Origin of the sequence: Spirillospora sp. NPDC048819 (genome assembly GCF_040650055.1) — a bacterium.
Taxonomy (GTDB): domain Bacteria; phylum Actinomycetota; class Actinomycetes; order Streptosporangiales; family Streptosporangiaceae; genus Spirillospora.
In genome coordinates this window covers 1-52,746 of the sequence record NZ_JBEZGN010000051.1, presented here as the reverse complement: position 1 = coordinate 52,746, position 52,746 = coordinate 1, and the positions used below count along the sequence as shown (strand labels likewise).

Genomic DNA, 52,746 nt, shown 5'->3' with positions numbered 1-52,746 from the left:
GACGAAGAAACCACCGACCCGATCAGCTCTGACCAGGAGAAACAAGCCGCCTAACGATCACTGGCCCCTGTCCCATTTGACTTGACACCTACCGTAGGGGCGATGAGGACCCGCCCGCCGTCCCGGCGTCGCCTCGGTCTGCTTCAAGTTGCGAACCCTCGTAGGGGCGATGAGGACCGGCGCGGGCGTTGCGGTTGTTCAGCCGGCCCTCGGCGTTGCGAACCCTCGTAGGGGCGATGAGGACCACGCGGTCCCGTACGGCGACATTCCCGCCGTGTACGCGTTGCGAACCCTCGTAGGGGCGATGAGGACATGCTCACGAGTGTGAAGCTGGTTCACGGCTCCCGGTTGCGAACCCTCGTAGGGGCGATAAGGACCGGCGCCGTCCAGAACGCCGCCGTCGGCAAAGCCACGTTGCGAACCCTCGTAGGGGCGATGAGGACCGGCAGTCTCCTGAGTAAGGCCGGTAAGGCGGCCGGGGTGTTGCGAACCCTCGTAGGGGGGATGAGGACTCGGATCGATCAGCGTTCACGCGGTCCCGTGGCGAGGTTGCGAACCCTCGTAGGGGCGATGAGGACCCGGCGGCGGCCGCCAGGCGCGCCCAGTCGTAGGAGTTGCGAACCCTCGTAGGGGCGATGAGGACAACCGATCAAGGCCATCACCGGCCGCCTCACCCGGTTGCGAACCCTCGTAGGGGCGATGAGGACCATTTACACCGTCCCGTTCCACGCCGTCTGATGGCCGGGTTGCGAACCCTCGTAGGGGCGATGAGGACGCCCCAAGACATCCGCATGACGTGGAACGGGGACCTCGCGTTGCGAACCCTCGTAGGGGCGATGAGGACAGGGCGACACCGAAGACGCTGCAAAGCGCGACGGCAAGTTGCGAACCCTCGTAGGGGCGATGAGGACCACGGACCCCTGGAGCGCTGATCGGGCATGGAGCTCCTGTTGCGAACCCTCGTAGGAGCGATGAGGACGCACCGCTCCCCGGCTTGCGGACCGGCGGCCACCCGCGTTGCGAACCCTCGTAGGGGCGATGAGGACCTGGACGCCGCCCTGTACAGCCTGGTCCTCACCGTGTTGCGAACCCTCGTAGGGGCGATGAGGACCTCACTCCCCCCGGAAAGGGGGTCAAGCCAATGACAAGCGGTTGCGAACCCTCGTAGGGGCGATGAGGACTGCGGTGGTCCCCCAGACGGTCACGGGGATGCCCTGTTGCGAACCCTCGTAGGGGCGATGAGGACCCGCCGCCGGGCCCGCTGCCGAGCAGCTGCGGGTGGTGTTGCGAACCCTCGTAGGGGCGATGAGGACTCACCCACAAGCCCGCCCCTCCAAGCTTCGTGGCGTTGTTGCGAACCCTCGTAGGGGCGATGAGGACCGAGCCGAACAACCTCGGGCTCATCGCCGCGTACTAGTTGCGAACCCTCGTAGGGGCGATGAGGACTAGCAGTTGCAGCCGTCGAAGTCGCCCTTCATCAGTTGCGAACCCTCGTAGGGGCGATGAGGACGGTCACATCGACTCCGAACAGCGCGACCGGGACGACGTGTTGCGAACCCTCGTAGGGGCGATGAGGACACGCGCCGCATGTACCGGGCCCACGCCGCGACGTCGTGTTGCGAACCCTCGTAGGGGCGATGAGGACCGCCGGCCGGGCTCTACCTGAAGCTCATCGAAGTGTTGCGAACCCTCGTAGGGGCGATGAGGACGACGACTGCGGTTGCCGGGCCCGGCAGGCATGGCTCAAGTTGCGAACCCTCGTAGGGGCGATGAGGACAGGTCACCCCACGCCGCTATGACATCGGCATCGAATAGTTGCGAACCCTCGTAGGGGCGATGAGGACCGATCACCACCCCCCCAGACCGGCCTTCGCTTGGCGTTGCGAACCCTCGTAGGGGCGATGAGGACCGCCTTGACGAGGACGGCGACGGCCACCTCACCGTGTTGCGAACCCTCGTAGGGGCGATGAGGACCTCCCGATTCTTACGGTTGCGCCCCGTCGGCGTCCTCGTTGCGAACCCTCGTAGGGGCGATGAGGACGACGGTCTGGTCGAGGACGGCCTGGTGGACACCGAGCGGTTGCGAACCCTCGTAGGGGCGATGAGGACCTCGGACAGCAGCCGGTTGCATGCCCGCCTCTTCTCCGTGTTGCGAACCCTCGTAGGGGCGATGAGGACGCACTCCGGTGACCGTCCCCTCTGGGACCGGTTCGAGTTGCGAACCCTCGTAGGGGCGATGAGGACCTCGACCTCGGGCAAGCCCGTGATGCGCAGAAACGTGTTGCGAACCCTCGTAGGGGCGATGAGGACCGGCACGGTGGTACAGGTGGCGCTGGAATCCGATGGGTTGCGAACCCTCGTAGGGGCGATGAGGACTTCCTCACCACTCAGGCTGTCACCGGCCCGGTCGAGGGTTGCGAACCCTCGTAGGGGCGATGAGGACCGCCTACGTCCTCCGCGCCGTCTACCACCCCGCCCTCCCGTTGCGAACCCTCGTAGGGGCGATGAGGACCCTCAGCCGTCAGCAAACTCGACTCGATCAAGGCCGCGTTGCGAACCCTCGTAGGGGCGATGAGGACTCGCCGACGTCCACGTCGCCATGTACGACCGGTGGCTGTTGCGAACCCTCGTAGGGGCGATGAGGACCCCAGAGTAAAGCTGCAGGCCGGGGGCGTGATCGGAGACCATACGGTAGCTCGATCTGCAGCGAACCGGCGGTTGTGCAGCTGAGTCCGGTGTGTCGCTGAAATCTGCTTGATCGACTCCGGTTCATACGGGACGACGGAGCCCGGCTATAGGACGTCGGTCGGGGCCGGCTCGGCGGCGCCCCATGCGTGGCGGACCGGGGTCGTCCCGGGCGGGAAGGTGTACACGATGACATTGTCGTAGCTGAGGTCCAGGAGGGTCTCGACTTCCATTTGGAAGCGACGGAGTTGCGCTGCGCTGACCTGTCCCTCGAAGACGCTGCGCTGCACGTGGTGCAGGTATTTGCGGCAGGTTCTCAGGATGAGAGGGTTCCGTTCGGCTGCGGTGTCGTAGACCACGATGACGTGCACGGCGCGTCCTTCACCACCAGATCCTGAACGGTTTGTATGGAGTTCCTTCGAGGCAGTGCCGGGTCAGCGCGAGTGCGTCGAGGTAGAGCAGTTCGTCGTAGGCGACCGGGCGGCCGAGGGCGCGGTGGGCGACGGTCACGGCGAGTTCGTCGCGGACGGCTTGGACGACGAGTTTGCGGCCGGTTTCGCTCAGCATGGCCTGGTTGGCTTCGCTGTCGAAGTGATGCTGCTTGATCTGATTGCGTGTGGCCATCCGTAGAAGTAGGCGTTCGGCGAACAGTGGTTTGAACATTTCTGATAGGTCCAGGACCAGGGAGTGGCGCTGGCGTTCCATGCTGCTGTGCAGGAACGCGATTCCGGTATGGAGAGGCGTCAGGCGCAAGGCCGTGAGCATACGAGCGTAGGTGATGCCGTTGACGTAGCTGATGAATGCGTTACCGGCGTTCTTCGGCGGCCGTCGGCTGCGGCCGCCGAGTTGAAGCCAGTCGGGGAGTTTTGTGTCGAGGACGTCCCATGCTGACCGGCGGAACGTACCCTCGATGCCCATGAGGTGGAAGGGGCTTTCTGCGGATTCAAGACTATTCTGCAGGACGGTGTACGGGCGCCAGCAACTTCCTGTCGATGACGCGACGGACGTTGAAGGCGGCGGAGTCTACAATGCTGCGGGCAACCCGAAGGGCCGCTTCAGGGGCTTCGGCGAGTCTTGCCTGGGCTAGAACTGTTTCGCCGGACGTGCTCGTATCGGATGTGAGGAGCGATCCGGCGTAGTCTCCGTAGTAACTCAGCAGGTGGACGTTGATCCGGTGGCGGTTTAAGAGCGCGACGACGGAGGTGTTGATGTCGGTTTCGGCGCAGGCGACTATGTCTCGGACGTCGGTGATGGGAATGTGGACCTTGCTGCCGGCCTCGCGCTCGATGACGAGTGATTCGTCTTTACGGCGGATGCGGCAGGGGCTGGTGAGCCAGTAGGTGCGTGCGGCGGCGGGCATATCACTCCGTCCAGCAGTAGTCGGTGAAGCTGCAGCCCCGGCAGGCGGAACGTGCGAGTCGGTCGGGGGAGACTGGGGCCGCGGCGACTGCGAGCACAGCGGCGATGTCGGCCTGCGCCTGCCTGGCAGCGTCTGGCGTGTAGGGGTAACGGTGGGTGCGGCGAGTCTTGGGGTAGTGCAGGATGGCTCCTCTTGCGTCGATGCCGATCTGTTCGAGGCGGAGGCAGTAGTGACGCCCTTGGGCCTCGTCTGCGGGAGTCATCCTGGTCGAGGATTTGACTTCGTGAACCCACCGTTGACCGTCGATGAAATCGAGTTTGGCCGCGCCAAGGTCGATCGGGTTGCTGCGGGTGAATGAGGTTTCGTGCACGACTTCGCCGAGTTGCACGAGGCCGCTCAGGTGCTCGGGGCGTACTCCGCGGAGGTAGAGCCAGAGCTGCCGGCGGCAGTGGTAAAGGTATTTGATGTGGACGCCGCCGACGTCCTCGGCGTCGATCATAGGATCTCACCCGCTTGATATATCTGCTGCGGATCACGGCGGATGGCTCGCAGTCCCATCCTTGAATCATATTCGGCGTCGATGACGCGAACTTTGAGGCGCTTGTCATACGAACCGAGCCCCACCCCCCATGCCGGAAGCGGGATGAGATACTGGTCGGCGTAGAGGCGACCGGTCTTCTTGCTGGATCCCTGCTCCAGAGCGTCCCCGTAGTTGGCGTGGTCTTCCTGAAGGATCGCCTCGATTCCGTCGAACTGTGCGTCGAAGATCTCGGTGAGGCAGGAACGGTCGTTGAAAGGCTGAAGGAACCTCAGGAAAGATTCTTCAAAAGCTTTCCGATGAAAGTCGACTTCCTGGGACCATTTTCGTCCCCAGGAGCTGCCGTAGATCTCGTCGAGCCACTCGGTGATCACTTGTTCGTCGATGGCCTGACCGTTGTGGCGGGCGAGAATGTCCCAGCCGAGGCGGGTGGGCTCAGCCTCGTAGACGCCGTCGGCCCACAGAGCGTCTCCGCCGCGATGCCGGGTGTCATAAAGGGGCTGATGAACGACGACCGGCGCGGGAGCCAGCGTGGCCAGCCGATTCACTCTGCCGAAGCGCTGGACGAGCGCCTCAAGGTCCGCCGCCGAGGTGTGACAGGCGTCGAGATCGAGATCGAGGGACACCTCGAGGGCTTGGGTTCCGACCAGCAGGCCCGGTCGACGGGGGTTTCCGCTGGCGAAGCGCTCCTGAACGGCGGCTTCGATGGCGGTTCGGTCCATCCGGCGGTACCGCGAATGCAGAAGATGCGCGGAGTCCTCGCCGTGGAGCTCGACGCAGCAGGGCCGAAGGTTCTCATAGACTGAGATCGCGTCGCGGATGTTGTTGGCGACCACCAGGACGGACTGGCCGTCGGCAAGCCGTCCACGTATCTCGTTGAGGGATGCGTTTTCGGTGATATGGGCCTGGCGCATGTGAAGCCGATGGCGGACTGGCGGCCGATTGCCGGCAGGCGGCTCGACCAGGGACGTCAGCCCGCCGAGGGTCTCGGTCACCAGCTTTGCCAAGGCGGTGGGCAGAGTCGCAGATAGCACGGCGATGCGTCCGCCGAGGCCGTGCCAGAAGTTCATGATGGCGAGGATCATGCCGAGGCGGCGGGTGTCGTAGGCGTGCAGTTCATCGAGGATGAAAACCGAGTTGGCGCTGTCGGCCAGGATGCTGGAGTGAACGGGCCCGGCCAGCGCGCCCCGGAGAAGTTGGTAGGGGGTGCCGACACGTAGGAGTTCACGGAAGTTCTTCGTCGCTTCCGCGCGGGAATGGGCCTTCGATGCGGCATCGACGGGGTCGGTGTCGTCGTCGGCGCAACCGTCCGCGAGAGACTGGGCGAGATGGTACGAAGCCGCCTTCGAGTGAGCGACACCGATTCCATCGGGTGCGTTCAGCTCTTTGCGGAGGCGGCCGGTCATCGCATTGATGCTGGCCAGGTAGGGCAGGAGGTAGAAGATGCGCGGATTGCCGTTGGCGCGGGCCGTCAGGTCGTTGATCTCCTTCGCCGCCCAGAGGAGGACGGCTTCGGTCTTGCCGCTTCCGGTCCACGAGCGGAGGAGAAGGTTGCCGGTCACATCGGCGGCTTGGCGCTGTTGCGGGCGGAGTGCGTGGCCTTGTGCGGCGAGGCGATCGGCGAGCCGGGCGGGATAGGTTTCGTCCAGCGGATTTCTGGTCTCCAGGGACGAATGCGCCGAGGAGAGATGGTCGGCCATGGTAACCACGCCGAGTAGTAGCACGGCCGTTCTCCCGGTGGCGTCGCCGAGAGGGAGTGCGTCCTCCCACTGGTCCATGACGTCCTGAAAGAGTCGATGGGCGGCGTCGGTCAGTTGGCGGACGTTCACGCGTGGGACGGAGTCGGCAACCGGTAAATGATGTCGGCGGCCGGTGGCGTGCAACCATTCCATGAGGTCGGCGAGGTGACTCTGATCGGCGGGGGTGAATCTGCCGGCGAAGTCCTCGGGCTGATCGTCGCCGTACTGCGTGCACAGGGGCAGCTTGGGCGGTGTGTTTAGACCTGAGGTGAACGGACGATGATGGCCCGCCACCGCAGCACCGACCCATTGGCGCTGTTCGCCAAGCGGGCCCGCGAGCAGAAGGTGCACGAATCCCAGGGAAAGCACCTCGTGTCGTTCGCCCCAGGTGGTCGGCTTCTCTGGGGTGTTGCCGATCATCCGCTGAAAGCCGTCCGGCAGCTTTCCCGCGTCATGAAGGAGCGCGGCAAGCTCTGCCGAGATCCAGAAGTCGTCGGGCACGTCGGGGATGTCGCCGATCCGCGCGCGGATCGCCTGTACAGCCTCCAGAGTGTTGAGCAGATGGCTGGTCAGCAGCTCACCCGGCACACCGGGCCTGTTGGAGCTCTTCGCACGCAGGTTCGTCACGGCCCGCTCCAGGTTGTTCAGGCGACGGAGGCCAACTGGTTCGGATGGACGGGCGGGAGCATCGCGACGGCTTGTCCATGCTCGGTGGCCAGCCCGGTGTCGATCTCGGTGCGGGCGCCCGATGAGGCGTATCGGTAGCTGTCCCATCTGAAGCGGGCGCGGTCATCGGAGATGACGGTCGTCAGCCGCAGCGCTGTGCCCGCCGCTTTCGGTACATCGAAGGGGACAACCGCATGTCCTTGCTGGCCAGCGCCCTCGGTCAGCTCGGCCAGGCGGGTGGCGGCGGTGGCCAGGTCCTGGCTGCGGCCGAGTCTCAGGGGCCAGACCGGGCGCCGGATCGCCTGGGTCCACAGCTCGAGGTCCTCGGTGAGCCATACGGTCAGCGTCACGTGGGCGAGGAACTCGCGGTCTTTGATGGTGGCGTTGGTCGGGGTACCAGGGCTCCCGAGCGGATGGTAGGTCTCCAGGTCGGTGCCCGAGCTCGCGGCGTGGAAGGCCATGGCGAAACGGGTGTCGTCGGGGACACGGTCCCATCCTCCGGCGGCGGCGGCGAGCATCCCGCCGACTGTGGACGGAGGTGGACAGGGCAGCCCGACCTGTAGCCCGTCGTAGAGGGGATTGCGGAAACTGACGACCGGCGCGGTGACGGTCAGCTCCAGAGCCTCGGGCATGGTGCGCTCCTCGCAGAGGCGTGGACGGTACGGCGTAGACGGCACCGTTGGACGGCGAAGGCTCCCCTCGAAGGGCCAATGATCGACGCGCTGCGCCTACTGCGGGTCGTCGAACCAGGAGTCGTGCTCCCCGGCCTCGATCTCGCCGGCCAGGGTGTTCAGCACCGTGCGCGGGTGGTCCAGGATCAGTTCCTCGGCCTTGACCAGGTCGGCGAGATCGCTACCAGCCCGGTCGCGCTGGCCGCCGAGGAAACCGGGCGCCCATCCGATCCTGACCGGCCCGTCCAACTCGTCCGACCACGCCCGGATCTCCTCGCGCAGCACGTCGGCGTCGAAGTACGTCGCCTTCTCGCGCTCGCGGACGACCCTGGTGAAGGGGTTGGTGCCGCCCTTGAGTGGCGCCAGGATCACCAGGCCGGGCGTGCGGTCACCGTAGTGAGCCGATTGCTTGGCGCCTCCCTTGACCATGGCCATCGTCCGCAACAGCACAGCCACCCTGCGGCGCCGCTCGTCGATCGGCAACCGCACGCACTGCACGCCGCGCAGCACGACCTCGCAGCCCCCCTTCTCCACCACCTCATCCGCCAGACGCGGGGGCAACGCCGCCTTGGTCGTCCTGCCGCCAGTCTCGAACGTGCCGACGCGCGGCAGGTCCAACAACAGGTCGCCGGCCAGATCCGCGGTGTACATCTCGTGCTCATGGATGACGGGGTGGGTTCCGGGCTCGAAGTCCCGGCTCATCGTGCCGAAGTCCATGACCGGCTTACCGGGCACGACCGACACCAGCGTCCCGGTCGCCAGGACCGTGTCACGCATGAACGTCTTCGACTCGCCCTTCTTCGCGCCCGCCTCGTCCGCCTTGACCGCGATCATGTAGCCGAACAGGTCATCGTCCAGGTACAGGTCCGGACGGCCCCGGGTATAGGCCTGCTGCTTCTTTCCCTCACCGCTGCGGATCACCGGCGAGGTCGACTCCCCAGCCGGCAGGCTGTCGCGCAGCCACCGGCGCCCCGCCTGCGCCGAAACGTACGGGTACTTGTCGCCCCGGCCCACCGTGAACTGCTTGACCATGCCGCGGTTGTCCTCGCCGCGGCCGTTGTTCGGCGCACCGGCCTTGATCTCCAGAATCTGCTGTCCCACCAGGAACGTCACTGTTCCGCCCCTTCCTCCTGGCCTTCGCCGGCGGCGTCGGCCAGTTCCTTGATCTCTTGGAATTCCTCCTGCGAGCCCTTCGGCTCCCAACCCGCCTCGGCCAGCGCCTCCAAAACCGCGAAGACCAGCAGTCGCCGCCAGGACCAGGACCGCTCGTCCTCGAACAGCAGGCGGTAGTCCTGTATCGGCAGCAGGACTGGCGGGGTGCCGTTGGGGCGTGGGAACAGCAGCCAGTCGACGCCCTTGGAGCGGAACCAGCCGTGCAGGTTCCCGCCCTTGCTGTTCGCGCGGATGAAATCGCGGAACGGCCCCGGACGGCTGTCCTGCCCTAGCAGCGCAGCCAGCCGCCCCGCCAGTTCCTTGATTCGTTCGACGTCCTTGTCGTCCATGGTCAGCACCTCACGGCAGTAGGAGTACAAGAGCGGGGCCAGCGCCGTCGTCTCGGCGGGAATGAGAACCTTCGGCGAGATCTGGCCGAGGACGTGACCGATCGCGAAGTCCACCACCTGCGCGGGCCGGGTGAACGCCCGCTTGGCCAAGAACGCCTCGCCCGGAACCTGCTTGCTCTGCTGGGCCGCGACAAGAGCTGGATATCCGGCGCGGCGGTCAGGCCACCTGTTGATGGACCGCAGCCATTCCGCGACCGGCTGGCCCAACTCCTGGGTCGCGAGCAACTGCTCCTTGTTGGAGTTGGACAACACGATCAACTCCACACCGGACGTGATCCGCCGGCTATAGGCGCGCACCGCACGCAGCACCCACAACTCACGCGCGTACGGCCCGGGCTTTGCTCCCTTGGACGGCCCGGCGGCGGCATCTTGCAAGGTCTGGTCGACCGTGGACCTGGTCATCCTCGCCAGGAAGTCGTCGTCCCAGGAATGCATCAGCGCCGCCCTGCCGCCCGACAGTGACGCCCCATATGGGAATGCCCAGAGACTGGCCACACACGGGTAACACAGCGGTGTGCCCTCATGGCCGGGCGCGGTGGTGTTGCGGTGTGCGACGCTCGCCCCGAGCGGAATGTCGACTTTCCCATACCAATCGCAGGCCGCACGTCCGCAGTACGCACACGGCACGCCTGGCCAGCCTGCGAGGTCAGGCCGAGCGCGCCACTCACGGATCAACTTCTCCCGCTCCGGCGGAGACTGCTTTCCGCGCGCGGTCGGATTCAGCTTCGAGTTGGGCCAGAGCAGGTAGCTGGCCCCGAGCCAGAAGCCGCCAAGATCTGCGGCCTTCGCGACCTTGACCGTCCCCACGAGATGGCTGGTCATCTTCTCGACGACTCCGGCGAGGACCTCGCCCGTCACGTCATCAGGACGTCCCACACCGGCGAGCGCGGCCAACGCGAACGCCCCGACACGTTGCAAGGGACTCGCGGTCAACACCAGAGACCACGGATCCGCCGAATCATCGGCTATTCCGGGGTGTCGCTGGGGTCCCCCCACCAGCCTTGTTCGTGCGACGTCCGATGTGGAGTCAGGCACCGATCCAGCCCATCCCTGTGCTGTTCGCCTGACCCAGCCCCCACGAGTGCAGGGCAGAAAGCGTCTCCGGCGCCCCGGACAACATGACCTCGACGCAGGCCCCCGGCTTCTTCCCGACGGCTCCACTCCCCACCGAGAACGAACGCTTCGGGCCGATCCACCCGATGTGCTCCAGCGTGACCTCAGGGTCCAGCCCCATGGTCATCGCCTTACGCCGCAGGTTCTGCTGCACGTAGGCGTCCCACTCAGGCTCGCCGGGAAGGCACCAAGCCTGCCGGCGTGTGCGAGCCCCGGACTCGTCCCGGCCAGACCCCTTCATCACCACCGGCGTGACCGTCCGGAACACCGCCTTCCCCGACGAGAACGCCGGGGCCTCCACCGGCTCGACTTTGTCGACGATGAACGCGGTCGCACCCCACGCCAGCACGGGAATAGACGCCAACGCGGCAGCCCATCCCTCCACCACGGCGAGCAGCGGACTGCCGAACTCCAAGATCCCCGGGCCTTCGGCGGCGTAGACACCGCGACGCCGCGTCGCCGCCGGAAAGACCGGTGCCCCATAGCCGAATGGGACCAACCCGTGCTCCCCCCAGCCCGACTTGTGCAGGACCTGCCCCAACTCGGGCGCGCCTCGCTCCAGCAGCGAATAGGCCAGGGCGCGGCCCGGAGCCAGCACCTCATCCCACGCCAATTCCCGAGCTCCCGTATGAAAGGTCACCTGTAGCCGCACGTCACCCTGTCCTTTCTCGTCCAGCGCCGATCGGGCGAAGACCTGGCCCCCGTACGTTTCTGATGGACGGTTCTGTCCGACCCGCCTGCAATCGTGAGCCTCTCCGGCTCTCGTCAGACCCCGGACGCTACACGTCAGCCACTTCCAAACATGGGTATAGCAACGAAACTAACCACGACGACCCTTGTCCGCATGTGGCCTAGACCCATTCGCGGCTATGCTGAGCGAAATCGCCCTCCAAGGGCATCGCCGAGGTGGTCGCAACTGGTTGGGTTCCTTGCTGGACGCATCCCGCAACCCCACCCTCATCGCCCCTATGAGGGGTACTTGCAGTGCTTCTACGGCTCATCCGGGGTCGCGAACATCTGGCAACCGTCAGGCCCCAATTTCAGCAGGACCCCGGGCCCAACTGCAGAACCGGAGGATCGCTGAAGAATCGACCAACACGGCCACTCACAAGCCCCACGTGACCTGCGGCTTTACCATGGGGTCCTCATCGCCCCTACGAGGGTTCGCAACTCCTCGACGACCTCGCCCTCGACCAGCTCCGCGACGGTCCTCATCGCCCCTACGAGGGTTCGCAACGGGTGGTCGGCGGGCGGCTCGGCCAGCAGCAGCCAGTCCTCATCGCCCCTACGAGGGTTCGCAACTTGACATTGAGTTCCGGCGGCGTGAGGTCGACCTTGGTCCTCATCGCCCCTACGAGGGTTCGCAACGTGCTGACCCCGGTTGGCAAGGACGCGGCCCCCGCGGTCCTCATCGCCCCTACGAGGGTTCGCAACCCCCACCTAGGCATGCACTTCGGGCTCTTGGCGGACAGTCCTCATCGCCCCTACGAGGGTTCGCAACCCGTCCACCAGATCGACGGCGCGCAGCAGACCGGCACGTCCTCATCGCCCCTACGAGGGTTCGTAACGACATGCTGGGACCTGCCTCTCTTGAGGTGGCCTCGCGTCCTCATCGCCCCTAGGAGGGTTCGCAACCGGGTGATGCGCTCTTGAACGAAGCGGCCAGCAATGTGGACGCATGCCCTTGTTGTGACATTTGAGTGTTGATTAGGGCAACGGATCTTCGGAGGCGACGAGCGATGTCGACAGTGCCTTCGCCGCGGTCGTGGTGGCCTTGGAGAAGGCCGTTCGTAACGCTGGCGGTAGCGGCCCCGAGCCCAGGCCGCTGGCGGTGACCAGGTCGGCTAGGACACGAAGTTGGGGTGCGGGCAGGTCTACGTGGGGAAGGCGGTGGTTCAGGACGGCGCGTGCGACGTATCCATCGCCTGTGTCGATCGCTTCAGTTGCGACTTGTCCAAGCAGCTCTGAGAGGAAGTTTTGTGATGGGTTGCCCGTGTATGGGCGTGTCGACGGAGTGAGGGCTTCGTTACACGGGGTTGACGCTCGGCCTCGTTGAGTTGGACTTGCGGCATGGGCGAGCGCAAGCCGTACCTCAGCGACCTTTCCGACAAGCAGTGGGCGCTGATCGAGCCGGTGATCACGGCGTGGAAACGACGGCACCCCTCGGTGAGCGGGCATCAGGGCCGGTATGCGATGCGGGAGATCGTCAACGCGATCCTGTATCAGGCGCGGACCGGCTGCCAGTGGCGGTACCTGCCGCACGACCTGCCGCCGCACACCGCGGTGTACTACTACTTCGCCGCCTGGCGCGACGACGGCACCGACCAGACCGTCCATGACCTGCTGCGCTGCCGGGTCCGCGAGCAGGCCGGACGGGACGAGGACCCCAGCGGTGTGGTGCTGGACACCCAGACCGTGCGGGCCTCGGTCAGCGCCCCTGCCTCGACGACAGGACTGGACGCGGGCAAGAAGGACCGGGGCCGCAAGCGCGGCCTGGCGGTCGATGTGCTGGGGCTGGTGATCGCGGTGGTGGTGACCGCCGCGAGCGTGCACGACAACGCGATCGGCATCGGCCTGCTGGACAAGGTCTCGATCGACAACCCGTCGGTCACCACGGCGTGGGTGGACGCGGGCTTCAAGAAGGCCGTCGCCGCACACGGCGCCGGCCTGGGCATTCAGGTGGCGGTCGTGCCCCGTACTGCGGGCACCCGCGGGTTCGCGCCGTTACCGAAGCGGTGGGTCGTCGAGCGGGCCTATGGGACGTTGATGCTGCACCGCCGTCTGGTGCGCGACTATGAGCGGCGGCCGGCCAGCGCAGAGTCGATGGTCTACTGGTCGATGACCGGCCTGATGGCCCGCCGGCTGACCGGGACCGCCACCCCGTCCTGGCGGACGACCCCGCAGCCGGGTCTGGCGGCGTGACCGGCGTTGAGATCGGCCGACCCGGTGCCGGGCCGGTGGTGCCAGGTGAGCTGCTGCGGCACCTGGCCGACCGCGAAAATGACGCCGGCGCCCAAGCCGACCGGCTACGCGCACAGATCACCGAACTGACGGTGCAGTTGCAGGCAGCCGAGGAGGAGGTGTCCCGGCTCCAGCTCACCCGGCAGACCCTGCTGGAGATCACCGGCCAACAACAGCAAGACCAGCAGGAGGCTGGCGCGCCACCGCTCCCGGCCTCCTACCAGGACATTCTCGCCGTCTTCACGCACACAGACGGCGCCCTGCGCGCCAAGGACCTATGTGCCGCGCTGAACATCGGCGACCAGCCACGCCACACCGAGAACATGCGCGCCAAACTCAAACGCCTGGTCGGCCGAGACATCCTCACCGAACCCCAACCCGGCCTATTCGCCCTGAACCAGCACAGAACCTAACAAAACTCCCTCTGAGGCTTGGGCGTCGACGCAGGCGAGGGCGGTGACGGCGAGGCCGAGGCGGGCCCGGAAGAGGCCGTAGCCGGCGACCGGTTGATTGTCGCGGAACGTGCGGATCATCGTGGTGACGAGCGTGGGGGAGGCTGCGTGGTCGGTGCGGTTGCAGATCACCGCGAGGCAGGATGCGACCTGGTGTTCCCAGGGTTCGGTCGGAGTACTGGTGCAGAGGAGTTCGCGGGCTGTTTCGGGTGTGTTATTGAGGCTGGCCGCCAGGATTGCGGCCTGTCGTCCTTCCATCAGGTGAGCGCCGATTCCGCGGTGGGCCTCGGCCAGAGCGGCTGCGTCCTTCCATCGTCCCGAGGCGGTCAGGGCGCGGGTGCCGTCGGTGAGGAGTTGCAGCCACACCCATTCGCGGAGTTTGTTTCGTTCCTGGATGGTTCCGGTCAGATGAGCAAGCGGGAGGACGCGGTCGTCGATCGTTAGGTCGGTGCCGGTGGAGACAGCATGGTGTACCGCTTCCAGGATCCGTAGGGCGGATTGCGGGGCTCGGTTGCGGATGTGGAGACGGGCCAGGTTGACGACGGGTTCGAGCATGTAGCGGGCTTGCAATGTGGTGAGTCGGCACCCGGCTGTGCGGTAGAGGTCGATGTGCTGCCAGCACAGCCGTCGGGCTTCTCCATTGAGGCCGTTGTCGCTGGCCAGGAGCGCGGCCTTGTTCAGCGCGTGGGCGGCATCATGGAGCGCCTTGGCGTCTTGTCGTTCTGTGGTGCGGGCGAGGTCGGTGATCTCTTGGACGCGCTCGGGCAGTGGCGGGCACGCCGGATGCCGGCGGCCGACGAGAGGGAAGTATCGCAGGGCCGTCTTCAGCGCCGTCGGGTCCATGGTGGGGAGTCCCTCTCAGAGGAAGACCGATGTCAGGCGGGACTTACGAATGCGGCGGCGGCAGCGCGCGCGAGGATGCCTTGAGTTGTTGCTGAGAGGCCGAGCCGGTTCCAGTGGAAGATCACCACGTGGGTGAGCACGGCGCGCAGTCCGCGATCGAGCCGGCCGTCGGCGGCTGCGGCACCGAGTCGTCGGCCCGTCGTGTGGAAGGCATCCCGCCAGGCGGTGGCGGATTCGGCTGGGCCGTTCAGAGCGCATATCGGGTCGGTGGTTTGGGCGGCGACGAGGATGAGGGTGCGGACGCTGTCAGCGAGGGCGCCTGGAGCGTCGGAGGACGTGGGATTCGGCGGAGGTGGGCGCAGGCGCGCGACCCGGTGGAAGACGTCGCCGCTTTCGAACCAGTCGAGTCCTGCGCCGCGCAACAGAGCGTGGAGGAGGATGATCGACAGTTCGCGTCGGCCGATGTCTGGGAGCTCGTCGCGCGCGTATTCCAGGACGCCTCGACTGTCGGCGTAGAACAGGTCATGGATGATTCCCAGCGCTGTGGAACCGCCGAACGCCGCGTACTCCGGCTCGTAAACCGACGTCCGCCAGCATTTGATCACCCGGGCGTCGGTGAGTTCGGTGAGCGTACTGGTGAGCTGCTTGTGGCCGTCGGTCGATATGTGGTCCGGAGTGACAGGGCTACGTAGTCGTAGCCGCCAGCAGGGGTGTTTGCGTAGGAACCACCAGCCGACGATGGCGCCGTGGGTCTGGAGTTCGTTCAGGCGTGGCCCGAGCCGAGTAGCCGCGATTGTCTCGGCCTGCTCCCAGTCGGGAAACTCGATGAGGACCTGGTGCCAGCGTTGTTCGGTGCGGCGCTCCAGGGCTGCGTATCCGGCGGCCATGTACATCTGGATGGCCTCGGAGAGTTCGGCTGGGTCTAGGTCGTGGGCGGTGGCGGCGGCGTGGAGGTCTGCGCCCGCGAGGACGGAGAGCACGCCGGATGCGAGTTGGGAGGGCTCGGCTTCGGTCAGGTGATCAGCAGGCATCTGTCCCATCCGGTGAGGGGTGGCCTGGCGCTGCGTATGGTTTCCAGCACCAGATTCACTCCGGCGCGTCCGGTCAGTAATCCGGAGCCGAGGTCATCTTTCGGAGTGGTGTCGCCGATGAGCCTGCTGGCCAGTTCGGGTAGTCGCTGGTGCAGAGCTGGGGCGGTGCTGTCGTGGGCGGCGCGGTAGACGGTCTGGTAAATCCCGGCCAGGCCGTGGCAGACACCGGGTTTGGTGATTCGGGCTAGGTTGCGGTTGGTCAAGGAGGCCAGCAACGCCTGTTCGGCGGCTCTCTGACCTGCGGGGTCCCCGGTGGCGAGGGCGGCCAGTTGGAGCGCTCGCGTGATACCGGTGCTGCCGTAACACCACGAAGGCCGCCCAGGACCCTGATGGGTGGGGCGGCCGGTGCGTAGTTCGGAACGGGTGATCCATTGCGGCCACCACGGGCCGTCGGGTGAGTCCTGCCGCCAAGTGCCGAACCAGTCCGTCAGCCGGTGGATCGCGTCGTACTGCTGGTCGACAACGCAACCGTGACGAGCGGCCAGGGCCAGAAGAGCGAGGATGCCCGCTGCTCCGTGCGCCATGCCGAGGTTGGCGTGGCCACCGGGTGTCGGCAAGGTCGGGTCGGGGGCATGCGGCACCCACCACCCCGGCAGTTCGTCGCCGTCGCGTCGCCGGGGTTGGGTGAGCCGGGTCAGATAGCCGAGCACCTCGGCGAGGTCGTCGCTGCCAGGCCAACGGGACAGCAGCAGGGCTCCGATGCCGACCAGCCCGTGGAAGAGGTCGTACTCGGCGAATCGAGCATGCTCACCGGCGTCGATCCTTTTCGTGGCCGTGGTTACGCGCCGGTGGGCCAGGCGCGTCACGTAGCGGTCCAAGGCGGTGAGAGGTTCGGCATACCGTTGCTGGCCATCGGTGCTGGTGATGCCGAGCAGGAACGCTAGGGCTGGAGCCCCGTAGTACAAGCCCGCGTGATCGCCTCCATCGATCGGGTCGCTGGCTACCCGTTGGATCCGGCTGTGTGCGTCGACCCAGCCACCACGGCCGGTCTGCGCGCGTTCGACGTGAACGATCGCGACGCCGACTGTTCCGGTGGCCAGGGATTGATGCTGGGCCTGGTCGATGGTGAGCGCGATCGGTTGTGACCTCACCGAGGACCGCCCGAGGCTTGGGCGGTGGCCAAGTTACGGAGTGCGGCCGCCCGGGCCAGTCGGCCGGTGGTCGCCTCATGGGCGGGGTCAACGCCGAGTGCCCGGACATGATGCTCGTGCAGCAACGTCTTCAGCACCTCTGCGGGATCACGCTGAGCTGTGAGGGCGCGGTGGTAGGTCGCTGCGGCGCGAGACCGGGCCTGCCATGCCGTGGCGACTGCGTCACCGCCGGGTAGCGCACGTAGAGCGGCGAAGCCGCTTGCCGGGTCGCCCAGGCGCAGCGTTTGGCCTCGCGTTTCGGGATCCAGGGGGCCGGCGCCTTGATCCAGGCACCGGGTCAGCGTTCGATAACCGGACAGAGAGTCGGGAGCAAACGCCGCGGCAAGGTGGGCCATGGACGCCGCCGCGATGGCCTGTCCCGAGGTCCCGGTGGAGTCGGCCAGCGTGATTTGGGCGATGGAGGCGGCGGTGTCGGCGGCGAATGTGTCCTCGGCGGCTTGCATGGCCGGGCCGTGCCCGTAGCGGCCAGGGTGCTCGGCGGCCGGGTTGAGCGACAACTGCCGTATCAGGCTGCGCCCGCGGAGGTCGGCGGCGAAGGTGGCCAGCCGTGCGGCCACCGTCCCGAACAGGGAGGAGTCGGTGAGCCGGAACAGCAGCACCAGGTACTGGTCGGCTTCAAGTCGGATCAGGTCGCGGTGTCGACGAATCCACCATCGTCGGATGGTCCCGCCGAGTTGTTCGGCGAAGGCGGGCAGGTGGTGGGTGAGGACGGCGTCGAAGCGCGCCGGGTTGCCCACCAGGTGCGCCCGCAAGAGTTCGGCGTCGCCTGGCTGATGGACGAGCCCGGGGGACGCTGTGACTGGCAGGGGCCGGGGCGGGGAGACGGCGACCATGGGGATCACCAGCTCGGTCGGGCGACCTATCCAGCCCACGGCGTCCGGCGGTGTGTCTTCACGAAGTTCGATGTGTTCGGCGTGCTCCAGCCTGGTGCGTAGCAAGTGACGATCTAATGGTCTGTTCAGGCTGAGAGGCAGGCGCAGTTCCCCTTGACACGCGACGACGCGAGCGGGCACCCGCCAACTGTTCCGCCATCGCCACAGCCCCGCCTCCCATTCGTCGCCGGTGCCGGTCACGTGGTCGCTGGTGAGGAGCCAACGTGCCCCGGACAACACCGTGCGCCGGTATCGAATGCGGGGCACGTACGGCAACGAACGGGCGGCCCCCAGTTCGAACGGGCCGAACACGGCGCTGCGAGCGTCAGCGACCTCGGCGAGAAACCGTGCCAGCGGCGGGGTCTGCGCCATGGTGTCCAGCGCATGCGGGACGTGCGCGATCACCCGCCGACCCGTGGAGCGCTGCACCAGGTACATGCGGTTGGAGTCGGCAGTGACCGCGAGGTCCGCCAGCCTGATCACGCGTTGGCCGGAAGCTGCGGTGTCGACGTGCTCGGAGAGCGGCAGCAGGGCCGTCCCGTGGTGTGGGGCGACCCGTATGACGTTGTCGTTGTGCGGACGCCGCGGCGGAAAGGACAACAGCGCGACGATCGCATCGTCGTCGGCGTAGCTTTCGGCGAGACGCGCACGGTCGGGCTCGTCCAGCAGATGAGCGAACCTGCCGACCATGCTGGTGTGGGCGCGCGGTGCGGCCACCACTCGCAGTTCGAAATCGCCGCGATCGATCGCCTCCGCCGAGGCGGCATGCAAGGCGATCCCGAGCTCGACACGTCGCGGCACGACCGCGTCGGCGTGCTCGCCCACCGTCAGTGAACGGACGTCGGCCTCCGTCAGCGTGATCTCCTCTGCCCCGTCCATGGCAGCCCCCTGGATCAGCGACAGCAGGACGGTGTCGCGTTCGGTAAGCATCCGCCATGCCGGCCTGGCGCGGGGTGCTCCCAGATATCCGTGCGGATAGCCCAGCCCTGAGTCGGCGAGCAGCTCCCGCACCGGGACCAGCGCGCCGAGGCCGTAGCGGGCACGGAATCGAGAGTGGTAGTCCATCCACGCAGCCGTGCCGAACGGCTGAGCGGAGACTCTGAGAAGGACGTCAGCCGCGCGCTCAGCCTCCTCCAAGACGAGCTGGGGGAGGGCGATGTGGGCGTCGAGCCGCAGGTCCGCCGCCAGCACATGGTCGGTGCCGGGCCCCAGGGCACGCATCCTGCTGGTGATCATGGTGCGGAGCGGGGTCGTCTGGGACTCGCCGGTTGTGGTGTTGTGCTGCGCGATCTCTGTGCTGATCGCTGCGAGCTGATCCTGGAACGCGCTGACCTCGTCGAGTTTCCGGTCCTCGGGCTCGTCCCAGCCTACGGTTCGGAGCGTTTGTACGAGGTGTTCCAGTGGGTCCAGGGCCGTCGATGGAGGACGCAGGCCGGTGATGAGGAAGCCGCCGTCGATCAGGCCATGAAGCATCCGCTGAATCCGGTCGGCGGCGACCGCCGGGTACCGGAGGGACAGACGCTCGGCCAAGGCGTTCAACTTGATCGGCGTCGAGGCCTGTTCGAGGGCGTACTCGATGGGCGTGGTGAGACGCACCGACGCCTCTCGAAGCGGGCCCGGTGAGCGTGCGCCCAACTCGGCGCGCCTGGAGACGATGAAGCGGCCGTCACGGACGAATCCGGCGTTGTCGGTCACCACCGCCAGCTGTCCTCGCAGGGCCCGGTTTCTCTCGAGTCGCTCGATCAGGCCGGTGACCCATTCGGCGTCGGCGCGGATCACCGGCTGGTGAGCGGCGCCGATCTTCGCGGCCGCCGGGCCGATGGCTGCGGTGGTGACTCCGGCGAACAGCCCGAACGGGGTGGCGCGCCCCTCCCACCGCAGCATGTAGGACGCCATGGACGTCACCGTCCGCCGAAGCCGGCGCTCGGAAACATGGTCGGCCAGGACGCGGACGCGGTCGATCTGCGCTGCCAGGGCCGGGCTGGCCAGTTCCACGGCCTCGCGTACGTCGGCGCGGGTCCAGACTCCCTCTAACCATGCCCGCCCATCTCTGCGCAACGCCACGGGGTCGGCCGGTTCAAGGTCGCTCGGCGGGGTTACGCCCCCGGGGCATGTTGTCGCGCGCACCAGCACCAGCCCGGTGTGCCGGAAACGTCGGGGAGCGGCCATGGCACATCCCTTCTGCGCCCCTCGTCCTGCTGCCGGGCGGCGCCTGCGTGATGGACGCCGCCCGGCGGGACGGTCAGCGGTTTCAGGCCGGGTCGTTGGAGCTGGTGCTGCAGGCGCTGGTGCTGCACGTGCTACCGCAGCCGTCGCTGGTGGAGCACATCATGGTCACCAGTGGCGTGGTGGTCTCCACCACCCGCATGTCCAGCACGAACTCGTCCTCGCTGACGCTGGCGGGGGTCTCGAGCAGTTCGGTGGCGTCCAGGGTCAGATGTGGGGCCATCGGCTCCTCCTCATGTACGGGACGGACAAGGGGGTGGTGCTTCCCGGCTCACCACGCGGTGTTCAGTCCGCCTGAGGCCAGGAGATCGAGACGGCGCCATGGCGCTTGCTGAGGACAGCGGAACGACCGGGAGGAGGGGCAGGGCGGCTGCCGGCCGGCCAGAACCCAAACGCAGGCTCACTGGAGCGGCCGTGGTGGTCCCATGCCCGGACCTGCTCGGTGAGCGCGGTGGCCGCAGCCTGACCGTGAGGACCGTAGGCAGTCGCGCCGAACTCGACCCCGCCGCCATCCATCGCGGGCCGCACCGCCACGTAGGCGAAGGAGTCGTCGCGCACAACTCCGAACGGGAACCACGTCTTGCCGAGCCGCGACGCCAGGTCGGTATCCGGGTCGGCACCGACACGGCAGAAGCCGGGCAGGAAGGCCGCCAGCCACAGGTGCAGGCCGGCGAACGAGACACCGTTGGCGATGGTGACACCAGACCACACCGAGACCGGCTCGGTCGCCAGCACCCCATCGAGCGCGGTGATCGGCTCGGGAGGCTCGGAATCGAATTGCAGCTTGATGTGCTTGCCATGCCGGTCCGGCAACAGGAACGTCCGCTCGGCATGGGCTCCCGCGCCCCTCATCGGGACGAACCCGGCCACCTCGACGTCGACGCTCGCCAGGTGGCCGCCGCAGCGGCGGAAGGCGATCGTCCGGGTGACGCCGTTCATCCGCAACGGCACCACCAGGACGCCGTCGGCGGCGAGCTGATCCAGCCAGGCCGGAGGAACATCCCAGGCGCCGACCGTGACGAGGATCCGGTCGAACTGGCTGAAGCCCGAGAGGGGGTGTTGAGCGTCGGCCTGCACGACTGTGACCCGCTCGCCGTATCCGGTTCTAGCCAGCGAGTTACGGGCCTGCTCGGTGATCTCGGCGTCGATGTCGACGCTGACGACATGCCCGCCCGGTCCGACGACTTCGGCCAACAGCGCGGCGTTATAGCCGCCTGATCCGATCTCCAGCACCGTCATACCAGGTGCGAGTTCAGCCATTTCGATCATGCGGACCTGGATGTAGACCGCGCTGACTGAGGAGATGTGCGCGCCGTGCTCGTCGGTCTTGGTGATCAGCGGGTTGTCGACGCTGTAGACCGCGTCCAGAGGCGTGCCGTCGGGAACGAACATCTCCCGCGGGACCGTCCGGAACGCTTTGTCGACGGCTGGTGAGACGATCTGACCCCGGGCGAGCAGCGCGTCGGCCAACTCGTGGCGCAGCCGTGCTGCCGGACTGGAGTCGTCGGTCATGTCCGCCGCCTGGATCACGTGCTTCCCCCGTTGGTCGATAGCCATTGGCAAAGCAGCCCCGCCCCTGCATCCGAGCCCGCCCGAATGGACGGACCTGATGCCCGCTGGGAAGCCTGACATGAACTGGAGATGCTCACCGGGAAGCACATCCGGAACCGGCGAACCGGCTTGCGGACATGATCGGCCGCAGAAGACGCCGAGGCACCTCACGACGCCGGTTCCGGCGGGACCAAGTCATGGGCGGCCCCCTCAGGTAGGGAGTGGTTGCACCAATGACCTTGACGCTCCGGAGTCGTCGCGGGAAAGAGATTTGGCGTTCTTTGGCCCCTCACCACACGGTGATGGGTCAAGAACCCCATTCAGTCAGTTGCGGCTCGGGAGTTGGTACTGCTCGTGCGGGGTCGCGCGCTCCCACACCCGCTCGAATGCGGCCAGGCAACGCGCCACCACGTCCGGATCGTTGCTGCTCTTCTCCTCGGGGATCTCGGTCCCGTCCCCGGAGCAGAAGTTGAACATCACCAGCTTGTGGTCGAAGAGCCAGAAGTCCGCGCCGGGCAGCATCAGGTCCCACGCCCGATCACGCGGCAGCCATCGCACGTTCTCTCCTGCCGCGACGTTCTGAGAGGTGAGCATGTGCTCCCACCGGATGTAGTCCGACGGGGGCTCGGACACCACGCGGGCGCGGCGGATCGTCACACCCCGCCCGACCGCGTCCTGGACGATCTTCCGCCAGTTCTTCATCTCGTACGAGCCCGAGCCGCCCGACACGAAGTCCTGGTAGGCGGGGTGGGAGGGGTCGTAGGTATCACGCATCTCCAGATGCAGTGCGGTGTGTTTGGCAGCCTGGAGCACCTCGGTGCTGTCCGCCGGGCCATGCCCGAGACGTCCGGGCTCGTAAGTGCCGGCGGCGGCCTCGGCGATGATCGACGCCATGCGGGCGGGCAACCGGACCACCGCCTCGTCTGAGTGCAGGTTGCTGTGCCTGGCGATCTCGGCGATCAGCAGCGGATCGGTGATGAGCAGACCCTGAAAGTAGAAGTCACCGGTATCGGGATCGACGTACACCGCGGGGCACCGGCCCTCTGGCGAGTCAGGGTCTTCACCGACCAGATCAAACGCCATCACGGTCCTCCGTACAGCTTCGAACAGGCAAGTCGAGAAATGCTCGGGGTCCTTGCCGAACCTGACCCCGAACTGGCTCATGCGTCAAGTCGCCCGCGGGCGCTGGTGATGATTTGTCTGGCTTTCTCACCATGAACGGCCAGACCGAAAAGACGCTCCCAGGCCGCCACATAATCGGCGATCTCGGCCGGCTGGGACACCGACAAGAATCCCGATACCAACTCCACCGTGACCAGCTCGGTGTTGCTGATGACGAAGGTGTGCTCCGGCCACACACGATGTCCGGCATGGGAACGGTCGGCGTCCAAGGGAATGATCCCGAGCGACACCGACGGCAGCCGAGCCATCATCAGCAGATGCGACAGTTGGTCTGCGTGCACATGGGCAGGGGCGACACGGTGATGAAGGACCTGCTCCTCCAGCAGGAACACGAACCGTGCGTCGGGACGCCGCAGCACACGTTGCCGATCCATGCGCTCGTCCACTGCCTCGGCGACATCGTCCACCTCGACGTGCTGCTCGATGCGCACCGACTCCAGCGCCGCAGCGGTATAGGCCCTGGTTTGCAGCAGCCCCGGGATCACATGGGTGCAGTAGGTGCGCATGAGCCTGACGCGCTCATACCTGTCTCGAACAGATTCCTGGGCGCCCTTGAGGCCCCCGCGGTTGAGCTGCCGGTAGGTAAGCCACATCCGCTCGACGCTGGCCTGCTCGGCCAGCAGCTCGCGTGTGCGCTGCTCAGAAGCTCCACAAATCCGGCACCACAGCCGCACATGCTCGGCCGACGCCGGGCGGACGGCCCGCTCGATCTTGGAGATGTTCGTCGAGTTCCGCCATCCGGCCCTGCGCGCGAACTCCACACCGGTGATCCCCGCGGTCGTGCGGAGTTCGCGGAGCTGATCGGCCAGCCGCTGCCGGGCGGCTTGCGCGCTGGACGAAGACGACGAGGGCATCGTCCCCATCCAAGCGCAGCGACACCAGCTACCTGCAACTCAACGGGGATGGGGCCGGGCCGCGGCTTTGGCCCCCTGGATGTCGCGTCGCGCCGCGGCTGCCAGGGCCGACCTGTACGCCACGCTGCTGTGGTGGCGGCTGCCGCAGGCCCCAGACCTGTTCTCGATCGCGGAAGCCCTCGCCGACGCCTTCGACAGCCGGGATCGTCTGACCGCCGAAGGCCGCGCCCTCCACGGTGCTCGCGACGCGCTCCAGGCGCCGACCGGACACAGCCACGTCATTCGCTGGCCGCAGGTCGGCGGGTGAAACGTGAACGCCTCACCGATCCAAGAGGACCGCGAGGCATCGCGTTGGTGCACGGAGGTACGCTCCCCTGTCATGGCGGACACTCAGCATTCGACGGTCGTTTCTGAAGATCCTGTCGATTTGACGCCGCACGTTCTCGACGGGGTGGTTAACGCCATCACCATTGCAGGAGAAAAGGTGATAGTGGGCGGAGAGTTCACGCAAGTTCAGAATTCCGCCGCCGGAAGTCCAGCAATTGAACGTGTCAACATCTTCGCCTACGACCGGGCCACGGGACTTATTGAGGAAGGTTTCGCGCCTCAGATTGATGGTGCCGTAGCTTCACTGGAAACTGGTGAGGACGGGACTGTCTACGTGGGCGGCCTCTTCAACACTGTGAGCGGGCAGGTCGCGAAGAGACTTGCCCGGGTCAACGTTGCGGACGGGAGTCTGCACCCGGACTTCACCCGAGCCCAGGTCAACTGGGGAACTATTAACGCGATAGTTCGGCGGGGGCAGCACCTGTACATCGGTGGACGGTTCGACACGGTAAGCGACCCGGTGACCGGGGTTGAACGCCACGTGCTGGCCAGGCTCGACTCCGCAACAGGGGCTGTCGACCCTGCCTTCGATATTACCCTCTCGGAAGCGCGGCGCGGTGAATTGTTGGTAAAAGGCATGGCGGTGAATCCGGCAGGGACCAAGCTCGTAATCAACGGCACATTCACAAAGGTCAACTGCGAGAACCGATATCAGATCGCCATGATCGACCTAGGGCAGACGGTAACGCTGTCCACCTGGGAGACCCACAAGTACGGTAACTCCTGCCTCGAAGAGTACGACACGTATATGCGAGGCATGGACTTCTCCCCCGACGGGTCGTACTTCGTCGTCGTGACGGCAGGCGGTGCCGGCTTCGCAACCGTAGCGATGTGTGATAGTGCAGCGCGCTGGGAGACGGACCGTACCGGACGGCATCAGGAGCCGACCTGGATCAACTACACCGGCGGAGACACCCTCCTGTCGGTCTCGGTTACCGGCGCTGCAATCTATGTCGGCGGCCACCAACGCTGGATGGACAACCCCTACGGTTACAACAGCGCTGGCCCGGGAGCCGTTGAGCGGCAAGGCATCGCAGCCATCGACCCCACCACCGGCAAGTCCGCCGACATCCCCTGGAATCCCACTCGCACTCTCGGGCAAGGTGCCGGGGCGCTTGTCGCCACCCCCGACGGGCTCTTGGTGGGCAGCGATACCGATCAACTAGGTGGGGAGTTCCATGGCCGCATCGGCGAGTTCCCCCTTCCATAGGGCAACGGACGCTCAAGGATTCCTCTGCCTTGCCTGGCCGAGGCAGCCATCGTTACGCCCCGGTCCTGCCCTCCCGGCGGCGTACTTCGGCGGGCGGTCGGCTGACAGGTGCGCCTGGCCCTCGCGGTCCTCGCCTCCGGTGGACGACCTGTGGTGCGGTCTCTTCGGCGGTGTCGGTGAGCGTCGCCTTGCCGATACCGCCGAAACCCTCCTTCCGTTGGGTCAAGAAGGCGTGCGTCAGCAGGCTTGCCCACTCACGGACGCATCCGCTCTATCCGACCGAAATGTCTGAACCGGTTTGGCCTCGTGGGCGGTCACGATCGACGACCTGCCCTGCGTCATGGTGGTGCGTGCTCTCAGCGGCGCCGCTTCGCGCAGAGCAGGTAGAGCATCCCGGTCGCGGTGGTGGAGGAGACGATTTCCCCCTTGTCGATCAGGCCCGACGCGTCTTCCAAGGGGATCCACGCGATCCGCGCGGACTCGAACCCGTCGGCGGGGTCACCGACCCGAGTCGCGCCGTCCGCAACGAAGACGTGGTGCGCAGCGTCCAAGATCCCGCTGGTCGGCTGTAGGTACGCCAAGGGCCGCAACTGGTGCGGCCGCCACCCGGTCTCCTCCTCGACTTCGCGGGCCGCCGCCTCGACTGGGGCCTCCCCGTCGGCAATGCCGCCCATCGGGATCTCCCAGCCCCACCGGTCGGTGATGAACCGGTGCCGCCAGATCAGCAGCACCCGGTCACGGTCGTCTACCACCAGAGCGCCCGCAGAAGGCGCCATGCGAATCAGCCGGTGATCGAGGTGACGTCCGTCCGGCAGCTCAACATCGGCCAAGCGCAGATCAAGCCACTGGTCGCTGTACAGCGACCGATCGGATCGGACCGTCCACTGCATACTTACTCCAACTCGTGAGACAGATCGGTGCGCACACGATCACGCAACTCCTGAACTGCTGGCAGACCGCCATAGCGGGCCCGCCCGAGGCGGATCGTGCGGTGAAGGTTATGCTGCGCTCGCGCCGAGGTGACCGGCACGGCAAGATCCAGCGCCCGATCCAGCGCCGCGGCCGCCTCTCCAGGTTCCCCCATGAGGAAGTTCGCGACAGCGAGTCCGTCAAAATCGAGGACCTGGCTGCGCCGATAGTCGCGGGACCGCCCCTCCGCCGCGTCGGTGATGTCGGGGCGAGCTTCGGCCGCATACATGCGGGCTCGATCTTCATCGCCCATCCGCAAGTGGCGCAGCGAAAGGTCCCGGAGCGCCGCACCGCTGACGCCCTGCAGTTCCGTCCGCGGTTATGTCCCTGCAGCCCGTCGTGGATCAGCGTCAGCGCAGTGATCAGTTCAGCGGTGCCCGCGATCTGATCCCCGCCGACGCGATGCAGTTGGCCGAGCAGGTGGCCCAGCGCGTCCGGGACGGTTGGTTGACATCGCGTCCTCCAGAGGGGGTGGGGAATCGTTAGCGTGTTGGCTTGAGTGGCAGCGGCAGCATTAGGACGTCGAACATGGGGGCGTCCGGCCAGCCGGGGCGCAACTGGGCGACGCGGTGCCAGCCCCATGCGGTATAGGCGCGGTACGCGGTCTCGTTATCGGTCTCGACCAGCAGCGTCGCGCGGACCTCGGTCCTATCTCCGAGCAGGGCGTCATGGAGAGCGTGGGCGAAACCACGACCGGTCCGATGGCGTCGCACCATGATCTCCGACAGGGCGAATGTCCTGGTGCCGTCTTCCTCGGTGAATCCCGGTTCTGGCTCGGAGACCAGTCCCCTCCACCACGCCGTGCTCGACCCTAGGGGCCATCCCCACGTCTGTCCGACCGGCTCACCGTCCAGGTAGGCGACCACCATGTCGAAGCCCCTACCCGAGCCGGTGTAGGCGTCGAATCGTGTCATGAACTGTTCGGGCGAGTCGAAGGGGTCTCCGCTGGCGATAGCGGTGCTGTAGGCGTCGCGGTACACCATTTCGACGGTGGTGCGGATGGCCCGGGCCTGCTCGGCGTCGTATCGGCGGAACTCAAGATCATCAGTCATGGAAGAGACGTCACTTTCGTGGAAAGGCCGTCGGCAACGACGCGGTAGCGGTCATGGAACGCGGGGTCGTGCTGCGTGAGCGGTTGCAGCGTTTTGAGGGTGCGTACCGACCCGACCAAATCCAGGTCGCCGAGGGCCTGCTGGCCGGCGTCCAAAGCCGAGGTCACGTGGCCGTCGGCGAGCCATGTCTCGGCGAGAGTCGCCTGGTAGTAGACGCGGTTGCGGGGGGCGAGTGACTTGTCTTCGAGGACGCGTTGCAGAATGCCTGCCGCAGTGGCCTTGTCCCCAAGGAGAGCCGCGACGCGGGCCTCATGGCCGCGCACTTCGGATCGGTCGACGAATCCGAGAGCCTGCCGGTCCTCGGGATGGTCGCCACGGTCCAGTTCGCGGTGCGCTTCGACGATCGACGTTCGCGCCGCCGCCGGGTCGCCGAGCAGAGCACTGACCGGCGCGGATCTCATGGCGATCAGCGCGTGAAGCTTGGGGGATGGCTGGTGTTTGGCGGCCTGGGCCGCGACACGCAGGGCTCGCATGGCCTCACGTGCGGGGCCACGCTGCCCGCTGATGCGGGCCAGGGCCGTCGACTGCATCGCCATGGTCGCGTAAATGTGGGCGCGAAGTACCGGGTCCTCGCCGCTGTCTGCGAGCATCGCGGCCTCTTGTGAGAACCGGCGGGCGAGGGCGAGTTCGCCGGCGTCAAAGGCAAGGAAACTCGTGCAGTTGGCCAGGTCCGCAGCCGCTCGGAGTAGATCCCGGCCAATGCGGTCGCTGTAGTCGCTTTCATCCAGCATCGACTTGGTGCGGCCGAACAGCTGAATCGAGTCCCTGATGAGGTTGGCGCCGCCAACGGCCCAATCGCGCTCCCACAGTTCATCGACACAAGTTTGCAGGTAGCGCACATGAGAGAGACTGATGCGCTCGGGGGGAGGGAAGCCCTCCGGTAGCAGCGCTGACGAGGTCAACGCTATGAGCCCCGCATTGAAGACGCGACGATCCATTTCCCCCCCTTTCGGATGATCACAGAGACCCGGGGTTGTTTCGGTTCTACCAATGATGAGCGGGAGCAAGGCCTCGCGCGGCATGCACACCGCGTCGGCCAAGGCCAGTAATTCCCGGATGTCGTAGAGCGTGGCCCGCTCACCAGACTCGGCCCGCGTCACCTTGGTCTTGGTCCACCCCGGCACCAGGTCAGCAAGCTGCTGCTGTGTGAGGCCGGTGGCCGAGCGCAAGAGCGCGAGAACGCCGCTGAAGTTCAGCTCGGCCAACGCGTGGCGCATCGGCAGGGAGTCCCATAGCCATAGCGGCGTAGCAGCGGCAGAACGACGTGAATCTCTTTGGCACAGGCCGCAGACGGCTTCCTTGTTGTACCGGGACAGCAGCGTGGAACGGCACGCGGGGCAGAGCTTCTGCTCTGGCAGCTGCTCGGGCATGCGGAGCCCTTCCCGGCCGGTGATCATTATGTCCTTTCTCAAAGGTAGAAGGTGCTGCGCCCGACCGCCAGCGAGCCTTGTTGCCAATGTGGCACCACCTGGCCGCGGCGCTTGGTGTCCATCTGGTGATTGTCGGCCACCCCCGGCGGCTGGCTAGCTGATGTTCCCAGCCGCAAACCCAGGAGGCCCCACAGTGTCCGCCGCATCGAACGAAGCGATCTGGCACCTGCGTGCTCTGGCCGAAAAGGTGACCGGGGTGGAGAACCTGCGAGTCGACAGGCTCTTCGAGGACATCCCTCCACGATTGTCGCTGCGGAACACCAGCATGCGTGACGGCCGCGGCTGGGAACTGCTGTCCGGATCGATCCTCGTCGTGACCGATCGAGACAGGGACTGGTTCATCTGGGATCACGGAGACCGACTTGCCCTCGCTGACGCCGTCGACGACGCCGCCAAGCGGGTGCTGCAGGTCTTGACGTTCGAAGAACCGCTCACTCGTGAAGCCAGCAGGGTGAGGGGTCGGCTGGGCGCGCTGTCATGACGGATCTCAGCCCCGTGACGGCGAGACTGCAGGATCCCCGCCTCGTACTCGCCGCCCTTCCCGAAAACCGGATCGTAAGTGCGGGTGCAGGCCGCGCATCCCAGCGGCGCAACCCCGAACGCTGGCCGCTTATGGGCCGCGCAGCCTCGCCCTCACCGCAGTGGTGGGAAGAGCGACCCACGCCGGGATCTCCACCGCCACATTCAGTCCCGATTTCCCCCAGGAAGACCATGATGACCACTACGACTCACGCCCACGCCGAGGCCAAAGTTGAGCTGAAGAGAGAGTTCCCCGGCTGGAACATCATCTGTTCCGCCGATGGCCGTTGGTGGGGCCAGCGCTTCCCGGTGCCTAGGGAAGCGTTCGACCAGCCGAACATGGTCGACGCCGACAGCGCCGCGGGGCTGCGCGCCAAGCTGGCGGAGGCGACGTCGTGACCGCAGACAACGGCCTCAACCGGGACCGGGGCCGGGCTTCCACCGCCCGCATCTACAACTACCTGCTCGGCGGCAAGGACAATTACGAGGCAGACCGGGAGGCGGCCGAGGAGATCATCCGGTCGGCGCCGGACGCGCCTGCGGTTGCGCGGGAGAACTTGCGGTTCGCTGGCCGTGCGGCCTCATGGGCCGTCGCTGCCCACGGGATCAAGCGGGTGGTCGACATCGGAGTCGGGATCTCCCACGGTGTCCCCATCCCCTCGGTGGAGACCTGCGTCCACAACGTCGCCCCTGGTGCAAGGGTTGTCGCGTTCGACCACGACGAGGTTGTGCTGGCCCACGCGCGGGCATGCCGCCCCGGATACGGCGGTGTCCTGCACGGCGACGTCACCGACCTCGACGGCATCTTCGACCATCCCGCCGCCGGTCTCATCGACACGAACCGGCCGATGGTCGTGGTCTTGGCGGCCGTCCTCCATTTCATCGGTGACGCCACCGCCGTCATGGACGGGCTGCGGGAACGCCTGGCGCCGGGGAGCGTCGTCGTGCTCTCCCACGCCACCTCGACCGACACCAGCGAGGACCGCGTCGGCGGGATGACCAAGGCGTACGAGGGGGCGTCCAGCCCGATCAACTTCCGCAGCGAGGGTGAGATCCGGGCGCTCGCGCTCGGGTGGGACATCGTCACTCCACCCGGCTTGGTCGACGTGCAGCTCTGGTCCGTCGACGGCAGTTATCGAGGTGAGCTGTATGAGACGGTTCGCGTCGTCGGGATGGCCGCCGTGCTCCCCGGCCGCCAGCAGGGGCAGGGCCACATGCCGGGTGGTGCCCGGTGAGCGGCGGAGACATGGCGTTCGATTGGCGCGCCGCCGAGCGTGACCTGAGCGTCTACGACCCCTCCCGGCCTGCGATAGCGCGGCTGTGGGCGTTGTGGGGCGGCGGGAAGGACTACAACCTCGCCGATCGTGTTCTCGGTGACGAGGTCAAGGAGCAGTTCCCGCAGATCACCTCGATCGCACGGCACCGGCTGGCGTTCCGCAGCCGGGTGGTGCGGGCCCTGGCCGGCGAGTATGGCATCGACCAGTTCCTGGTGGCCGGCGTCGACATGCCGATGCACGACGAGGTCCACACCCTCGCCCAGTTGATCAATCCGAGCGCCCGTGTGGTGTACGCCGACGCCGACGAGCTGGTGATGGCTTACGCCGCAGCCTTGTTCGGTAGTGAGCCCACTGGCGGCTGCGGGTTCGTGCAGGCGGGGCTGGACGATCCCCGCGCGGTGCTGGAGGGCGCCGCCGCGACCTTGGATTTCGGTCGGCCGGTGGCCGTGCTGCTGATCAACAGCCTGGACGTCCACGGCGATCCCCAGGCCGTTGCGGCCATGGCCGCCTTCCGGGCCGGTCTGCCGACCGGTAGCTATATCGCGTTCTGTCACCTGATGGCCGAGCATGACCGCCGCCTGGTCGCGCTGGGCCGCATGTGCGCCGACACCGCACCCGGCCCGCCGGGCATCCGTAGCCCCGCCGAGCTTGAGGCGTTCTGCATCGGAATGGCGCCGGTCGCGCCGGGGCTGGTGCCCGCACCGGCGTGGCGCCCGGACCCTGGCCCGTGGCCGGTCCCCACTGAGGTGGATCTGTGGTGCGGCGTCGGCCGGATCTGCGGCGCGCGACCGGGGCGGGGGCGGCGGTGAGCTCGACGGCGGGTCCTCGACACCGTAGTTCACGGCGCGTACATGGCCCAGGTGCCTCATCCGGCGACGCCGGAGCGTCTTCTTCCCATTCTTCTCGTTGTGGTGAAGGACGAGATATGACCTCCTCGAACTCTGCTGCGTCTGGGCCGGCGCACGCGTCGCCCCCCGCTCCGAGCGGGTGGCCGTGGCTGATCGGGTCGCTGCTGCTCGCCTGCATGGTCGTCTACCCCGTCGTCATCTACGCCCTCAACGATCGCTCCGATGCGCGGGGCCTGCGGCTGACCGTCGTGGCGGTGTTGCTGGCCGGGGCGGTGATGCTGGTGACGGCGACCCTGATGCGTCACCACGAGGCTGACCGGTACCACCGGCACCGCCAGGACGTCGAGCGCCAGTTGCTGCAGCATCAAGTCACCGGTCACACCACTGCGCTCCAGCAGATGGCCTCATGGCATCGGCGCATCGATACCGAGTTCGCCCGGGTGAACGGCTATCTGGAGGGCTCTGCCGCTGCCCCGGGTACCGGTGAGGTGGCCCGATACGTGGGCCGCAACGGCGAGCACTTGGCCGCCATCGCCGGGCACCTGGAGCGGCTGACACTCCTGCAGCCCGCGCTGTCGCCGGGCGGCGCAGACACTCGTGAGCGGGCGGCCGGTGACGAGCCCGATCGGGAGGTGCTGGTCTACGTCGGGCATCGCATGCATTCGCTGGTGAGCCGGATGCTGGAGCGGCTCAAGACCACCGAGCGGGAGCAGGAGGACCCCGATCTCCTCGATGACCTGTACCGGGCCGACCACCTGGCCACCCAGTTGCGCCGCGCGGCCGAACGGCTGGCGGTGCTCGCCGGCCACACCGCCCGCCGGGCCCACTCGCCGGTACCGGTCTCCACTGTGCTCCGCCAGGCGGTGGCCGAAGTCGAGGACTACTCCCGTATCCAGCTGACGCTCCCCGACGACGATCCCCATGTCCCGGGGTACGCGGGCCCAGAAGTCATACACCTGGTGGCCGAACTGCTGGAGAACGCGACCAAGTTCTCCCGCCCGGACACCACAGTGCTGGTGTCCACGCGGGCGATGCCCGAAGGGTTGGGCGTGGAGATCCACGACGAGGGCCTCCCGCTGACGGCGCAGAAGTTGGAGGACCTGCGGCGGATCCTGGCCGACCCGCACCGGGTCAGCCCGCGTGAGCAGGTCCGGCAGGGCCAGATCGGCATGCTGGTCGCCGCGCGGCTGGCCACCCGGCACCGTCTGCGGATCGAGCTTCATCCCCAGGTATCCGGGACGCGGGCTCTGGTCGTCGTGCCGAACACGCTGCTGATAGCCACGGCCCAGGGCGCATCCGCGGCCCCGGCGCCCGATCTGCCGCAGCGCAGCGCAGCGTCCCCGGCCGCCGCGCCAGCCGGTGCCCAGGCTGCAGCCATGCCGAACGGGACGGTCTTCGACACCTCTGGCCTTAACGGTTCCGGTGCAGCCGACACTCCCTCAACTCCGCCGCCGAACGCATCATCGGTGTCCACCGGGCCAGCCACGCCGCCACCAGGCGGAAGGCCGGAGCTTCCGCTCCGCAGCCAGGCCGCGTCATCACAGCCCCCGGCCACCAGACCGGCGAGCCCGCCGCCGGAGCCGGGCCAGCCGCCGACACCCGGTCTGATGTCGGCGTTCACCGCTGGTATTCGCAGCGCACAGCACGACCCACAGCAGGACCACACCGGCCCGGATCCCATCGGCCAGGACCGCGCCCATGACCCCGCGACGGGCTGACCTCAGCCCGGCCCGGACGATCTCGCACGTACGGAGAGAGACAGACATGACCAACCCCACGCCCTCTTTCCCGGTCACGCCGGGACCGGCCGACGAGACGCTGAGCTGGCTCCTGGACAAATTCGTGGAGAAGACGACCGGTGTCACGGGCGCCCTGTTGGTGTCGCGGGACGGCCTGAAGACGGCGGTCTCGGGTCTGGACACCGACCAGGCGGACAAGGCGGCCGCGTGGGTGTCCAGCCTGCACTCGCTGGCCCGGTCCGCCGGTTCGATCATCGGTTCGACGCCTGGCGGGTTCCGGCAGGGCATCGTTGAGAACGATGGCTTCCTGATGTTTGTGACCAGCGCCGACCACGCTGCGGCGGGACAAGCAGGAGCCGGGTCCCGTCTGGTCGGCAGCGTGCTGGGCGTCCTGGCCCAGCCGGGCGCAAACCCAGACACCATCGGGTTCGAGATGGGCCTGCTGGTCAAAAGCGTCGCCGACCACCTGCGCACCGCGACGCGCGGCGGCCGGTGACATGGCGGGCACGCAAGGCCGGGACCCGTGGTGGCTGCCGGTTGGCGCGGCAGAAGATCCGGCAGATCACCCCAGCCGGGCGTGGTCGACCTACGACGCCGAGGAGATCCGCCCCTACGCGATCACCGGGGGCCGGACCCGCCCGCAGCATCCGATGCGGCTCGTCACCCTGCTAGAGGCCGCCGACACCGCCCGCGTCCAAGGCGCGGCACCCGAGGCCGCCCAGGCCGTCGAGGCGTGCCGCGTCCAGCCGTGCTCGGTCGCCGAGATCGCCGCGCTGATCGGCCTCCCCGTCCAAGTCACCAAGATCATCCTGAGTGATCTGATCGACTGCGGCGCGCTGGTGGTGGCGCTGCCCGGTCCCAGCGACCGCCCCGACCACCTGCAACTGCTGGAAGCGCTGCGGTCCGGGATAGAAACGAGGCTGTCTGATGTCGCCTGACCCCCCCCAGCTCTCCGCCCTGACCGCCCAAGAGGCGTGTGGCAGACGCAAATCCGCTCCTATCCCGGTGAAGATCATCGTCAGTGGCGGCTTCGGCGTCGGCAAGACCACGCTGATCGGCGCGGCCAGCGAGATCGAGCCGCTGACCACCGAGGAATACCTGACCGAGGTCAGCGACGGGATCGACTTCCTGACGGGTGTGGAACGCAAGACCACCACCACCGTCGCGCTGGACTTCGGCCGCTTGACCTTCCCCCGGCAGCAGATGGTGCTGTACCTGTTCGGCACGCCCGGCCAGGACCGGTTCTGGTTCACCTGGGACGACCTGACCTGCGGCGCGGTCGGTGCCGTGGTGCTGGTCGACACCCGCCGCCTGGCCGACGCCTTCGCCGCGGTCGGCTACTTCGAGCAGGCCCAGATCCCGTTCGTCGTGGCGATCAACGAGTTCGACCACGCCCCCTACCGCTACACACCCACCGAGGTCCGCGCCGCCCTCGAAGTCCCCGACCACATGCCGGTCGTGCGCTGCGACGCCCGCGACGAGCGCTCGGTCATCACCGTGTTGCTCGAAGTGGTCGACCACGCGCTGGTTCGCGAACGTGAACAGCCCCGCCCGCCCAACTCCCCGCAAGCACGCGCCTACGGTGCATCCGCATGAGGTACGACACCGACTCCGGCCTGCACGTCGACAACTGGCACGACACCGCCGAGCAGCGCCTGAAACTGCTGGCCGAATTCGGGATCGACGGCACCCCCGACGCCGAGTTCGACCGGTTCGCCGCCCAGGTGTCCGCCACGTTCGCCGCCGAACTCGGCGACGCCGGGCAAGGGCTGTACGCGATGGTGAACCCATTCCTGCGCGATGAGCAGACGTTCGTCGGCCTGTACATCCCGCCGGGGGCCCGGCCGGTTGACCGGACCATGCCACCCGACCACGGGTTCTGCCCGGAGATGCTCGACCGAACCAAGGCGCTGGTCCTGGCCGACGTGTGCGCCAAACCGCAGTTCGCCTCCAACCCGGTGGTCGACAAGCTCGGGGTCCGCACCTACGCCGGTGCCCCGCTCATCCTCGGGCCCACCGGCACCGTGGTTGGCAGCGTGTGCGTGGTCGGGACCAGACCCATGCCTAAACAGACCCGCCAAACCTCGCTCGCACTCATCAAACAGCACCGTGACGCGCTCTTGGAACTGCTCGGCCAGCGTGGCGGCGCGGGCGGCCGTCACAGCGCCGGCTACCACGGCGGCTGACCAGGCGGCCGACACAAGGCCGCGGCGAAGACGTCTGCCGGACCGACCACCGGCAGTAGCTCCACGAGGGAAAGGGGATGGTGTCCGTGTTCGAGACCGACGACCACCAGCGCCTAGGCCAGGAAGCCATCGACTTCGCCCGCGCTGAGATCGAGCCACACGTGGCCCGCATGGAAGCCCACCCCGGCCAGGTCGAGGAGGAGATCGTCCGGAGAATGGCCCGGCTGGGCTGGATGACGGTGGCCGTCCCCCGCGCGTGGGGTGGGATGGGGCTCGGGCACATCGCAAAAACGCTCCTGCTGGAGAAGATCTCCCAGGTGAGTCCCGCGATGGGCGCTGCGCTGCAGGCATCCCAGCTCGGCGCGGCGACGTTCTACCGCTACGGGAGCGCCGACCTGCTGCGGGCCTGGATGCCGCAGGTCGCCGAAGGCGCATGCCTGCCGACGATCGCGGTCACCGAGCACGAGTCCGGCGGGCACGTGCTGGGAATGCAAGCCACCGGGCACCGTGACGGCGACGGCTGGGTGCTGAACGGCCGCAAAGCGTTCGTCGGCAACAGCCACATCGCCGATGCGCACTGTGTGGTGGTCCGCACAGGCCCCCGATCGGCCGGAAGCCGGAAGTTGTCGGCGTTCCTGGTCGAGAAGAGCAGGCCCGGTGTCCGGCTGGTCCCGTACCAGACCGCGATCGGCCTGCACGGCTTCAGCTTCGGTGACATCGTGTTCGAGGATGTCCGGGTCCCGGCCGCGAACATGATCGGCGCCGAGGGCGACGGCAAGGACGTCGCCTACGCCGCGTCCATCCTGGCGGGCCGCCTGAACCTGACCGGTGTCGTGCTCGGCATCCAGCAGGCGCTCTTCGACGACACCGTCGCCTACGCGCAGACGTGCCACCGCTACGGCGCCCCGCTGGCCGACCATCCCGTCATCCGGCAGCGGCTCGGGCAGATGAACGCCCGGCTGATGACCACCAGGACCAACGCCTACACCGCCGCGCGTCTACTCGACCAGGGCCGGGCCTGCGACGAGCAGCTGATTCTCGCCAAGTTCCAAGCCGTCACGTCAGCGCTGGACTCGGCCAAGGACGCGATGGACACCCACGGCGCGGCCGGGCTCCGCACGGACCGCCGCGTCGGGCAGCTCGTCCAGGACGCGCGGTGCATCGACCCGCCCGCCGGCACCAACGACATCCAGCTCCTGCGGCTGGGTGAGAACGCCGCCGGAGTCGACCGCCAGCCGTACTCGGTGCGGCTGGCGCACCTGACCGCCCTGGACCCGCCATCAGCCACCCCCTCAGCCACCCCCTCAGCCACCTCCGCACCCACCAAGGAGCACGCCGCATAAACCCACCCTGCGGTCCGCCTTCGCTCACTGCACCCTGCCCCCGGACCAGCCAACCGCATTCCGCCGCTGAACCGCCGTGCGGCCCGCAGGACCTTCCAAGCCCCACCGGTCCCGGCCGCACGACACCTCACCCACCCGACATGAAACCTACGGACATGACTGCACCTGACGAACTGCTCACCCCGGCCGAGGTCGCCGCACTTTTCAGGGTCGACCCCAAAACCGTCACACGCTGGGCAAAGGATGCCAGGTTGACCTCGGTTCGCACATTGGGCGGTCACCGCCGCTACCGCGCCGCCGAGGTCTACGCGCTCCTGAACAGCGAACGGTGGTCCGGTCGGCGCACCCCGGTGGAGACCCTGGTCAACGACCACTACGACGGTGACCCCGCCCCCGCGCTCAGGGATCTGGCCCGCCGGTACGGCATCGCGATCGCCATCCTGGACCGCGACTGGTTCACCCAGGTCACCGGGCGCGACCTCACTGACGACGAGTGGGAACCCATCGCCGCCGAACTCGCCACGTCCAGCAACGCCCCGCACGACGCATGCGCCCACCAATTGTTCGACTACGCCGGCACGGTGCTGAGCACAGCAGGCATCGCCGCCCAGGACACCGGATCCCAGCCGGAGCCACCACCAGGTGCGATACGGCGGCCAGTCGCCCGCGGGTAGCGCCGGCCCGCGCCTCCAGCCCTCGGGACGCGGCATGCCCGCTCAGCCCACGCCGATGCAGCGACGGAGACCGAACCCGCTGGCCAGGCGCTGGGCAGAGAGCCGTGACGCGTGAGCGGCCGATGGCCCTAGGCGAACACGGTGTTCGGTGTCGCTCTCAACCCGTCGCCCTGCCACGAACCGGCCGGGTGAGAACAGCCCCACCTCGACATGAAGGGCCCACAACGATGACCCGTCTTCGTCTCAGCTACGTCAACATCGAACACGGCGGCCGGACCGACGCCGGCTACTCGGCCTACTCCGGAGACGGCGGCCCCTACGATTTCGCCCGGGTCACCGGGATGCTGCACGACGGGGACTGGCCAGACATCCTGGTCATCGGCGAGGGCGACCGGTACGAGCTGAATGGGATGGAGGGGGCGTTTGAGGCCGCCGCCGCGATGCGGGAGGCGGGCGGCCCGGCCTACGTCCCGCACCCGTGCTCGCTGCCCCGCGAGGCCGGCTTGTTCGCCCCCGTCATCTACATCGACCCGCACAAGGTTGTGGTCCGGCGGTTCTACAGCCACCGGCTCCCGGACTTCGCTTCCCGCAACCGCAACTTGATGCTTTTCACCCTCCCCGGCCGTGACGACCCGTTCCGGGTCGTGGCCTGGCACGGCGACATACATAGCGGCGACACCCGGCTGGCCGACGCGCGCAGGTTCGACCGGCTGGCAGACCCGGCGATCCCCTGCGCGCTCCTGGGAGACTGGAACACCGTCCCCAGCGGCCCCTTCTTTGAGCCGACCGACATGAACAAGCCCGGCGTCCACAACCCGCGCGGGATCAACTACCGCGTCAAGTGGGAAGGCGGCGCCCGGCAGGCGGGCCCGCACGTCTACGACACCCGCGCCCTGGACGCCCTTATCGGATGGTGGAACCCCGACACGGGAACGCGGGAGGGCGGCGTCGGCTTCCATCATGTCGCCGATATGGAGAAGGACTACACCCCGACGCAGATCGAACGGCCCAACGGCCGCCAATGCCTCGCGGTCGACGGCATCCTGCTCAACGACCCGCTTCGTGACGCCTACCTGCCCGGAAGTTACCGCGTCCACGACTTCCGCGACCCCCAGGACCCCGACTCCGACCACAAGCGCATCAGCGTGACGGTCGACGTCTAGTCGAGAACATCTTGGTCTTCGGGCACGAGCTGGCTCACACGAACGAATCCGGGCGTCCGCAGCAGCAGCCCCTGGGACCCACTGATCGGGTTCGTACTTGTGGACACTGGGGACCCGACCGCCTTTCATGCGCTTAGCTGTCACCTTATCTCTGGCCCTTCACTCGGCGGTACGCCCCACGACACCCAAGATTTTCGGTCGGGCGGGCGAGGGTAGCCCGTTACAACACGTGACAGACATGATGGCCTGGTCGCGCTACGCAACAGCGCACGCCAGCGCACTGTGGGATGAGACGATGAGCGACGCCCAGGCGGCGGAAGATCACCAGGATGGGGAGGGGCAGTGGTCGGGGACGGGAACCATGGGCTGGCGGATGCCATTTGGTCTGTGGCAGATCTGCTGAGGAGCCAGATCAGGACGAGCGAGTACGGCAGCGTAATCCTGCCTTTCACGGTATTGCGCCGGGTGGACTGTCTTCGCCAGCAGGGGACAACGCCCAGGCCGATCGATGAAGGTGCCACAAGTTGCCAGGACGGTCCCGGTGACTCAAGTGCCGTTGGGTTGCGTCCACGGAGGTGGTGTACGAGTTTGACCTGGTCAGAGGGCGTGGCGTCGTGACGTGAGACGGCCATCGCGTGATCCTTCGAATCGACCAAGACCGAAGGAGAGGAAACGCGATGGCCGTGGACAACAGTGTGGACCCTGCGGGGTGGCTGGCCGAGCAGATCGGGGCGTGTGAGCCCGATGTGTTGCGGTCGATGGTCAAGACGATGGCCGAGGCGCTCATGTCAGCGGAGGCCGACTCGGTCTGCGGCGCCGGCTACGGGCAGCGATCCGATGAGCGGGTCAACCGCCGCAACGGCTACCGGCTGCGGGACTGGGACACCCGGGCCGGCACCGTGGAGCTGGCGATCCCGAAGCTGCGGTCGGGCTCGTACTTCCCCGAGTGGCTGCTGGAGCGCCGTCGCCGGGCCGAGCAGGCACTGGTGTCGGTGGTGGCCACCTCGTATCTGCTGGGCGTCTCGACGCGGCGGGTGGACAAGCTGGTGGAGCAGATGGGTATCAAGGGCATCTCCAAAAGCCAGGTCTCGGAGATGTCCAAGGTGCTGGACGCGCAGGTGGCCGCGTTCCGCAACCGTCCTTTGGAGGGCGGCCCGTATGCGTTCGTGTGGGTGGACGCCCTGACCCAGAAGGTCCGTGAGGGCGGCCGCATCGTCAACGTGCACGTGTTGGTGGCCACCGGAGTCAACGCCGACGGGCACCGCGAGATCCTCGGCGTCGAGGTCACCTCGGCCGAAGACGGCGCCGGCTGGGTGGCGTTCCTGCGCGGCCTGGTCGCCCGCGGCCTGTCCGGGGTGCAGCTGGTCATCTCCGACGCCCACCGCGGCCTGGTGGAGGCGATCGCCGCCACGCTGCCGGGCGCGGGCTGGCAGCGGTGCCGCACCCACTACCTGCGCAACCTGCTCACCAAAGTGCCCAAGAGCGCGCAGCCGTGGGTGGCGACACTGGTGCGCACCATCTTCGACCAGCCCGCCGCCGAAGAAGTGGCCGCCCAGCACGCCCGGGTCGTGGACTCCCTGGCGGCCAAGCATCCCGACGCCGCCGAACACCTGGACCGGGCCAGACCCGATCTGCTGGCCTTCACCGCCTTCCCACGCCAGCTGTGGCGGCAGATCTGGTCCAACAATCCCCAGGAGCGTCTGAACAAGGAGATCCGGCGCCGCACCGACGTGGTCGGGATCTTCCCCGACCGGACCGCGATCGTCCGCCTCGTCGGCGCGGTGCTGATGGAACAGACCGACGAATGGACCGAAGCCCGCCGCTACATGGGCCTGGAATTCCTGGCCAAAGCCCGCCTGCGCGTCATCGACGGAGCGACACCCGACCCCACGATCGACAACCGAGAACTCACCGCTTAACCTGCAGAAACAGGATCACGCGAAGATCAACTCTTACACCACTCCGCTGGACGTGACCTGCCGTTGAAGGTCTCGGTGGGCTGCTGCGGGGTTCTGAGGCTGGTACAGCACAAGATGCCGAGACGTTTCTCGCCGACGAGATAGACCGTCTCGCACGGGGTTTCCCCGAAGACGTTGTGGACGTGCTGGATTCTTTCCACTTCGCGGCGACGATCCGTCGCCTGGCGAACGTGCGATTGTTGCGGCAGGTAGTGTCGCGGTTCGCCGCACTCGATCTGAGTCATGCAGCCGTCCCCGAGCGGCAGATGGACCGGGCATTCGAGGAGGTGCTGCGGCGTTTCACCAAGATGTTGGACGTCTCGGGCGAGCACACAAGCCCGCAGGATGTGACCACGTTGGCCGCTCAGCTCGTGATTGGCCCGGATGTCGCGGCGCTGACCCGTACTTCTGCCCCGATTCGCGTGTACGACCCGTGCTGCGGCACCGGCGGCATGTTCTCGGCCGTCGAGGTCCTCGTTCGGGATCTGGATACGCCCTCCGAATTGGTCGTCGCCGGCCAGGAAGTGAATCAACTGGCATATGCTACGGCGCGCTCTGTGCAGCTGATGAAGGGCTTGGATCCAGGTGGTCTTGTATACGGTGATGTCCTTGTAGACGACCGGTACAGCGGCGAGACGTTCGACTACCTACTGGCGGCTCCGCCGTTCGGCGCCTCCTGGAAGCGCCAGCAGGAGGCGGTGATGCAGGAGGCTCGGGAATTGGGGTTCGCCGGACGCTTCGGAGCGGGGTTGCCGAGCGTGAGCGACAGTTCCCTGTTGTTCGTCCAGAACCTGGTTGCTCATATGCGGCCTGCCGAGCAGGGCGGTGCTCGCGCCGCCGTCCTACTCAACGCCTCACCCCTCTACCGGGGCGGTGCGGGTTCCGGTGAGTCGGAGATCCGGCGATGGCTGCTGGAGCGGGACCTCTTGGAGGCTGTAATCGCTCTGCCCGGGCACCTCTTGCCGAACACGGGGATTTCCACGTACATCTGGCTGCTATCGAACCGTAAGCCGTCTTGGCTGCGCGGCAAGGTCATCGTCCTGGACGCACGCAGACGGTACGCGACGAAGCGTGGATTAGTGGGAAACAAGCGCAACTACCTTACCGACCAGGACATCACCGAGATAGTGCGGCGGTACGAGAAGGCGCGCGGTGGCGCATCGAGCGGAGACCCAACCGCCGACAGCGAGGACACCGCGCTGCTGCTCGATGCCAGTGACGCCGGCTATCGCGAGGTCACCATTGACCAACCGCTGCGGCAACACTTTACAGTCAACGCTACCGCCCTCGCAGCCGTGGAGTCGGCGAAGCCGCTGACCCGTTTCGACGGGGCGGATTTCCTGGTGCGCGCACTGCGCTCACTAAACGGCCAGACCTGGACGACCTGGGCCGCCTTCGAGAGCGCCCTTTCGACGGCCCTCAAAGATGCAGGCCTACCGGGCGAGCTCACCAATCTGCTGTGGCGCCTCGTCCGCAAAGCAGTCGCAGTCTCGAATCCCGCCGGGGAAGTCCAAAGGGACGAGCGGGGGCGGATCCTTCCGGACCTTACATTGCGTGTCCGCCAGCGGGTGCCCCTGCACCAGGATGTGCAAGAGTTCCTGCAACGCGAGGTAGCTGCCCAGTACCCGGACGCGCATGCCAACCTCGATACGGTCAAGACCGGATACTCGCTGCCTCAGGCTCCCTTCCTCACCAGCCGGCCTGGTACTGGCTTCGGACCGCTGTCCAAGGTAGCGCGGCAGATACGGAGCCGTTCGCTCACCCAGCGGGACAGGCAGGGCAAGCCCCTGCTTCGCGGTCACGACCTCCACACGGCCAACACTGCGGCAGATCTTTCGGACGCCACCGAGACGGAACAACCGCTGACTGCATGCACCGGGGGCGACGTAGTGGGACAGTTCGGCAACTGGCGCCTGCTCCCGCCCGAGTTCGGGGACGCGCTGACACCGCTGACCGTGTTGCGCCCGACCGGCGACTGCGGGCGCGCCCTCTGCGAGTGGCTACGCACCCGGATGGGCGAGGAAGGCGCCGTAATTCCCCGTCTGTCCATCCACGCGCTCGCGCCAGTCGCGCTCATCAAGGACAGCACATTCAACGGGCTCCTAGAGGATCTCGAGGCGGGTAGGGCGGCCCTCGCTGCCACCACGTCTCGGGTCCTACCGAATGTTTTCCGTGACCCGCGCGCAAGCGTCGGTGAAATGCGCCGCACCGCCCGCGCCGCCGCATCCGACGCGCGCATCATCGGAGAACTCGTCTCCCCGCTGGAAGACCCCGTATGGCGAGCCGAGTGGAGCTATCCATACCACGTGGCAGCACTGGCACGGCAATATCGCACCACCGCTCCTCTCGCCCAGCGCAAGGACGCCCTGCTTAAACTCGGAGAGAGCGTGGCACGCTGTGTCGGCATCCTCGCCCTCGCGGTCCTGATTCGCCGTCAGCATGCCTTCACTAGAAGGCTGCGCGATCCCTTCACACGGGGTGATGGAGCCACCTTCGGAATGTGGCACAAGCGGATCACGACGCTAGTCGAGGCTGGCCCCGTTCCCGAACTTCCTGAGTTGGAGGGTGCGCTAGACATCGTTGGAGAACTCGGACCGCTGAGCCAACTGCTCGCGGTGAGGAATCACTCCGGGCACAAGACCAGGGTGCAACCGGAGCACGAGCTGGAGCGCGAGGTCAACGCTCTCGAGCCTGTGGTCGTGGCCGCTCTGGAGGCAGTGGGGTGGCTCTCCGGTCTCCACTGGGACCTAGTCGACACGTGCGCATACACCGGCAACGGAGGATTCACGCTATTTGGGCGACGTTTGCGAGGAAGCCACCCAGACTGGGAGCCCTTCGAGCGTCCAAGCGCTGGCACCGTGGAACCAAACCGTATCTATGTGCAGGGTCCCTCATCTGCGGAGTCGCTGGAACTATGGCCCATCGCAAGGGTCGAGGTGTGTACGGGTTGCGACGCGCGGGAGCTGTTCCTGCTGCACAAGATCGAGGAGAAGGAGCGACTGATGACCCTGCGCTGTGGCAGGGACCATGAGGTCAAGCGGGCAATCGGCTAGGTGATTGTATTCGATCGGGTGAGCATCCCCAGGGCCCTGTGGCGGCGTCGGCGGTTGTGGAAGATCTCAGGTACTCGAAGATCGCGTGCGCCCCGACCAGCTCCTGCGCCGCCTGGCCGGCGACCGTGACGCGGCCCGCATCACCCGGCACCGCCGCCCGCGCGATCTGCGCATCCGACAGGTAGCCCCGCTCAAACAGCCCGGCCGCCTCCAGCCGCAGCGCCTCCCGCCGCGCCCGCTCCACAGCGGTCAACCTGCCGCCCTCGCCAATACCGCATCCATCAGAGGTAACCCGGCCACAACCGGCAGGCCACTAACCAAGGAGGCCGCACTCGGTAACTCTAACTATTGAAGTTCTCTAGCCCCGCATCGTCGGCACGAAACCGACAACGCGGACCAGACTTGGCCACTGGCGTTAAAGTCACCGCCCGGCGCGACGAGACCCGCCCGGACCGGAACCAAGATGCGGCTGTACGTCGGGGCTGAGTCCAAAAGGGTCCCTAAGCCGCGTCTGCGCTATCGGGAACGGGAGTGGCCAAGCCAACGCCCCCCGGCAGAGCTGAGACAATCACCGGGGGCGTTGCCGTCGCTCTACCGGGCGAGCCCAGCACCGCAAGGGCGCGATGGGCCCGGAAGTATGCCTGCGTGCGGGCCGGTTTGTACCTCTTGGGCTCCAGCGACTTCAGGGACCCGCCCTTCGGCCGCCAATGCCATGCGATCGGGTGCTGCCCTGCGCGTACGCTGAGCACGGCCGGATCCGGGAGGTCGAGATCGACCTGACTGATCCAGTGTGGGTGGCAGTCGAAGCGGCTGCCTCCGCGATCACGTCTGGGGCTTGGCCGTCGGTGTGGCAGGCATGCTCCGTCCGATGGCACTCACCGTCGCGCACATCAGCGCATAAAGGGTTTTCTGGTGAGGGAAATAGAGGTCGGTGCGGGAGAGTGCCGCAGGGTGGACGAGTGTGGATCTTCAACGCGGTTGGTGGCGGAGGTCGGGAACTCGTCGGCGGCCAGGGAAGCCTGGGTTTGTTCGTTGGTGACGGCTCGGCAGATTATGAGGCGTACATCGTCGGGGTGGGCTTGGGGATCTGGGGTTAGGGCTTGGGTTGCTTGGCCGAGTGTGGTTATCGCTTGGCGTCCTACGGCTTCTGCTGCGTCGTAGGACTTGGATAGTTGGCGTGCTGATGCTGGGACGCGTGGCATGTGGGTTGGGTGTTCGCGCTGTTTATGGAGGATTCCTAGTACTGCTGCGTCGTTGATGGCGGCGCGGTGGTTGGCTGCGAGGGTGTTGCAGACCTCGATGGTTTTCAGGGCGACGGTGGCGATGCGGGCGGCTTGGGTGAGGGTTGGGGCTATTTCTTCGGGTGGCTTCATTCGGTAGGAGGCGCGGGGGGTTGGTGTCCAGGCGGGGTCGGCGTGGATGAGGCGGCCGAGGCGGATGATGAGGTCGCCTGCGTCGGTTGCTGGGCCGTTGGCGGGATAACCGTGGTGGTTTGTTTGTTCGTCCCAGCGCCGAACGATCTCCTTCCATTTCTTTTTCATCCGTTTTGTGGCTGTGGCTGCTTCTTGAAGAGCTGATCGGTGATCGGGCTCGTCTATCTCTTTCATGCGGTAGATGAGTTGTTGGATGGTTTTGACGTTGAGGTCGCAGGTGATGGCTGCTGCCCTGGCGAGGTAGCGCCAGGTCGTGACCGAGGTCAGGGAACTGGGGTTGCTGAGGCGGCGAATGCTCGCGTCGATTCCGGCCAGTGCTTGAGTGTCGTTTTCGCTGATCACGGGTGGGATGCGAGGGGGTGTGTGGCGGATTGGGATGGCGGTGATGGGCAGTGGTGCTTGGTTCTCGCTGTAGATGCGGGCAAGGACTGCAGCCTTCAGCAGGAGTGTGCCGGCCTGGTCGGAGGGCGGCGTGGTGTGCCTGGAGAGGTGACCGATGGTGGCGGTGTGGGTGCTGAGCTGGAGCAGCAGGGAACGGGCGGTGTCGGGGGCCGCGATCACGACGGCGTCGGCTGACGTTGCCTCGTCGGGGGCGGCGGGGAAGTGGGTGGACAGGAGGTCGAGTCCGCAGCCGAGGGCGATGGAGGTGGCGCGGAGTTTCTGGGCCAAGGCGGATTTTGGTGTTTCCGTGTCGGCGGGCGGGCCGAGAAGGTGTTCGGCTTGCCTGATGAGGGCGCCGGCGCGGCGCGCGCCGTCCCGCACGTCGGCGGAGGCGGGGTGCGGGACGCCGAAGCCGTCGGCGATCTGGTCGTGGTAGCGGGCCAGGACGCGGGTGAGGCGGGCGAGTTCGGGTGGGGTGGTGCGGCTGCGCAGGTCGCGGGCGAGGCGTTTGGTGTGGAGTTGGTGTTGGAGGTCGGTGAGGTGTTCGTTGGCGAGTGCGGTCAACTCCCCGAAGGTGGCCACGGGCGGCTACCGAAGGGTGTCGCGGAGGCGTCCGGCGTGCAGGGCCGCTTGCAGGCAGGCCATCTTGTCGTCGGGATCGGCGGCCAGTTCGGCGGCTCGGACGAGGTTTTGGGAGATCTTGCGAGCAAGGTCGAAGAGGGCGTCGGCGGTGGAGTTGAGGTCGGTGTGGCCGGTGGGCGGTGCGGAGCGCAGGGATGGGGCTTGGCGTAGGGCTTGGTGGGCTTGGACGGCTTCGCCTTCGGCCATGCCCCAGGCGATGAAGCCGTCGGGCTGCTGGGCGGCGTAGGAGGTAAGGACGCGTTCGGCGTGGGCAAGGTCGTTGAGGGCGTTGTCGAGGATTTCGGTGAACCATGTGTGCCGGACGTCGGCGTGCTGGTGTTCGTGGGTCATCGCGGTGTCCTCCAGGGGACGGGTGGATGGTGGTTGTCGCTGACCAGCACAGGTTGGCGCGGGTCGGGGTGCGGTGGCCGCAGGTCGCGCGGGTTGTGGATAGTGCGGGCAGTCGGTCAGGTGGCGGATGTCGGGCCTGGCGCGGGAGATGGCATCGGCTAATCGCGGTTGCGGTGCGGCGGTGGCGCGGGGAGGTGGTTGATGGCGGTGGGAAACTTTGCGGCTGCGGCGCTGGTGCTGGTGCTGGTGCTGGACGGTTGATGCCTGTTGGCGCGAGGGCGCGGGGCGAGTTCGTTGTGCAGGCGGGTTTCGGTGATACCGCTCCACGAACTCAGCGCGGCCAGGAGCCGCCTGCGGTCGCTTTCGAGGGTGTGCCGGGTGGAGTCTGGTGTGTCGGCGAGCCGGGCGGTGATGGTGATGTAGAGCTGTTCGGCCTGGTCGGCATGGTGAATGGTGCCCAGGATCGTCTGCGTGGCCGGGAAGTCGGGTGCGGGCGCGAGGTGGGCGGCGGGTTCGGCGTAGACGTAGGGGATGCCGGGGACGGCGACGAGGAAGGACGTTTCGCTGTCGGGACTGGTGGTCTGCCAGCCGATGACGGTGCCGCACCGGTCGTGCTGGCGGGTGAGGCGCGCCTGGTCGCCGATCTTGTACGGGGCGTCCTCGGCGACTTCTGAGGCGTTGATGGCGCGGCCGGTGCTGAGCACGCCGGAGAAGTCGATGCCGTGGTGGCTGGCGTAGTGCTCCAGGTCGCAGAGCAGCGCGGCGAGCAGGGCTTCGGCGTAGAACGCGTCGTGTTGCAGGAGCGAGGGTTTGCCGGGGAAGGCATCGTGTTCGTAGGCGGTCAGGGCGTGGGTGGCGCGGTCGATGCGCTTGGTGGTGTGGGTCATTCGCGCCTACCTCATGGCCGCGTGGACGTGGCCGGCGTGGTGGGCGGCTCTCAGGCAGGCCACCCGGTCGGCTGGCTCGGTGGTCTTGGAGGCGACGTTGAGGATCGCTTCGGCGACGACCATCACCAGGGCGGCGATGGCCTCGGCGAACTTGTCCGCGTCGGCGTCGGTCATGGAGCGTTCGGGCCAGGCGAGGGTGGGCGCCTCGGCCAGCGCCCACCAGGCGTCGGTCGCCTCGGCGAGCGCGGTCTGGTAGGCGTCCTCGGGATCGCTCTGGGCGAGAACGGTGGTGGCGCGTTCGATGAGTTGCAGGCCCATGAAGGCGGCGGTGAGGAGCGCGGGCAGGGAGTCGGCGGTCTTGATCTGCTGGGCGGCGTAGTCGAAGAAGTGCTTCAGCGGAACCTCCAGGTGTCGCGGCGTCCGAGCTCCGATGAGTGATGCGGACGCAGGATAATGCTTAAAGTTGATGAGTGTGAGTTTGGTTGCTCATGGGATGCGGATCAACTGTGGTGATGTGGGTGTCGTGGTGAGTTCGGGCAGGTGGAGCTGGATTATCGGTGGCGGTGGTTGCGCGTGTCGGCAGGGGCTGCAGGGCGCGGTGGCGGTGCAGGAGTGGGGTGGTGTCCGGCGAGTCCCTGGGCCAATGGGATGGGGAAGTCCTGTGCGGCGAGCTGGGCGGGGCTCAGCGGTGTGTCCGTGACCGGGGTCTTGGGAGGCGTGGCGGCGAGGCGTGGTTCGATCTTGGCCAGGAGCAGGTCGGTGACGCTGCGCTTGTCCATGCCGTTCCAGGCCACCAGGGCGTCGAGCAGGATGTGGTGATCGTCGAGGTCGTCCTGCCGGGGCCGGAGGCCGCTGAGGTCGGCGTCCCCGATCCGGCCCATGGCCGCGACGAGGGTCTCCTCGGCCCGCAGCGGGTCGTTGATGACCCCTTGGGTAGTGGACGTGGCGGGAAACGGCGAGGCTGGTTCCAGGTCGGCGCCGATGATGGTGCGGCTGGTGGTCTCGCCGAGGAATTGGACGTCGTACTCGGTCGGGCCGTCGTGAGGGACCAGGAGCCCGGTGACGGTGCCGCGGGTCGGCTGGCCCAGCAGGATCGCTTCGTCGGCGGCCGGACCGTCGAGTTGGACGGTCGAGCCGATGGCGAAGACGTCCGGGCTGTTGCGCTCGCTGAGGTAGTAGCCGTTGGCCTGGGCGAGGATGTCGTTGAATTCCAGGCCGCGGTGCTCGGCGTAGTGCATGAGGTCGATCAGCAGATCGCCGAGGAGTTCGCGGGCGTGGGCACCGTTGCTGCGGTGGTCGAGGTGTTCGGTCTCCTCGAAGAGCGCCTGGAAGGAGTCCAAGGCGGCGGCTCCGAACTCGGCGAACTCTGCGGCGCCGGCTTCGGCCATACAACCTCCAAAAGGGTTCGACGGACGGTCAAAGGCGGTGCTTGCGCTGCTTAGGCGGGTGGTCCGGCTTGGGCCTGGTCGTTGGCGGCGGTTCGTCGGACGGGAGGGGATCCGGCCGCTGGGGGAACTCGGTTGCCGCCAGCCGGGCTGCGGCGTCCGGTCCGGGACGTCCCCTCGCCGTTCTCTGGGCGGCGTTCATGACGCGGTCGTAGAGGTGATGCATGATCGCCTCAGGCTGGCCACCGGACCAGCGCCCCAGCCTCATGGTCAGTTGCGCGAGGTCGGTGAGCGCCTGCTCGTCGGCGACCAGGCCGTTGTTAGCTGCGCGCTTGAGCCGGACGGCGATGGCGATGATCAGCGATTCGGCGTCGCGGGCGTGGGAGACGGCTCCGGCCGTCCGAGTGGGAAGGGGCAGTATTGAATCGGCCGGTTCCAGTTCGGACGCGGCGACGTGCAGGCCCTGGTTGATGCCGGGGACGCGCACCGTGCATTGCGGTTCGCCGTTGGGTGCGGTGGCGAGGGCGGTGATGAAGCCGCGCCATAGCGGGTAGCGCGGCTTGGCGCCCGTGGCGGTGCGTTGCTGCCGGAACTGGACCTCGGCGCCGAGCCGGAAGCTGTGGCTCGGGTCGTGGTCGTGCCCGCCGCGGTCGAGGTGCTGCTGGTGAAGCTCGGCGAACGTGTCGTGCACGTCCAGGCCGCGGCGGCTGGCGTAGCGGGCGAGTTGCTCGATGAGGGACTCGATGAGCGGCTCGGCCAATAGCGGGTCGGTGCGGTGGCCATCGCTTTCATCGGGCAGAAGCTGCTGCTGGTAGGCGTCGAGCGCGGCGGCGACGGCCTCATCAGGGTCGGCCATTCAAGATCTCCAAGGTCGAAGATGTGCGGGTTCGGGTGTCACGGCAGCCGGGGACGCGGGCGGGTCTCCGGGTGCTCGGGATGCCTGGGCGGTGCCGCGGCGGGTTGCTCACCGGCCAACAGGGCGGCGATGTCGTTGGGGAAGGAGGCGGCGGCGCGCCGGGCGGGAGACAGTCCGTCCGGCAGCGGGTGGATCTCACCGGCCCGGTAGCGGAGATGGCGCAACACCCACTCGGGTTTGGTGCCCGCCCAGGCGGCCAGCGCGGCCGACAGTTCGGCCAGGTCCGCCAGCACCAGCGGGTCGGTATCGGGTTGCTGTTGCGGCAGGCGCTTGATGATCTCGGTGGTGGTGTCCTCGGCCTCTAGGGCGGAGTAGGCGATCCCGCAGGTACGGGTGAGGAGAGGAACCATTTGGGTGGCCGGTTCCAGCTGCGATGTGGTGGTGTGCTGAGGATCGATGACCCCAGGGATGCGCAGCACGCATTCGGCGTCCTGGCCGGGGCCGGAGGACTTCAGTTCGGTGATGAACCCCCGGTAGGGCTCGGCCCTGTGGTCGCGGAACTGGACCTCGGTATTGAGGCGGAAGCTGTAGCGGGGGTTGGTCAGGGCGCCGCCGCGGTCGATGCGGGCCTGGACGAGCGCGTCCAGCAGGTCGGCCACGTCCAGGTGGTTGCCTTCGCCGTAGTTGATGAGGTCGACGACCAGGGAGTGCAGGAGTCCTTCGGCTTCGGCTCGGTCGGTGCGGTGACCGTTGGCCAGGTCGCCGAACAGGTGCTGTTGGTAGGCGTCCAGGGCAAGCGCGGCGGCGTTCATGCGTTCGGTCATGCGTGCACCGCAACCGGGTCGCCGGAGCCGGCCCCGAGCCACCCGGCGGGGACGGCCACCGTGCGGGCCTCGTGCGGGGTCAGGTGCTCGTTCTCGGTGCATTGGTAGAAGGGGCCGCGCGGTCCGAGCAGGACAGGGAGTTGGTGGTCGAGGTGGTCGCGGTACCACAGCGCCATGCCGGTGGCGCCCTGCAGGCGCATTGCTTCCCAGGCGAACCACAGGGCGGTGAGCCGGGAGATGGCCTCGCCGTGGCGCCACCATTGGGCGCACCAGCGGAATTCGCCGCCGAGGGTGCGCCGGTACATCGGGACGAAGTGCTGGGTTACCCAGGCGGTGACGTCCGGGTACAGCGACTCGGGACGATTGCTGTGCGCAGCTGGCGTGTTGGGGTTGGGCATCGAGCCTCCATAGCTGTGGATTGGTGCATGTGAAGGCCCCTTTCTCGTGGACGTGGGTTACGGCGTGGATGGGCTGTCTGGGTGGTTGTAGTGGCGGCGGGCGGCGTCGGCGATGGCGTTGTCGGCGGTCGTGATGGCCTGGGTGATGGGGGCGGCGTGGGGCCCGGTGTACCAGGGGCGTAGCCGGATGAGTGCGGGTTTGGTGCCGGTGGCCAGGAGGAGGGCGGTGCCGGTGGGCAGGGCGCGGATGTCGGCGGCTTCGAGGATTTCCTGGCGGCGCAGGGAGATCTGTTCGCTGGCGCGTCCGTCGTTGTAGGTGATGGAGCGGACGGGGACGTCGTGCTGGCCGATGAGGGTGGCCAGGTCGCGGACCAGGCGGGGTGAGTCGATGCCGGCGCCGATGAGTTTGCGGGTGGCGGCGCCCCAGAGCGCGGCCATGCCGGGTTCGCCCCAGACGGTGACGCCTTGTTCGTAGCTTTGCAGGATGGTGACGGGGATGATGCCGCGGGAGCCGAGGTGGGAGTACAGCTGGGGCAGGTCGGCGATGCGGCAGATGTTGGCGGCCTCGTCCAGCGCGACGATCAGCGGCGGGTCGAGGCGTCCGCCGGCTTGTTCGGCGCGGCGTTCGGCGGCGCGCATGGTGGTGTCGGTGAGCGCGGCGATCAGCGGCGCGGCGGCCGACAGCGATTTGGACAGCAGGTAGAGGGTGTCGCGGGAGGCGGCGAACGCGTCGGGGTCGAGGGCGGGCAGGTCGCGGTCCGGGGTGACCCAGGCGAGGATTTCCTGGTCGCGGAGTGCTTTGGCGGCGGTGCGGGCGGTCTGGTAGATCCCGTCGCGGGTTTCGACGGCGCCGTTCTGGGTGCCTTTGAGCGAGGAGGCCATCAACTGGAACCCGGCCTGCTGGAGCAGTTCGATCGGGGTGGGGACGGCGGGCTCGTCCAGCCATCGGGCGACGTGATGCAGTGAGCGGCCGGAGGTCGCGGCGGCGAGGAACAGTGCGGACAGTAGGTCTTGTGCGGCCGGTCCCCACAGGTCCTTCTTTTGGCCGTCGTCGACGGTGAGGACGAAGTGCCCGGCGAGGCGGTGCGCGTCCTCGACGGTGGACAGTCCGGCGAGCGGGTTCCACCACCAGTTTTGCGGTTGGTAGGTGATGTGCTGCGGGTCGAACAGCCAGGTCTGTCCGCCGGTGCGGTCGGCGCGGACGGTGGCGATCGCCGACCACAGGTCGGCCTTGTTGCTGGTGGCGATGACCGGCCCGGGCGCGGACAGTACGTGCGGGATCGACTGGGTGGTCGTCTTGCCCGAGCGCGGTGCCATGAACGCCACGACCGTGTCCTCGAACGAGGCGAACAACGTCGGGCCGCTACGGTCACCCGGGAGCAGGACGTCTCCCAGGACGAGGCCGATGTCGCCGCGCTCCAGATCCTGGGTGGCGGACTTGGCGAGTGAGCGGCGCAGCGCGATCGCCTTCTCGGCAGTCGCCTCGGGCTGAAGCGCCGTGAGGCCGGGGTTGTCGGCGAGTGCGGCGACGGGATCCCCAGGCTGTGGAAAACGTTTCGCGATGCGCAACCACACCGCCCAGATCCCGTACACCAGCGCGGCGATGAACAGCACGAGGATGAGCAGGACCAGCGGTGTAGGTGTTCCCGGCCAGGCCACATCGGTGTCTCCCCGGATGAGGGCGGCGGCGAAGTCGGACCCGAAGGGCATGACCGTCCCGCCGGTGGCGGTGGCGCAGAGCTTCGCGGCGGCCCACACCACCCACAGCCCGACGATGGGCGTCCAGCAGACGGCGAGCACAAGCCACCCGGCCCCCGCATTGGAATGCCACAGCGACGCCTTGGGGCCCAGCGCCCGCGTCATGCGCCGCCCCTGATCGCCTGGGCGGTGTCCTCAGCCCGTAGCCGCGTGTGTGGCAGGATCCCGCCATGAGCCAGGGGCCCCAGCGCGACGAGGGCAATGAAGAACCGATTCGCCGCTACGTCCACGCACTCTCGGACCCGGAGGAGCCTCGTTGGCGGGAACTTCTTCACGGCAACTTCGAGAGTCAGCCTGAGACCGAACGCAGGCCCTTCCTTCACACTCTGGCGAGAGACGCCCGACAGATCACCGACACCGACCTTGAGTTCCTGCTGTATCCAGGGCAGCTCGCCGGCTGGCGTGAGCGGCTCACGGCTGCCTGGCTCATTGGGCTGAGCCGACGCACCCGATTCCGCGAATCCCTT

At 67.3% G+C, this 52,746-nt stretch carries 50 protein-coding genes, 1 pseudogene and 2 CRISPR repeat arrays; of the genes and pseudogenes, 20 read left to right on the top strand and 31 right to left on the bottom strand.

The features are described 5' to 3' along the window. Positions 1-80: 80 nt before the first annotated feature. A CRISPR array of direct repeats spans positions 81-2,646; the repeat unit is 30 nt; unit sequence GTTGCGAACCCTCGTAGGGGCGATGAGGAC. A gap of 146 nt (positions 2,647-2,792) precedes the next feature. From cas2 to AB0C35_RS41525, 9 genes are all read right to left on the bottom strand, one after another. Beyond that, on the bottom strand, positions 2,793-3,056 hold the full coding sequence (cas2, locus tag AB0C35_RS41565) for a CRISPR-associated endonuclease Cas2 (protein ID WP_358468597.1): 264 nt from the start codon (positions 3,054-3,056) through the stop codon (positions 2,793-2,795). Positions 3,057-3,066: 10 nt separating this feature from the next. Continuing rightward, entirely contained in the window at positions 3,067-3,603 is a 537-nt protein-coding gene (gene cas1 / locus AB0C35_RS41560) for a CRISPR-associated endonuclease Cas1 (protein ID WP_358468594.1), read from the bottom strand. 31 nt (positions 3,604-3,634) lie between these two features. Further along, positions 3,635-4,045, bottom strand: coding sequence for a CRISPR-associated endonuclease Cas1 (gene cas1 / locus AB0C35_RS41555; protein ID WP_358468591.1), 411 nt, complete (start codon positions 4,043-4,045; stop codon positions 3,635-3,637). 1 nt (position 4,046) lies between these two features. Next, positions 4,047-4,544, bottom strand: coding sequence for a CRISPR-associated protein Cas4 (locus AB0C35_RS41550; protein WP_358468588.1), 498 nt, complete (start codon positions 4,542-4,544; stop codon positions 4,047-4,049). Beyond that, a complete protein-coding gene (gene cas3, locus AB0C35_RS41545) occupies positions 4,541-6,949 on the bottom strand; it encodes a CRISPR-associated helicase Cas3' (RefSeq protein WP_358468585.1) in 2,409 nt (802 codons plus the stop codon). Before cas3 ends, AB0C35_RS41550 begins: the two co-directional genes overlap by 4 nt. 17 nt (positions 6,950-6,966) lie before the next feature. Next, positions 6,967-7,620: a CRISPR-associated protein Cas5 gene (locus tag AB0C35_RS41540; RefSeq protein WP_358468582.1), complete on the bottom strand. Its 654-nt coding sequence runs from the start codon at positions 7,618-7,620 to the stop codon at positions 6,967-6,969. 96 nt (positions 7,621-7,716) lie between these two features. Next, entirely contained in the window at positions 7,717-8,772 is a 1,056-nt protein-coding gene (gene cas7i / locus AB0C35_RS41535) for a type I-B CRISPR-associated protein Cas7/Cst2/DevR (protein WP_358468579.1), read from the bottom strand. Beyond that, positions 8,769-10,154: a hypothetical protein gene (locus tag AB0C35_RS41530; RefSeq protein WP_358468576.1), complete on the bottom strand. Its 1,386-nt coding sequence runs from the start codon at positions 10,152-10,154 to the stop codon at positions 8,769-8,771. Before AB0C35_RS41530 ends, cas7i begins: the two co-directional genes overlap by 4 nt. Positions 10,155-10,248: 94 nt before the next feature. Continuing rightward, complete coding sequence (locus tag AB0C35_RS41525) at positions 10,249-10,986, bottom strand: CRISPR-associated endoribonuclease Cas6 (protein ID WP_358468573.1); 738 nt, start codon at positions 10,984-10,986, stop codon at positions 10,249-10,251. Between the two features lie 489 nt (positions 10,987-11,475). Then, positions 11,476-11,969: direct repeats of the CRISPR family, unit length 30 nt; unit sequence GTCCTCATCGCCCCTACGAGGGTTCGCAAC. Positions 11,970-12,404: 435 nt separating this feature from the next. On the opposite strand from AB0C35_RS41525, the gene AB0C35_RS41520 reads away from it, so the two are divergent. Next, complete coding sequence (locus AB0C35_RS41520) at positions 12,405-13,256, top strand: IS5 family transposase (RefSeq protein ID WP_358468570.1); 852 nt, start codon at positions 12,405-12,407, stop codon at positions 13,254-13,256. Continuing rightward, positions 13,253-13,708 carry a hypothetical protein gene (locus tag AB0C35_RS41515; RefSeq protein WP_358468568.1) on the top strand — a complete coding sequence of 152 codons (456 nt, stop codon included), beginning with the start codon at positions 13,253-13,255 and terminating at the stop codon, positions 13,706-13,708. The genes AB0C35_RS41520 and AB0C35_RS41515 overlap by 4 nt, the downstream gene beginning before the upstream one ends. Here AB0C35_RS41515 and AB0C35_RS41510 read toward each other — a convergent pair. The 8 genes from AB0C35_RS41510 to AB0C35_RS41475 all read right to left on the bottom strand — a co-directional run bounded on the left by AB0C35_RS41510 (position 13,679) and on the right by AB0C35_RS41475 (position 23,517). Then, on the bottom strand, positions 13,679-14,590 hold the full coding sequence (locus AB0C35_RS41510; RefSeq protein WP_358468566.1) for a hypothetical protein: 912 nt from the start codon (positions 14,588-14,590) through the stop codon (positions 13,679-13,681). The two genes, AB0C35_RS41515 and AB0C35_RS41510, sit on opposite strands and share 30 nt — an antisense overlap. Positions 14,591-14,622: 32 nt before the next feature. Continuing rightward, positions 14,623-15,621, bottom strand: coding sequence for a thiopeptide-type bacteriocin biosynthesis protein (locus tag AB0C35_RS41505; RefSeq protein ID WP_358468564.1), 999 nt, complete (start codon positions 15,619-15,621; stop codon positions 14,623-14,625). Then, positions 15,603-16,772 carry a lanthionine synthetase C family protein gene (locus AB0C35_RS41500; protein ID WP_358468561.1) on the bottom strand — a complete coding sequence of 390 codons (1,170 nt, stop codon included), beginning with the start codon at positions 16,770-16,772 and terminating at the stop codon, positions 15,603-15,605. Before AB0C35_RS41500 ends, AB0C35_RS41505 begins: the two co-directional genes overlap by 19 nt. Continuing rightward, on the bottom strand, positions 16,769-19,837 hold the full coding sequence (locus AB0C35_RS41495; RefSeq protein ID WP_358468560.1) for a lantibiotic dehydratase: 3,069 nt from the start codon (positions 19,835-19,837) through the stop codon (positions 16,769-16,771). The genes AB0C35_RS41500 and AB0C35_RS41495 overlap by 4 nt, the downstream gene beginning before the upstream one ends. Before the next feature lie 118 nt (positions 19,838-19,955). After that, positions 19,956-20,153 (bottom strand): FxLD family lanthipeptide, encoded by a 198-nt coding sequence (locus tag AB0C35_RS41490; protein ID WP_358468558.1) that lies wholly within the window; start codon positions 20,151-20,153, stop codon positions 19,956-19,958. 62 nt (positions 20,154-20,215) lie between these two features. Then, positions 20,216-21,442 (bottom strand): methyltransferase, FxLD system, encoded by a 1,227-nt coding sequence (gene fxlM / locus AB0C35_RS41485; protein WP_358468556.1) that lies wholly within the window; start codon positions 21,440-21,442, stop codon positions 20,216-20,218. A gap of 363 nt (positions 21,443-21,805) precedes the next feature. After that, positions 21,806-22,564, bottom strand: coding sequence for a DUF6879 family protein (locus tag AB0C35_RS41480; protein WP_358468555.1), 759 nt, complete (start codon positions 22,562-22,564; stop codon positions 21,806-21,808). A 77-nt stretch (positions 22,565-22,641) separates the two neighbouring features. Then, the gene (locus AB0C35_RS41475) at positions 22,642-23,517 is read right to left on the bottom strand and encodes a helix-turn-helix transcriptional regulator (RefSeq protein ID WP_358468553.1); all 876 of its coding nucleotides are present in this window, start codon (positions 23,515-23,517) and stop codon (positions 22,642-22,644) included. A gap of 79 nt (positions 23,518-23,596) precedes the next feature. On the opposite strand from AB0C35_RS41475, the gene AB0C35_RS41470 reads away from it, so the two are divergent. Together AB0C35_RS41470 and AB0C35_RS41465 are read left to right on the top strand one after the other, a co-directional pair. Further along, positions 23,597-23,824: a hypothetical protein gene (locus AB0C35_RS41470; protein WP_358468551.1), complete on the top strand. Its 228-nt coding sequence runs from the start codon at positions 23,597-23,599 to the stop codon at positions 23,822-23,824. 72 nt (positions 23,825-23,896) lie between these two features. Then, a complete protein-coding gene (locus tag AB0C35_RS41465; RefSeq protein WP_358468549.1) occupies positions 23,897-25,114 on the top strand; it encodes a delta-60 repeat domain-containing protein in 1,218 nt (405 codons plus the stop codon). A gap of 356 nt (positions 25,115-25,470) precedes the next feature. Here AB0C35_RS41465 and AB0C35_RS41460 read toward each other — a convergent pair whose 3' ends face one another. The 4 genes from AB0C35_RS41460 to AB0C35_RS41445 form a co-directional block, all read right to left on the bottom strand. Continuing rightward, positions 25,471-26,004, bottom strand: coding sequence for an NUDIX hydrolase (locus AB0C35_RS41460; RefSeq protein ID WP_358468547.1), 534 nt, complete (start codon positions 26,002-26,004; stop codon positions 25,471-25,473). 2 nt (positions 26,005-26,006) lie between these two features. Then, on the bottom strand, positions 26,007-26,312 hold the full coding sequence (locus AB0C35_RS41455) for a hypothetical protein (protein WP_358468545.1): 306 nt from the start codon (positions 26,310-26,312) through the stop codon (positions 26,007-26,009). A gap of 253 nt (positions 26,313-26,565) precedes the next feature. Beyond that, the gene (locus AB0C35_RS41450) at positions 26,566-27,135 is read right to left on the bottom strand and encodes a GNAT family N-acetyltransferase (protein ID WP_358468542.1); all 570 of its coding nucleotides are present in this window, start codon (positions 27,133-27,135) and stop codon (positions 26,566-26,568) included. Continuing rightward, on the bottom strand, positions 27,132-28,565 hold the full coding sequence (locus tag AB0C35_RS41445) for a helix-turn-helix transcriptional regulator (RefSeq protein ID WP_358468539.1): 1,434 nt from the start codon (positions 28,563-28,565) through the stop codon (positions 27,132-27,134). The genes AB0C35_RS41450 and AB0C35_RS41445 overlap by 4 nt, the downstream gene beginning before the upstream one ends. 193 nt (positions 28,566-28,758) lie before the next feature. Here AB0C35_RS41445 and AB0C35_RS41440 point away from each other — a divergent pair, with 193 nt between their 5' ends. The 15 genes and pseudogenes from AB0C35_RS41440 to AB0C35_RS41370 all read left to right on the top strand — a co-directional run bounded on the left by AB0C35_RS41440 (position 28,759) and on the right by AB0C35_RS41370 (position 43,385). Next, on the top strand, positions 28,759-29,106 hold the full coding sequence (locus AB0C35_RS41440) for a hypothetical protein (RefSeq protein WP_358468536.1): 348 nt from the start codon (positions 28,759-28,761) through the stop codon (positions 29,104-29,106). A 233-nt stretch (positions 29,107-29,339) separates the two neighbouring features. Beyond that, entirely contained in the window at positions 29,340-29,543 is a 204-nt protein-coding gene (locus AB0C35_RS41435) for a hypothetical protein (protein WP_358468533.1), read from the top strand. Next, positions 29,540-30,379 (top strand): SAM-dependent methyltransferase, encoded by an 840-nt coding sequence (locus AB0C35_RS41430; RefSeq protein ID WP_358468530.1) that lies wholly within the window; start codon positions 29,540-29,542, stop codon positions 30,377-30,379. Before AB0C35_RS41435 ends, AB0C35_RS41430 begins: the two co-directional genes overlap by 4 nt. Beyond that, positions 30,376-31,230 (top strand): SAM-dependent methyltransferase, encoded by an 855-nt coding sequence (locus AB0C35_RS41425; protein WP_358468527.1) that lies wholly within the window; start codon positions 30,376-30,378, stop codon positions 31,228-31,230. Before AB0C35_RS41430 ends, AB0C35_RS41425 begins: the two co-directional genes overlap by 4 nt. A gap of 116 nt (positions 31,231-31,346) precedes the next feature. Next, a complete protein-coding gene (locus AB0C35_RS41420; protein WP_358468524.1) occupies positions 31,347-32,987 on the top strand; it encodes an ATP-binding protein in 1,641 nt (546 codons plus the stop codon). A gap of 46 nt (positions 32,988-33,033) precedes the next feature. After that, complete coding sequence (locus tag AB0C35_RS41415) at positions 33,034-33,504, top strand: roadblock/LC7 domain-containing protein (RefSeq protein ID WP_358468521.1); 471 nt, start codon at positions 33,034-33,036, stop codon at positions 33,502-33,504. Between the two features lies 1 nt (position 33,505). Then, on the top strand, positions 33,506-33,946 hold the full coding sequence (locus tag AB0C35_RS41410) for a DUF742 domain-containing protein (protein ID WP_358468518.1): 441 nt from the start codon (positions 33,506-33,508) through the stop codon (positions 33,944-33,946). A 67-nt stretch (positions 33,947-34,013) separates the two neighbouring features. Continuing rightward, complete coding sequence (locus AB0C35_RS41405) at positions 34,014-34,604, top strand: ATP/GTP-binding protein (RefSeq protein ID WP_358468515.1); 591 nt, start codon at positions 34,014-34,016, stop codon at positions 34,602-34,604. Next, positions 34,601-35,194 carry a GAF domain-containing protein gene (locus AB0C35_RS41400; RefSeq protein ID WP_358468512.1) on the top strand — a complete coding sequence of 198 codons (594 nt, stop codon included), beginning with the start codon at positions 34,601-34,603 and terminating at the stop codon, positions 35,192-35,194. The genes AB0C35_RS41405 and AB0C35_RS41400 overlap by 4 nt, the downstream gene beginning before the upstream one ends. A gap of 77 nt (positions 35,195-35,271) precedes the next feature. Beyond that, positions 35,272-36,537, top strand: a complete 1,266-nt coding sequence (locus tag AB0C35_RS41395) for an acyl-CoA dehydrogenase family protein (protein WP_358468509.1) — start codon at positions 35,272-35,274, stop codon at positions 36,535-36,537. Positions 36,538-36,692: 155 nt separating this feature from the next. Next, positions 36,693-36,854: pseudogene (locus AB0C35_RS41390) on the top strand (BldC family transcriptional regulator); the annotation flags it as partial. Between the two features lie 584 nt (positions 36,855-37,438). Then, positions 37,439-38,374, top strand: a complete 936-nt coding sequence (locus tag AB0C35_RS41385; protein ID WP_358468506.1) for a hypothetical protein — start codon at positions 37,439-37,441, stop codon at positions 38,372-38,374. 342 nt (positions 38,375-38,716) lie between these two features. Further along, entirely contained in the window at positions 38,717-38,992 is a 276-nt protein-coding gene (locus AB0C35_RS41380; RefSeq protein ID WP_358468503.1) for a type I restriction-modification system subunit M N-terminal domain-containing protein, read from the top strand. 59 nt (positions 38,993-39,051) lie between these two features. After that, a complete protein-coding gene (locus AB0C35_RS41375) occupies positions 39,052-40,293 on the top strand; it encodes an IS256 family transposase (RefSeq protein WP_358468500.1) in 1,242 nt (413 codons plus the stop codon). Between the two features lie 176 nt (positions 40,294-40,469). After that, positions 40,470-43,385: an N-6 DNA methylase gene (locus AB0C35_RS41370; protein WP_358468497.1), complete on the top strand. Its 2,916-nt coding sequence runs from the start codon at positions 40,470-40,472 to the stop codon at positions 43,383-43,385. Here the strand turns inward: AB0C35_RS41370 and AB0C35_RS41365 are convergent. The 10 genes from AB0C35_RS41365 to AB0C35_RS41320 all read right to left on the bottom strand — a co-directional run bounded on the left by AB0C35_RS41365 (position 43,366) and on the right by AB0C35_RS41320 (position 52,384). Continuing rightward, the gene (locus AB0C35_RS41365; protein WP_358468494.1) at positions 43,366-43,638 is read right to left on the bottom strand and encodes a hypothetical protein; all 273 of its coding nucleotides are present in this window, start codon (positions 43,636-43,638) and stop codon (positions 43,366-43,368) included. The two genes, AB0C35_RS41370 and AB0C35_RS41365, sit on opposite strands and share 20 nt — an antisense overlap. Positions 43,639-44,275: 637 nt before the next feature. After that, positions 44,276-45,763 (bottom strand): hypothetical protein, encoded by a 1,488-nt coding sequence (locus AB0C35_RS41360; RefSeq protein ID WP_358468491.1) that lies wholly within the window; start codon positions 45,761-45,763, stop codon positions 44,276-44,278. A gap of 24 nt (positions 45,764-45,787) precedes the next feature. Then, a complete protein-coding gene (locus tag AB0C35_RS41355; RefSeq protein ID WP_358468488.1) occupies positions 45,788-46,171 on the bottom strand; it encodes a hypothetical protein in 384 nt (127 codons plus the stop codon). A 158-nt stretch (positions 46,172-46,329) separates the two neighbouring features. Continuing rightward, on the bottom strand, positions 46,330-47,058 hold the full coding sequence (locus tag AB0C35_RS41350) for a hypothetical protein (protein WP_358468485.1): 729 nt from the start codon (positions 47,056-47,058) through the stop codon (positions 46,330-46,332). A gap of 6 nt (positions 47,059-47,064) precedes the next feature. Further along, entirely contained in the window at positions 47,065-47,376 is a 312-nt protein-coding gene (locus AB0C35_RS41345) for a hypothetical protein (RefSeq protein WP_358468482.1), read from the bottom strand. Positions 47,377-47,609: 233 nt separating this feature from the next. Then, positions 47,610-48,446, bottom strand: a complete 837-nt coding sequence (locus AB0C35_RS41340; RefSeq protein WP_358468479.1) for a hypothetical protein — start codon at positions 48,444-48,446, stop codon at positions 47,610-47,612. Between the two features lie 28 nt (positions 48,447-48,474). After that, a complete protein-coding gene (locus AB0C35_RS41335; RefSeq protein WP_358468477.1) occupies positions 48,475-49,299 on the bottom strand; it encodes a hypothetical protein in 825 nt (274 codons plus the stop codon). 38 nt (positions 49,300-49,337) lie between these two features. Then, positions 49,338-50,123: a hypothetical protein gene (locus AB0C35_RS41330; RefSeq protein WP_358468474.1), complete on the bottom strand. Its 786-nt coding sequence runs from the start codon at positions 50,121-50,123 to the stop codon at positions 49,338-49,340. After that, positions 50,120-50,521: a DUF4913 domain-containing protein gene (locus AB0C35_RS41325; protein ID WP_358468472.1), complete on the bottom strand. Its 402-nt coding sequence runs from the start codon at positions 50,519-50,521 to the stop codon at positions 50,120-50,122. The genes AB0C35_RS41330 and AB0C35_RS41325 overlap by 4 nt, the downstream gene beginning before the upstream one ends. Positions 50,522-50,578: 57 nt before the next feature. Further along, positions 50,579-52,384 (bottom strand): TraM recognition domain-containing protein, encoded by a 1,806-nt coding sequence (locus AB0C35_RS41320; RefSeq protein ID WP_358468469.1) that lies wholly within the window; start codon positions 52,382-52,384, stop codon positions 50,579-50,581. A gap of 65 nt (positions 52,385-52,449) precedes the next feature. On the opposite strand from AB0C35_RS41320, the gene AB0C35_RS41315 reads away from it, so the two are divergent. Then, positions 52,450-52,746, top strand: a 297-nt coding sequence (locus tag AB0C35_RS41315) for a DUF6000 family protein (RefSeq protein ID WP_358468466.1), incomplete at its 3' end; no start/stop codon positions are given.

Excerpts from the sequence above, each read along its gene's own strand:
- cas1 (WP_358468594.1), bottom strand. The coding sequence starts at position 3,603 with ATGGGCATCGAGGGTACGTTCCGCCGGTCAGCATGGGACGTCCTCGAC.
- cas1 (WP_358468591.1), bottom strand. The coding sequence starts at position 4,045 with ATGCCCGCCGCCGCACGCACCTACTGGCTCACCAGCCCCTGCCGCATC.
- AB0C35_RS41550 (WP_358468588.1), bottom strand. The coding sequence starts at position 4,544 with ATGATCGACGCCGAGGACGTCGGCGGCGTCCACATCAAATACCTTTAC.
- AB0C35_RS41540 (WP_358468582.1), bottom strand. The coding sequence starts at position 7,620 with ATGCCCGAGGCTCTGGAGCTGACCGTCACCGCGCCGGTCGTCAGTTTC.
- AB0C35_RS41520 (WP_358468570.1), top strand. The coding sequence starts at position 12,405 with ATGGGCGAGCGCAAGCCGTACCTCAGCGACCTTTCCGACAAGCAGTGG.
- AB0C35_RS41510 (WP_358468566.1), bottom strand. The coding sequence starts at position 14,590 with ATGGACCCGACGGCGCTGAAGACGGCCCTGCGATACTTCCCTCTCGTC.
- AB0C35_RS41505 (WP_358468564.1), bottom strand. The coding sequence starts at position 15,621 with ATGCCTGCTGATCACCTGACCGAAGCCGAGCCCTCCCAACTCGCATCC.
- AB0C35_RS41490 (WP_358468558.1), bottom strand. The coding sequence starts at position 20,153 with ATGGCCCCACATCTGACCCTGGACGCCACCGAACTGCTCGAGACCCCC.
- fxlM (WP_358468556.1), bottom strand. The coding sequence starts at position 21,442 with ATGACCGACGACTCCAGTCCGGCAGCACGGCTGCGCCACGAGTTGGCC.
- AB0C35_RS41480 (WP_358468555.1), bottom strand. The coding sequence starts at position 22,564 with ATGGCGTTTGATCTGGTCGGTGAAGACCCTGACTCGCCAGAGGGCCGG.
- AB0C35_RS41475 (WP_358468553.1), bottom strand. The coding sequence starts at position 23,517 with ATGCCCTCGTCGTCTTCGTCCAGCGCGCAAGCCGCCCGGCAGCGGCTG.
- AB0C35_RS41470 (WP_358468551.1), top strand. The coding sequence starts at position 23,597 with ATGTCGCGTCGCGCCGCGGCTGCCAGGGCCGACCTGTACGCCACGCTG.
- AB0C35_RS41465 (WP_358468549.1), top strand. The coding sequence starts at position 23,897 with ATGGCGGACACTCAGCATTCGACGGTCGTTTCTGAAGATCCTGTCGAT.
- AB0C35_RS41460 (WP_358468547.1), bottom strand. The coding sequence starts at position 26,004 with ATGCAGTGGACGGTCCGATCCGATCGGTCGCTGTACAGCGACCAGTGG.
- AB0C35_RS41455 (WP_358468545.1), bottom strand. The coding sequence starts at position 26,312 with ATGTATGCGGCCGAAGCTCGCCCCGACATCACCGACGCGGCGGAGGGG.
- AB0C35_RS41450 (WP_358468542.1), bottom strand. The coding sequence starts at position 27,135 with ATGACTGATGATCTTGAGTTCCGCCGATACGACGCCGAGCAGGCCCGG.
- AB0C35_RS41445 (WP_358468539.1), bottom strand. The coding sequence starts at position 28,565 with ATGCCCGAGCAGCTGCCAGAGCAGAAGCTCTGCCCCGCGTGCCGTTCC.
- AB0C35_RS41435 (WP_358468533.1), top strand. The coding sequence starts at position 29,340 with ATGACCACTACGACTCACGCCCACGCCGAGGCCAAAGTTGAGCTGAAG.
- AB0C35_RS41420 (WP_358468524.1), top strand. The coding sequence starts at position 31,347 with ATGACCTCCTCGAACTCTGCTGCGTCTGGGCCGGCGCACGCGTCGCCC.
- AB0C35_RS41415 (WP_358468521.1), top strand. The coding sequence starts at position 33,034 with ATGACCAACCCCACGCCCTCTTTCCCGGTCACGCCGGGACCGGCCGAC.
- AB0C35_RS41410 (WP_358468518.1), top strand. The coding sequence starts at position 33,506 with ATGGCGGGCACGCAAGGCCGGGACCCGTGGTGGCTGCCGGTTGGCGCG.
- AB0C35_RS41400 (WP_358468512.1), top strand. The coding sequence starts at position 34,601 with ATGAGGTACGACACCGACTCCGGCCTGCACGTCGACAACTGGCACGAC.
- AB0C35_RS41395 (WP_358468509.1), top strand. The coding sequence starts at position 35,272 with ATGGTGTCCGTGTTCGAGACCGACGACCACCAGCGCCTAGGCCAGGAA.
- AB0C35_RS41385 (WP_358468506.1), top strand. The coding sequence starts at position 37,439 with ATGACCCGTCTTCGTCTCAGCTACGTCAACATCGAACACGGCGGCCGG.
- AB0C35_RS41375 (WP_358468500.1), top strand. The coding sequence starts at position 39,052 with ATGGCCGTGGACAACAGTGTGGACCCTGCGGGGTGGCTGGCCGAGCAG.
- AB0C35_RS41355 (WP_358468488.1), bottom strand. The coding sequence starts at position 46,171 with ATGACCCACGAACACCAGCACGCCGACGTCCGGCACACATGGTTCACC.
- AB0C35_RS41350 (WP_358468485.1), bottom strand. The coding sequence starts at position 47,058 with ATGACCCACACCACCAAGCGCATCGACCGCGCCACCCACGCCCTGACC.
- AB0C35_RS41345 (WP_358468482.1), bottom strand. The coding sequence starts at position 47,376 with ATGGGCCTGCAACTCATCGAACGCGCCACCACCGTTCTCGCCCAGAGC.
- AB0C35_RS41340 (WP_358468479.1), bottom strand. The coding sequence starts at position 48,446 with ATGGCCGAAGCCGGCGCCGCAGAGTTCGCCGAGTTCGGAGCCGCCGCC.
- AB0C35_RS41335 (WP_358468477.1), bottom strand. The coding sequence starts at position 49,299 with ATGGCCGACCCTGATGAGGCCGTCGCCGCCGCGCTCGACGCCTACCAG.
- AB0C35_RS41330 (WP_358468474.1), bottom strand. The coding sequence starts at position 50,123 with ATGACCGAACGCATGAACGCCGCCGCGCTTGCCCTGGACGCCTACCAA.
- AB0C35_RS41325 (WP_358468472.1), bottom strand. The coding sequence starts at position 50,521 with ATGCCCAACCCCAACACGCCAGCTGCGCACAGCAATCGTCCCGAGTCG.
- AB0C35_RS41320 (WP_358468469.1), bottom strand. The coding sequence starts at position 52,384 with ATGACGCGGGCGCTGGGCCCCAAGGCGTCGCTGTGGCATTCCAATGCG.